Source organism: Streptomyces phaeoluteigriseus, assembly GCF_001896135.2.
Taxonomy (GTDB): domain Bacteria; phylum Actinomycetota; class Actinomycetes; order Streptomycetales; family Streptomycetaceae; genus Streptomyces; species Streptomyces phaeoluteigriseus.
In genome coordinates this window covers 1-57671 of the sequence record NZ_MPOH02000014.1, presented here as the reverse complement: position 1 = coordinate 57671, position 57671 = coordinate 1, and the positions used below count along the sequence as shown (strand labels likewise).

The window sequence follows — 57671 nt, the reverse complement described above, 5'->3', positions numbered from 1 at the left end:
ACTGCTGGACGCGCTCGCGCATCGCTGGTGTGACGTGCTGGTAGTTGTTCACCACGTTGGAGACGGTCTTGATGGAGACCCCCGCGTGGGCGGCAACGTCCTTGAGGCTGACCCGCACGGCAATCCCTCCACTGCGTCCCGGCCGGTGTGGTCGGTGCGGGTACGGGGTCGTCACCGTGAGTGGTGCACCGAGTCCCATACCTGACTTTTACAACGTTATACAGGCGCCCTCGTCACACTGACAAGGCGCCGCCGGGGCTGTCGTACGGGAGAGGAGTGCCTGTTCGGCGGGTTGAACACCTGGTCGGACGCGGTGACTCCCAGCAGAGTTCTATCCGCGATCCGGCCGCCGGTCTACGGGCACGGCAGGCCGGGGCGTTGAGGGCCGTGCGGGACTGTGCAGGGCCGTGCGGAACCGCGCAGGCGCTATGCATGACCGTGCAGCGCCGTGCAGGACCGGGCAGCGCCGTGCAGCGCAGTGCAGGCCGCTGAAGCCCTGACGGCACTGCATCGCCCTGCATGGGCAGTCGCCCTGGCGGTGTGCGGAGGCCGATGTCCGTAGACCCTCCTGTCACCTTGTCAGCGTGTCGGCTTGTCAACATGTCCAAGTTGTTCGGTCCTGGCCGCTCGGTGGCGGCTGCGGCGGAAGGCCGGCGGCGTCCTCGCGGGCGGCCGGGCGGGCCTGGGAGCAGATCGATGCTCCACGAGCAGTCGGCGGCACGGCCGCCGGCCTGCTCGCTCCGGCTGCGTCAGGCAGAGGGGGCCGCCCTGGGGCGTGGGCCGCGACCGGTCCCGCGTTCCGGTCGCAGCCCCGTGTTCGCTTCCCTCAGCCCTGTTCTCGCTCCACCGGGAGCCACAACTCGGCATCGGCTTCGGTCCCGTCCGGTGACAGGCGGGTGCGCAGGATCTCGGGGCCGGGGCGGCTGCGGTACGGGTTGGAGGGGAACCACTGCGTGAACACGTCCCGCCACAGCTCCTGGATGGCCTGCGGCGCCGGCCCCGAGGTGGTGAAGACGGCCCAGGACCCGGCCGGGACAGGCAGGACGGACGCGCCCTCGGGGGCGGCTTCTGACGTGATCACGCCCTGGTAGTAGTCGAGTTCGGTGCCCTCGGCACGACTGGGGTCCAGGTCGTCGCAGACCGCGACGACGCCCTGCGGCTCCTGGTCCGACAGCTTCTCCAGATCCTCCAGCGTCTGCGGTGCGATGCCGCGGACGAAATCGATGATCGCCTGGTTCGGCCCCGAATGCACCAGCGGAACCCGGGCCTTGAGGCCGACGACGGAGAAGGCCGGCTTGTCCACTACGCGATATCGCATACTGCTGTTCCCTTCGACGGTGAGGCGGAAGGCCAACCGGGGCTGGGAGACGAGCGCGGCTCCGCTGCGCCGGGCCTCGCCCGGCCCGACCCCGTGCATGGCGCGGAACGCCCGGGCGAAGGCCTCACCGGAGCCGTAGCCGTAGCGGACCGCGATCTCCAACAGCGACTCACGCCGTGCGAGTACCTCAGCACCAGCGACAGTGAGCCTGCGGCGTCGCACGTACTCCGACAGCGGCATCCCCGCCAGCGCGGAGAACATCCGCCTCAGGTGGTATTCCGAGGTAGCCGCGATCCGCGCCAGCTCCGCCACGTCGATGGACTGGTCGAGATGACGCTCGATGTGCTCCATGCTCTCGTTGAGCCGCTCCAGCACGCCGGTCTCCTTCCTGCTGACGATCACCACGCTAGGCAGTACGCATCCTGGCGGACCCGACATCCTGTGCCCGATCAGGTCGGGTGCGGCCACCGCACACACGGCAGGTCGTGCGAGGCGGCGCGCGGACTCCACCTCCGCACCGGCCGAACCCGGCACTCGAAGGGGCAGATGACATGGGTCGAGGGCCGGGCCAAGCACTCGGTCACCCGGACGCCGCAGCCCATCTCACCTCACCGCTCACCTCACCTCACCTCACCTCACCTCACCCGGCATCATGGCGCATGAGCACCCGCGGCTCACGTGTGTCGGGGTGTCGTCGAGGCTCCGCGTCAGGACCGGGCGAGGACGCAGAACTCGTGGCCCTCGGGATCGGTCAGGCACGTCCACGGGACGTCGCCCTGGCCGAGGTCGAGGTCGGTGGCGCCGAGGGCCCTCAGCCGGGCCACCTCCGCCGCCTTGTCGTCTCCGGGCTCCGGCACCAGGTCAAGATGGACGCGGTCCGGCACGGTCCTCACGCCGGTGCGGAGGAACTCGAGGTACGGGCCGACCCCCTGGGCGGAGCGCCACACCGCACGATCGTCAGTCACCTCGTGCAGGGGCCAGTCCATCGCCTCGTCCCAGAACCGGGCCATGGCCCGCGGAGCCGCGCAGTCGACCACGATCCGGGCGATCGGCCCGGTGTCCCGGTAGATCTCCCGAGGCTCCAGCACGCAGAACTCGTTGCCCTCCGGGTCGGCGAGGACGGTCCACGGCACGTCGCCCTGGCCCACGTGGGCGGGCGTCGCACCGAGAGCCCGGAGACGCTCGACCAACTCCGCCTGATGGGCCGCGGAGGTGGTGGCGAGATCGAGGTGCACTCGGTTCTTCGTCGTCGTCTTGGATTCCGGTACGGCAATGACGTCGACGCATACGGTGACGGGGTCCAGCCAGTCGAAGCCGACGGGTTGAACGGCGGTCGCGCCAGGTCCCGAGCTGGAAACACGCCAGCCGAGCGCCTCCGCCCAGAACCGGCCGACCGCCGAGTCGTCGCGAGCCTTTATGTTCACCTGGACGGGTCGCAGTGTCATGCCGGCGATCCTAGGTACTCGCTCTCTACACCGGCTCTCTACACCGGCTCCCTGCACTTGCTCTGCAGCGGCATCCGCACCGTCGCCGGACACTGAGCAACTCGCTCGCCAGCCGCTATGCCCAGCCCGCCGACTACAGCGCTCAGCCCCGCAAGGTCAACGGCTCACTCGCCGGATGAACTGCCGAGCCACGGTGAGCCGGGCCGCCCGCCTGGCCCTCCACTCTCACTTCGCTGTCCGGTCGGCGGTCGGCACTCGGCGGTCGGCGGTCGGCAGTCGGCAGTCGGCAGTCGGCAGTCGGCAGTCGGCAGTCGGGGACATGCCAGGAGGGTCCTCACGGGTAAAGGACGGCAGGACCGCCCCGGTCCCGTCGTTGGTGTCGGGCCTGCCGGTGGCTCAGGGAGTTCGTGACTCGGTGGCGGGTCCTGCGGGGGACGGAAGCGCCCGTCCCAGGCGTGCGAGCGGGGACAGGGCCATCAGCAGCGGGGAGAGCAACATGCCTGCGGCCGTCACGAGGAGGCTGGTGCGCAACCCCCATTCCTCCGCGAGGAGTCCGCCGAGCAGGGAGCCGAGTGGGGTCAGCCCCATGCCGACGAACGTGATCGTCGCGGCCGCCCGGCCTTGCATCCCGTCCGGAGTGACGGCCTGCCTGACAGCCATGACCGTGACGTTCACCAACTGGCCGCCCGTACCGAACACGAAGTTGACCGCGAGCAGGGCAGTCAGCGTCACCGCGGAGGAGCCGTGCAGCGCGGGCACACACAGGAACACGCCGTCGCCGAGTACCGCCGCGGACACGAGTACCGCCCCATGCCCGAACCGGCACGGCAGGCGGGCGGCCAGCACCGAGCCCAGGAGCGCACCCGGTCCGGTCCCCGCGAGCGCCAGCCCGACGGCGGTGCCCGACAGGTGAAGTTCCCGCGGCAGGAAGAGCAGATAGACGGTCATCACGGCCGCCAGGGAGAACTGGAAGGCGGCCGAGGCGAGACACACGGTCCGCAGTGAGGCATCGCCGACGACGAACCGGAGGCCCTCATGGATACGCCGCCAGACCCGAGGGGGACGTTCCGGGCCCTTCGGGAGCGCTTCGCTCCGACGGATCCGCCGGATGGACAGGAAGGACAACGCGAAGAACAACGCGCTGGAAGCGGCAGCGACCGGCGCCGACAGCAGTGACACCAACGCGCCACCGAGGGCCGGACCGCCGATCTGCGCCGCGGACCGACTGCCCTCGAGCGCACTGTTGCCTCCCACCAGCTGATCGCGCTTCACCAGCCGTACGAGAGACGCCTGATACGCCACGTCGAAGAAGACGGACAGAGCACCGACGGCGAAGGCGACCACGAACAGCGCCGGCAGTCCGAGCCAGCCGAGGAGGCCTGCCACGGCGGCGGCGCCCAGTGCCAGGGCCCGTCCGACGTCCGTCAGCACCATCACCGTGCGGGCCCGCCACCTGTCGACCCACGCGCCGACGAAGAGCGAGAGCAGGAGGATCGGTGCCTGCCCCATCGCGCGCAGGACGCCCAACTGGCCGGCCCCGGCGTCGAGCGTCAGGACGGCGAAGAGCGGCAACATCACCAGAGTTGTGTGTTCACCGAGTTGGGAGGCCGTCTGGCCCACCCAGAGCCTGCGGAAGTCGCCGTCCCGCCACAGACGTGACGGAACAGGCCGACCGGAAGCGGATACAGCACAGGAAGCGGACGGCACGAGGATCCCTTGGATTGCCGACAACGAAGCCCGTCACCCGTCGCACACAGGTGTACCGACGGTTCGGGCAGGAGAAGGCTCGCTGTGCCGCACGTACAGGGCCGGCACGCGATGACAGACCGATCTCGGTCCACAACGTCAACGCGCGCTCGGACGACCGACCATGTCCTCGACTCCTCGTGGATCACTCACCGCACCGGAACACTAGTCGTGGCCGAACCGACGCGAAAGGCGATTAGGCCCCCGCTGCGGACGACCCGGGTCCTGGTGCCGGCCTCGCGCCCTCAAGTCGGCAGACACGTGGCTGGCCGGTCTCGGGAGCGCGCTCGAGGTGCACCGGACCTCGACGCCGCTTCGGCCTCGTCGGTACGGCCGTCCTGGCTGAGGCGGTCGGCCAGGTCGCCCGTCCCGCCGCGCACCCGCAGGCTCAGCAGGCGGGTCGACAGGACACGGGCGCGCGGAACGGCCGGATCGTCGCCGCCCAGGCCGCCGCACAACTGCGTCAAGGTCAAAGGGAACGGGGAACGGGGAACGGGACGTCACGACGCGCCATCCGTGCGAGCACCGCAAGTGCGCCTAGCGCCACGAATGGGGCCGGCGGCGCGCCCGTCTCCGCTCTAGCGTTCACTTCCATTGCATTGCAACGAAGAAGCACAACTCCATTGCGTTACCGTCATCCCATTGCAACGATTGCGTCGGATCTACCTGCTGTTTCATGCACCATGCGCAACAAATGAATTGCGCGACCCATGAACGCAACGTAGCGTTTCCATCATAGGAAACATCAAACGGCAGGCCGCACGGGCCGAAAGATGCCCGTTCGCGAAGCGAGCGATCAATGGGGGGTCAGAACATGGAGACAGCGCATAGCCGCCGGCGGGCGGCACCCGGCGCCGTCACCGCCTTCGCCCGCTTCGTGCTTCTCGGCGGCGGAGTGGGCCTCACCTCCGGCTTCGCCGTGGCAGCCCTCGCCTCGTGCATTCCCTGGGTGCTGGCCAACGCATTGATCACCGTGGCCTCCACGCTCCTCGCCACCGAACTGCACGCCCGCTTCACCTTCGGCGCGGGCAGGCCGGCGACCCGGCGCCAGCACGCACAGTCGGCGGGGTCCGCGGCGGCCGCCTACACGGTGACCTGCGCGGCAATGCTTGCCCTGCAGCAGCTGGTCGCAGCACCCAGCGCGATGCTCGAGCAGGCCGTCTACCTGTCCGCCTCCGCGCTCGCCGGTATCGCACGCTTCGCCGTGCTGCGCCTCGCCGTCTTCACAGGACGCCGCCCGCAGACCGCGGCCACCGCCCGTCCCGCACCCACGACCGGACCCTCACCCGCACTCTCACCCGCACCCTCGGACGCCGACGCGATCGCGCCCCGCTCCGCTCCGCGGTCATCGCCGCCCCCCGCGGTGCTCTGCTGCACCGCCTGACCCCCGACTGAGGCACCCGCGCAGAGAGCCTTCGCCGCCACCGCGCCCTCGAACACCTGGAGTGCACCCAGCGGTCGTAGAGACCGCGAAGTGCCCCCGGAGGGAGGGCCGATGCCTGGTCGACCCTCCCGTGTCCTACGCTCCGGCACCCGGTGCGGCTCACTGTCCGACAGGCTCAGTACGCGGCGATCCAGCGTCGGACGGCGTCGTTGACGGTGTCGTCGAGGGTGCTCAACACTGCCACGGCGTGCAGGTCTCCGGGCGCGGGCGCGACTCCCGCTCGGACGAGTGCCGCGTGCAGTTCGAGCCGGCGGCGGTCGGCCGGAGCCAGCGCCAGGGGCTGCCGGGGGTCCGGGTCGGGAGCGGACCACGGCGCCTCCTCCTCGGTCCGCGCCTGGGGCGGCACGCGCCAGTCCTCGTCCCCCCACTGTCCCTGCGTCTCCGCTTCGCCCAGAGCCGTATGCGCGTCGAAGCCGCACCGGTAGGGGTCGAGCATCAACTGAGGCACCGTCACCGCGGTCGGTGAGTACGTCCACTCCTGCATGCAACCTCCAGCGTTCGACGTTCACTTGGTGTCCAGGAGGCGGCCTGCCCTGTCTCCAGTTGCATCACCTGCGACAGACCACCCGAACGACCCCAAACCCATCTCGTCACACCACTGCGCCATCACGGCCACGGCCAGGGCCAGGGCCAGGCGTCGAGTTGCGGTAGCGGTAGGGGCGCGACCGACCCGTGCACGCCTGATGGGTGGGAAGCAGTGACCACGAGTTCGAGGTGATCCGGCGAGAGGGTGGCGGCCGCGGAGGCGGTCGAAGTCGTGGCCGGGCTGGAGCGCCGGTCCCGCAAGGGCGGCGTGTGGTCGGCCGGGGCACTGGGCCGGTCTCCTCGGGACGACCGTCGTGCGGAACCGCCGCAGGAGGGTGTGCCCGGTGTCCGGATCACGGCGGCGAGCACTCCACCGACGTGATCCGCTCCACGCTGACTGCCGTGTCACCGGTCGCCGCGTTCGAGCGCGGCCCGTGGCAGGCCCGGCCGAAGCCTCGGGAGGCGCCCGTGATCAGCCAGGTACCGGACATGGCGAAGCTCCGCGGCAGGGGCGAGCGGTGTGTGGAAGGGCCGACCGGTGGTCCGGTTCAGCGAGGGCGAGGGCGGGGGCGGACGACGATCTCGTCGACGTCCACGTCGTCGGGCCTGGACGTGCGGTCCGCGCCCGGGCAGGAACTGGTCGTCCACCACGCCGAGCCGGCTCCCCCAGCGCCGGAACCCTGGCCCTCCTCGGCACCCTCGCCGCCACCCGCGCCCGGGAGAACCGGATCGGGTGACCGTCGTGCGGGTGGCGTGTCCGGGCCGGCGCCACCGGTTGATCTCGCCTCCAGGTCACGCGATGCCGAGAGCCCCGACTGGCGTCAGGTTCCGCCCGACGGGGGCCCTCACGTCGCTGGAGCGGTACGTCGCCCTCTGCGCCCCGCTCGGATCCCCGCTCGGGATCACGCCGAGCACGCCGAGCACACCGAGCACGCCGAGCACGACCGAGCACACCGAGCACGCCGAGCACACCGAGCACGCCGGACATTTCGGGTACACCGAGTACGCCGCGGATGGCGGCGGGTACCGGTGACGCACCATCACTTGCCGTGTGGCCGCCGGTCGGGGCCAGGCAGCTCGACATCGGCGGTCTCTACGACTCCTTCGCGGACGCGGGTTTCGCATACGGTCCGGCCTTTCGCGGGCTGCGCGAAGTCTGGCAGCGCGGTGACGAACTCTTCGCGATGGCCACACTGCCGGTGACCGCCCAGGGCTCGACCGGCGACGGGTTCGCCCTGCACCCCGCGCTGATCGACTCCGTGCTGCACGCGGTCGTGGCCGGCGCGGTCATCGAGGTGGACGGCGACCAGGGCTGGATGCCCTTCTCGTGGTCCCAGGTGGATCTGGTCGGCAAGTGCGACGGCCCGAGCGTGAAGGTCCGGATCTCCCCGGCCGGCGAGGGTGTCGTCTCCGTGGCGATCGCCGACGAGCACGGCCGCGAGGTCGCTCACGTCGGGGCCTTGACGTTCCGGCCGGCGAGCGCCGAGCAGGTGCGGTCGGTGCGCGGCGGGCACCAGCCATCGCTGTTCGAACTGGAATGGCGACCGGTCGAACCGAGCAGGCCGGAGACCCGCCGCGGACGCTGGGGCGTTCTCGGCGCGAGGAACGGCCCGGCCGCCCGTCTCCGCGGGACGGGTGACGAGAGTGTCGTGTTCCACGAGTCCCTGGACGATGTCCTCTCGGGAGAGACACCCCGACATCTCGTCCTGTGCCCGGACGAGCTCGCCGCCGCCGACTCCGATCCGTTCGCCGCGGTGGGCAGCACCGACACGCGCGTACTGGACCGGGTCCAGCGGTTCCTCGCCGAGGAACGGCTGTCCGGAACCACCCTGGTGGTCCTCACCCGCCTGGCCCTCGACACCGGTGGCGGGGAGAGGGTCGAAAGCCTGCCCGGCGCGTCGGTGTGGGGTCTGATCCGGTCCGCCCAGACAGAACACCCCGGCAGGTTCCGGCTGGTGGACGTCGACGACGACGAAGCGTCCTGGGCACGCTTCCCGGACGCGCTCACCCTCGACGAAGACCAACTGGCACTGCGAGGCGGTGCCTGCCTGGCCCCCCGCGTCACGCAGGCACCCCCCGCGCACCACCAGATCGAGCCGCCCGCGGCCGGCGCACACCGGCTGGGCATCCCGACCAGGGGAACACTGGAGAACCTGACATGGATTCCCTGCCCCGAGGTGGCAGAGCCCCTCGGGAGCGGGCAGGTCCGCATCTCCGTGCACGCCGCCGGGCTCAACTTCCGGGACGTCACGATCGCCCTCGGTCTCGTGGACAGAACGGCCATCGACGCCGGTCTCGGCAGTGAGGGCGCCGGAACCGTGCTGGAGGTGGCGGACGACGTGACACGCCTTTCACCGGGAGACCGGGTGATGGGCGTCTTCTCCGGAGCCTTCGGCCGCGTGGCCGTCGCGGACCACCGCATGCTGATGCCGGTACCCGACGGGTGGAGCTACGCCGAGGCGGCGTCCGTGCCGGGCGCCTACCTCACCGCCTACTACGCGCTCTTCCACCTCAAGAAGCTCGAGAAGGGGCAACGGGTCCTCATCCACGCCGCGGCGGGCGGTGTCGGGATGGCCGCGGTGCAGCTGGCGAAGCACGTCGGAGCCGAGACGTACGGCACAGCGAGCCCATCGAAGTGGCCCACCCTGCGCGGACTGGGACTGGACGACGAGCACCTGGCATCGTCCCGGGATCTGGACTTCGCGGAGAAGTTCCTGGATTCCTCGGGCGGTCGCGGAGTGGACGTCGTTCTCAACTCCCTCGCGCACGAGTTCGTCGACGCCTCACTGACGCTGCTCCCCGAGGGCGGCAGCTTCATCGAGATGGGGAAGACGGACATCCGCGATCCCCAGCGGGTGGCAGCCGATCATCCCGGAGTCGACTACCAGGCCTTCGACCTCTACGAGGCGGGCCCGGACCTGTTCCACGAGATGTTCCGGGCCGTCATGGAGCTGTTCGCCGAGGGACGGGTGCGGCTGAACCCGATCTCCGTCCACAACATCCGCGACGCGCGCAAGGCGTTCCGCGAGATGAGCCAGGGCCGGCACATCGGCAAGCTGGTCTTCGAGATGGGCGACGGCTTCGGCGGCGGGACCGTGCTGGTGACCGGCGGGACCGGCGGCGTGGGTTCGTCGGTGGCGCGGCACCTCGTCGCCGAACACGGTGTGCGGAGTCTGGTGCTGGCGAGCCGTCGGGGGTCGGCGGCCGACGGCGCTTCCGAACTGGTCTCGGATCTGGCGGCGGCGGGCGCGGTCGTCAGAGTCGTGGAGTGTGATGTCGCGGACCGTGCCGCCGTGGCGGACCTGCTGGCGGACCTGCCCCACGACTACCCGCTGACGGCGGTCGTGCACGCGGCGGGTGCCCTCGCGGACGGCACGGTGGAGTCGCTGACCGCTGAGAGTCTCGACCGTGTGCTGCGCGCCAAGGTCGGCGGTGCGGTCAACCTGCACGAGCTGACCAGGGAACACACCCTGACGGCGTTCGTCCTGTTCTCCGCCTTCGCGGGCACGCTCGGCACCGCAGGACAGGCCAACTACGCCGCGGCGAACGCCTTCCTGGACGGCCTGGCGGCACAGCGCCGGGCATCCGGCCTGGTCGGCACCTCGCTGTGCTGGGGCTGGTGGGAGCAGCCCAGCGGCATGACCGCGGACCTGGACCGGGCCGACCTCTCCCGGATCCGGCGGATGGGCATCGCCGAGATGCCGACACCCGAGGCACTGGCCCTGTTCGACTCGGCGTGCGCGATCGACAGGCCCGTCCTCATCCCGGCCCGCCTGGACATCTCCGTGCTGCGGAACAAGACCGGTGACGAGCTGCCGCCCCTCCTGCGCGGCCTCGTCGACGGCGGACGTCCCCTCCGCGGCGGCGCGAGCACGACCGGGGACGGCCGCCCCCACGGCCTGCCCACCGGGCTGCTCACCCTCTCGGAGGGCGAAGCGGAGACAGCCGTCCTCGACTGGGTCCGCGACCAGGTCGCCATCGTGCTCGGCCACCCGTCCAGCGCGGCCGTCGACACCGACCAGGCGTTCACCCACCTCGGATTCGACTCGCTGACCTCGGTCGAACTGTGCAACCGCCTGGCCTCCGCGACCGGACTGCGCCTGCCGTCCACGCTCGTCTTCAGCTACCCGACGCCACGGGAACTGGGTCGACACGTACTCGGCCTGTTGCGTCCGGCGGCGCGGGCCGGCTCGGCCGGGGACGCGGAGATCCGGGAAGTGCTGCGGACCGTCCCGATCGACAGGCTGCGCAGCGCGGGCGTCCTGGAGCTGGTCCTGGCGTGCGCCGGCCCGCCCCGGCCGCACGCCGACGGACAGGCGCCGGACGCGGACACCGGTGCGGACGAACTGGCGGCCATGAACCTGGAAGCACTCGTCGACCTGGCTCTGGATGAGAGGGGCAAGTGACCATGAACGACTCCGCGGATCGCGCGGCGGACGGCGCGGACCGGGTCCAACGGGCGCTCCGCACACTGCTGGAGGAACGCGACCGCCTCCGGCAGGAGAACGACGCCCTGAAGGCCGGGCGCGTCGAGCCGATCGCCGTGGTCGCCATGGCCTGCCGCTACCCGGGCGGTGTGGCATCGCCCGAGGACCTGTGGGACATGGTCCGCGGCGGTGTGGACGCCGTGGACGAGTTCCCGGCGGACCGCGGCTGGCGGGACGTGTACGACCCGGATCCCGACACGGTCGGCAGCTCGTACGTGCGTCACGGAGGGTTCCTGACGGACGTGGCCGACTTCGACGCCGAGTTCTTCGGCATCAGCCCCCGTGAGGCGTTGGCGATCGACCCGCAGCAGCGCCTGTTGCTGCAGACGTCGTGGGAGGCCTTCGAGCGGGCGGGCATCGTCCCCGCGCGGGTGCGCGGGACCGACGTCGGCGTCTTCACCGGAGTCAGCTCGTCCGAGTACGGCTCGCGCTTCCTGGAGGGGAGCGGCAACGAGCTGGAGGGCTACCTGATGCAGGGGAGCGCGCTGAGCGTCGCGTCCGGCCGGGTGGCGTACGAGCTGGGGCTGACCGGGCCGACGGTGTCGGTCGACACGGCGTGTTCGTCGTCCCTGGTGGCCCTGCACCTGGCGGTGCAGTCACTGCGTGCGGGGGAGTGCTCGCTCGCGCTGGCGGGCGGGGCGTTGGTGATGTCGACGCCCGCGATCTTCGTGGAGTTCTCCCGGCAGCGCGGCCTGTCGGCCGACGGCCGGTGCAGGTCCTTCGCGGACGGTGCGGACGGCACCGGCTGGGCCGAGGGAGTCGGTGTGCTGCTCCTCGAGCGCCTGTCCGACGCGCGCCGCAACGGCCACCCGGTGCTGGCGGTCGTCCGCGGTACCGCGGTGAACCAGGACGGGGCCAGCAACGGACTGACCGCTCCCAACGGCCGCGCCCAGGAGAGGGTGATCCGGCAGGCGCTGGCGAACGCGGGGGTCGCTGCCTCCGAGGTGGACCTGGTCGAGGCCCACGGCACCGGAACCGTGCTGGGGGACCCCATCGAGGCCGGTGCCCTGCTGGCGGCGTACGGGCAGGGCCGGGCCGAGGGCAGGCCGCTCTGGCTGGGGTCCATGAAGTCGAACATCGGTCACGCCCAGGCCGCCGCCGGGGTCGCCGGGGTCATCAAGGCGGTGATGGCCATGCGCCACGGGTTCCTGCCGAAGACCTTGCACGTGGACGCTCCCTCGCCGCACGTGGACTGGTCCTCCGGTGCGGTCGAACTGCTCGTGGAGGGGCGTGAGTGGACCCGAGGTGACGGTCCGCGGCGGGCCGGGGTGTCGTCGTTCGGAGTCAGCGGCACCAACGCGCACGTGATCCTCGAAGAGGAACCGCCGTCGGAGCGGGCGGGTGAGGGCGGTCCGGGCCCGGCGGTGGCCGGCGGGCTGGTGCCGTGGGTGCTGTCGGGCAGGAACGCGGCAGCCGTGGAGCGGCAGGCGGACAGGCTGCGTGACTTCGCGGCCGCCGCCCCGGGCGCGGACGCCGCCGATATCGGCTGGTCGCTGGTGTCGTCCCGGGCGCGGTTCGACCATCGTGCGGTGGTGCTGGGCCGCGGCCGGGAGGAGTTGCTGAGCGGTCTGGCGTCGCTGGGCGACGGGGCCGAGTCCGCCGCGGTGGTGCGTGGGGTCGCCGGAAACCTCGGCGGTGTCGTCTTCATGTTCCCGGGGCAGGGGTCGCAGTGGGTCGGTATGGGCCGGCAGTTGTACGACACCTTCCCCGTCTTCGCGCGGACGCTCGACGCGTGCGCGGCCGCCCTGACGGAGTGGGTCGACTGGTCGCTGCTCGACGTGGTGCGCGGCGTGGAGGGGGCGCCGGCACTGGACCGGGTGGACGTGGTTCAGCCGGCGCTGTTCTCGGTGATGGTGTCCATGGCCGCGATGTGGCGGTCCTGGGGTGTGGAACCGGCCGCGGTGGTGGGACACAGCCAGGGCGAGATAGCGGCCGCCCACGTGTGCGGTGCGTTGTCCTTGCGGGACGCCACCAAGATCGTGGCGCTGCGCAGCAAGGCCCTGGTGGGTCTGATCGGTCACGGCGGGATGGCGTCGGTCGTGGAGTCCGCGGACCTCGTGGAGGCACGTCTGACTCCGTGGAGCGACCGGCTGAGCATCGCCGTCGTCAACGGACCCCGCTCGGTGGTGGTGTCCGGGGAACCGGACGCGCTCGACGAATTCGTCGAGAAGATGAAGGCGGAAGGTGTGCAGGCCCGCAGAATCTCGGTCGACTACGCGTCCCATTCCCATCAGGTGGCCCGGGTGCGCGACCAGGTGATCGAACCGCTGTCCGACCTGAGCCCGAAGACGTCGACGCTGCCCTTCTGTTCCACCCTGTTCGGCGAGGTGATCGACACCGCGGAGCTGAACGCCGACTACTGGTACGACAACCTGCGCGAGAAGGTCCTCTTCGCCTCTTCGGTCCGGCGACTGGTCGACGACGGGTTCCGGGTGTTCATCGAGATGAGCCCGCACCCTGTCCTGACCGTTCCGGTGCAGGAGATGGTCGAGGAGGTCGACGACGCCCTGGTCCTGTCGTCGGCGCGGCGGGACCGGGGGGAAGCCGAGGCCGTGGTCGGGTCGCTGGCCCAACTCCACGTCCGGGGCGGGGAGGTGGACTGGGAGGCCGTGTTCGGAGTGCGCCGGCGGGTGGATCTGCCGACCTACGCGTTCCAGCGGCAGCGGTACTGGCTGAACTCCACGCACGCGGCGGTCTCGGCGGAAGTGCCCGCCACGGAGTCGCCCGCGGGCGACGATCGCCTCGTCCCCCTGTCGGACAGGCTTTCCGCCCTTCCCGACGGCGAGGCGGAGGCACTCGTGCTGGACCATGTCCTCGAGCGGGTCGCCGTCGTGCTCGGACACCCCTCCGGTGCGACCGTCGACCCGGACCAGGGCTTCAAGGAGATCGGATTCGACTCGCTGCTGTCGGTGGAGCTGAGCAAACGCCTCGCCGCGTCGACCGGGCTCAAGCTGAGGGCGAACCTGGTGCTGCGGTACCCGTCACCGAGACTGATCGCGGGCCACATCGTGACCTCGATGGCCCGACGCGATCCGCGGTGACTCCCCGCGCGCGAGCCGCCGTCGCGCTCCGTGGGACCGTCCCGCCGGCGGGACACCGCAAGGTGGCCGGCGGCATGGCCCGCCCGGGCTCCTCGTCGTCTTGATCGGCCGAGTCACCTCCGTGAGGGTGGAAGTGATCTGTGAATTCCTTCTGTTTCCGGGCCTGTTCGCTTAGGGGATGATCCGTGTGCCTTCGTTCGGTGCGTCGTCCGCGCATAAAGGGATGTGGCTTGCGCAGAAAATGTCTCCCGACACGCTGAACCACGCCATGACGATGTGGGATGTGGACGGTGAGCTGGACGCCGCCATCATGGAATCCGCATTCCTGAAGGTGATGGGCGAGGCGGAAGTGCTGCGCCTCGGCTTCGTCGACGACGGCGGCGAACTGCGGATGGTGCCGAGGGAACTGGGTGACTGGCGGCCGTTCTTCCTGGATCTGAGCACCGAGGCCGATCCCGAGCAGGCGGCGCGCGAAGCGCTGGCCGACGTGGTGGGGCAGCGGTACGACCTGGAGCGCGACCTGCTGTTCCGACTGGGTGTGGTCAGACTCGCCGCGGCCCGCTCCCTTGTGGTGATCACCTATCACCACCTCGTCTCGGACGGGTACGGCGCGGGTGGCCTGCTGTCGGGGCGCCTCGCCGAGGTGTACACGGCGCTGGTGCGGGGGGCGGAGGTACCGGAGCCGGCGTACCCGTGGGATGCCGAGTCGTTCGCCGCCGCAGCGGCGGACTACGGCGACTCCCCGCAGTTCACCGAGGACACCGCGTTCTGGCGCGACTACCTGGCGGATGCGCCGCCGCCCGCGCAGGTTCCGCGCGTCGCCCTGTCCGACGCGACGCGGACCGCGCTCCGCGCACCGCTGGGCAGTGCCGACCGCTGGGGCGAACTGGCCGAATCCATCGGCATGGTGAGCCGTACGCTGACCGTTCCGCGCGCCGAGGCGGACGCCTGGACCGAGACCGCGAAGTCCCTGGGCGTGTGGATGTCGTCGCTGCTGACCGCGGCCGCGGCGACGTACTTCCGGCACCGCTGCGACCGTCCGGAGTTCCTTCTCTCGCTGGCCGTGGGCAACCGGGGCGGGGCCGCGAGCAGGACCCCCGGTCTGGCGGTGAACGTGGTACCGGTGCGGATGCGGATTCCGCTCGGCGCGACCATCGGCGAGATCGCCGACGCGGTGGTGGACGAGACGTACGAGATCTTCGGGCACACCGCCTGCCACTACTCCGACATCCAGCGCGCGAGCGGAACCGTCCTGAGCGGTCGGGGCAGTTACGGCGCCGTCCTCAACATCGTGGAGTTCGTGGAGCAACTCCACTTCGCCGACGCTCCGGCGCGCTACTTCGGCGCGACCACCGGGACCTTCGACGAACTGTCGATCGGCGTGTGCACCGACGGGAGCGCCGACAGCGACCTGTTCGTCCGGCTCGACGCCCCGGCGGGCCTGTACTCGCGCGCGGAGCTGCGCTTCGTCGGCGAGGACCTGATCGCGTACATCCGTGCCCTGGTGGCCGCCGATCCGCAGCTCCCGGTCGGTGCGCTGGACGTGGTGAGCGGTGCCGAGCGGGACCGGGTGCTGACCGCACCGAACGACACCTGCGTGCCGGTCCCGGGGTTGACGGTTGCGGAGCTGTTCGCCCGCCAGGTGGAGCAGGCTCCCGATGCCGTCGCGCTGGTGTCCGGGGACTCGGCGGTCTCCTACCGTGAACTGGACGAGCGGTCGGGCCGGCTGGCCGAGGCGCTGCGGCGTCGGCAGGTCGGACCCGAGACGGTCGTGGCGGTGGCGATGCCCCGATCGGTGGAGCTGGTCGTCGCCCTGCTGGGGGTGGTGAAAGCGGGCGGAGCGTACCTGCCGATCGACCCGGCGTCCCCGGCGGAGCGGATCAAGCCGGTGGTCAGCGATGCCTCGGCCCGCCTCCTGCTCATCGACGCGGCGACGGCCGCCGCGCTCTCCGCCGAACTGGACGTCCCGGCGGTCCTGTTCGACGACGTCTGGTCGGACAACACCGCCGACGGTGACGACAGTGACGGTGACGGCGCCCGGGGGGTTCCGGGCCCGGCGCGTCGGGACAACCTGCTGGCTGTGATGTACGGCACCGGCCCGACCGGTGAGGCCACCGGAGTCGCCGTGACGCACCGGAACATGGAGCGGTTCGTCATGGACCGCCACTGGCGGGAAGGCGGCCACCGCACGGTGCTGTGGCATTCGCCGCACACCTCCGACGCGCTCCCCTTCGAACTGTGGATGCCTCTGCTGAACGGCGGCCGGGTGCTCGTGGCCCCTCCGGGGGACATGGACATCGATGCCCTGACCCGGTTGCGGGCGGCGAACGAGGTCTCCACGGTGTGGCTGCCCGCGGGCCTGTTCTCGGCGGTCGCAGCGGAAGGCCCCGAGTCCGTCGCCGGGCTGCGGGAGGTGTGGACCGGTGGTGACCGCGTGTCCGCGGCCGCGGTGCGCCGGGTGCGGGAGGCCTGCCCCGAGCTGACGATCGTCGCCGCTCACGGTCCGGCGGAAGCGACCGTGTTCGCCGCGTACAACCGTCTGGCCGCGGACGGACCGACGCACCAGGCAGGCCTGATCGGCCGCCCGATGGACAACACCGCCCTCTACGTCCTGGGCCCGGGGCTGGCGCCGGTCCCCGTCGGCGTGGCCGGAGAGCTGTACGTGGCCGGCCCCGGCGTGGCACGCGGCTATCCCGGGCGCCCCGGACGGACCGCGGAGCGGTTCGTGCCCTGTCCCTTCGGCCCCGCGGGCGGGCTCATGCACCGGACCGGGGACCGGGTGCGGTGGGGCGGCGACGCCGGCTCGAATACCTGGGACGGGCCGAGCCCCGGGTGGAGATGAGGGGTGTCCGGGTCGAACCGGCCGAGGTCGAAAGCGCGTTGTCCGAGCACCCCGGGCTGCGGCAGTCGGTGGTGACCGTCGGCGAGGACGACTCCGGGCAGCAGCGGCTGGTGGCCCATGTGGTTCCGGTCGGCGGCCAGGGCGACCTCTCGGGTGACGAGCTGCGCCGGTTCGTCGCGGGACGGTTGCCGGAGGCCCTGGTGCCGTCCGTGTTCGTGGTGCTGGAACGCCTGCCGGTGACGGTGGGCGGAAGGGTGGACCGGGCGTCGCTGCCCGAGCCCGCTTTCGACGACGGGTCGTACCGGGCACCGCGCAACCGCAACGAGCGGGTCCTGGCCGAGGCGTTCGCCGACGTGCTCGAGGTCGACCGGGTGGGTATCGACGACGACTTCTTCGACGCCGGTGGCAACTCGCTGCGGGCGATCAGGCTGGTCGGCCTGATCCGGGCGGAGTTGAACCAGGAGGTGTCCATCCGCACGTTGTTCGCGGCGCGCACGATCGCCGGTCTGTCGGACATGTGGGAGAACCTGTCCCGGTCGAGCAGGCCGGCTCTGCGCAAGAGGACGAAGAACGGCGAAGTTCTCTGAGAGGTGTCCACCGGGAGCGCGGGAAAACCGGCGCTTACGTGTGTGCATTACTGTCGCCGCGCGGACAGTAATGCACGGTCCCATGGATTCGCCGAAAGTCCGGTGTACTTGAATGGTTCACCGTGCCGGTCTACGTTGGCGGCGCGACCGATGAAAATTCATGCCCGCCCTGACGTCGGTCCTTCTGGGAGCGGAGTATTGCCGGTCGAAGATGCGGGCAGCGCATCGTCCAGCCATGCCAGCGGGAGAATTTTCTATGAGTGATCGTGAACACGAGATCTACGACGTGGTCGGAATCGGTTTCGGTCCGTCCAACCTGTCGCTCGCCATAGCCCTGGAAGAGTACCGGGACAATGGCCGGGCGAATGGGGGAGAGAACGGCCGGGCGCACGACCAGGGGAACGAGATCAGTTCCCTCTTCTTCGAGCGTCAGCCCACGTTCGGCTGGCACCGCAACATGCTGCTGCCGTCGGCGACCATGCAGATCTCCTTTCTGAAGGACCTGGCCACCTTCCGCAATCCGACGTCCAGTTTCAGCTTCGTCGCCTTTCTGCACGCGTCGGGGCGGCTCCCGCAGTTCGTCAACAACCAGGACTTCTTCCCCACGCGCCAGGAGTTCCACCAGTACCTCGAGTGGGCGCAGGCACGGGTGGCCGATCGCATCGCCTACGGCTCGGACGTGACGTCGATCCGACTGCTGCCGGGTGCCGCTCCCGAGCTGTCGGACCGTCTGCGGCTGGAGGTGGCGGACGCCGCCGGCCGGGCCGGTCGTGTGGTGGAGGCACGCAACGTGGTGGTCTCGACGGGTCTGGTGCCGAGCATGCCCGAGGGAACCGAACGGGACGAACGGGTCTGGCACAGCTCTGAGTTCCTGGAGAAGTTCCGCCGGATGAACCCCGCGGAACTGCGACGGGTGGCGGTGGTCGGCGCGGGCCAGAGCGCCGCCGAGATCACCAGGTTCCTGTACGACGAGCTGCCGCACGCCCAGGTGTCGGCGGTCATCCCGTCCTACGGCTATTCCGTCGCGGACGACACCCCCTTCGCCAATCAGATCTTCGATCCCGGGGCCGTCGACGACTACTACTTCGGCACCGACCAGACGCGGGAGGCGTTCTGGCGGTACCACCGCAACACGAACTACTCCGTCGTCGACGACGAGGTGATCCGGGATCTGTACCGCCGGTCGTACGACGACGAGGTCCGTGGTGTCGAACGCCTTCAGTTCCTCAATCTGACACGGGTCACCGGGGTGAAACGCGCAGGCGTCGAGACCCGCGTCTCCCTTCAGGTGGGCCCCGACGCCGAGGTGCGCGAACTCGAATTCGACGCTCTCGTCTGCGCGACCGGTTACCACGGGATGGAGCCCACAGCCCTGCTCGGCGATCTCGACCGGCACTGCCTGCGCGACGAGGCGGGCCGGTACCGGATGGAGCGGGACTACCGCATCGTCACCGACCCCGAGATGCGGTGCGGGATCTATCTTCAGGGCGGTACGGAACACACCCACGGACTGACCTCCTCATTGCTGTCGAACATCGCTGTCCGCAGCGGCGAGATCGCCGACTCGATCGTCGCCCGGCGCGCGCGGAAAGCGGATGTCCGATGAGGAGTCCGGCGGAGGAGCGATGGGTGCGCCGCTTCCGTGATGACGACGGGTGCGGGACGAAGCTCGTCTGCTTCGCCCACGCCGGCGGGTGGACGAGCGCGTTCCGCACCTGGCCCCAGGGACTGCCGTCGGACGTCGGTGTGCTCGCCGTCCGCTACCCGGGCCGGGAGGACCGGCTCAGCGATCCGTTCCCGGCCGGCCTGGAGGCCCTCGCCGACGAAGTGGCCGACGCACTGGGCGAGTTGGCGCGGCATCGGCTGGTGCTGTTCGGACACAGCATGGGGGCTTCGGTGGCGCACGAGGTGGCCCTGCGCCTCCAGAAGCGGGGGCGTCCGCCCGCCGCCCTGTTCGTGTCCGGCAGACGTCCGCCGCATGCGCTGGACGGCCAGCGGCAGCTCTCCGGCACCGACGAGGAGATCGTCGCGGACATCGTGCGCTTCGACGAGAGCCGTGCCGCGGTCTTCGCGGAACCCGACCTGCGGGAGGTCCTGCTCCCGGCGGTCCGCGCGGACTACCGGATGGTGGACGACTATCCCGGTGGCCACCGGCCCCCGCTCGACTGTCCGGTGTACGGCTACACCGGTGAGGACGATTCCGAAGTGACCCCGGAGCAGATGCGCGGCTGGGCGGACCTGACGCACGACGCCTTCCGGCTCCGGGTGCTGCCCGGTGGACATTTCTACCTCAGGGCCGAGGAGCACGCGCTGCTGGCCGACATGGGGGATGTGCTGGGCCGCATCAAGTACCGTATCCGCGCGGCCTCCTGACGTCGCGACAGGCCGGGCCGCGTCATCGCCGGCCCGGTGCGGCCCGGCATCGTGGGTGCGGCTGCCCCGTGGAGAAGTGCAGGCCCCGGAGAGCGGGGGATTCCTCTCCGGGGCCCGTGAGGCCGGTACCGATGAACCGACGGGGACGGCATCGGTACCGTGATCGTGGCCGACCTCGCCGGTGGTGCCGCTGAGCGTCGGTCTCCGATGTCGACGGCTCTTGTGCTTACCGGCAGTGACGGGAAGAAGGCCGCCCCGCTCTTCGCCTCGGGGGCGACTGGGAACTTGCGTCCGGACTGTGACGCAGAACGGCGCCTCTCTGGTGCCATTGTGGCACCGCTTTGGCTCGCGTGCAAGGTCCGCGGTGCTCGCGTTCCCCGTGCTCGGGCGCGGTGCTCGGCGCGCACGGCCTCATTCCGTGGCGACATCCGATCGCTGCACCACGATGTCGCGGCACCGACCGGCCGGCGACGCGTACGACCTCGCCGGCCCGCTCCCCGCCCGCCAGGAGTGCGAGGGACGTGTACACCGTGCCCGCGGCGGAGTCGAGGGACAGGCGCGCGCTGCTGCTCCGGGCCACACCGACCCGGATGCCGCCGAACGTGGTGGCCGCGACCACGGACCCGCGCACGACCTCCCCGATGTCGATGTCGCCCTGGGTCGTCCGGGCCTCCACGTCCGCGTGCGCCCGCTCGATCCGTACGTCACCCTTCTCGGCATGCAGGCGGGCGACTCCACGCACCTCTCCGACGGCGGCGTCACCCTCTCCCTTCGCGCTGATCGTGACCATGCCCTCGACCCGCCCCAGGTGGATGTCGCCACGGTCCGCCGTGGCCTCGACGGTGCCGACCGCTCGGTCGACCGTGATGTCACCGAGGGAGGCGGCCAGTCGCAGGCTGCCGGTACGGTCGAGCCTGATGCACCCCAGGCCCGTGCGGAGTCTGCACTCGCCCAGTTCTCCCACTCCGAGGAAGTCCGTCGCCACACCCCGGCCGTGCAGGCTCGACCCGGTGGGCACGGCCATCACCACCACGACCGCGCCGCAGTGTCCGCCCGGCTCCGGGTCGTCCACCCGCAGCAGCCCGTCGGCATAACCGATACGCAGCCGCTCGGCGGTCCGCACGTCGTCCTGGTCGTCGCGGTCGCGCGGATACACCTCGACCATCGTCTCGGCGCGGTCACTCGCGACGATCCGGACCTGGCCGGACAGCAGGCTGAGTACCACCCGGACAGGGGAGGGCGTGTCGAACGTCGGCATGGCGGGCCGCCTTCGGGATGTCTGTGGCCGCCGGGCCGGTGCGTACGGCGGCCCGAACGAGGGTCCTCGCTTCGTGGAGGGGTCTCGTCCCCGGCCCGGGGGCGCGGGCCCGTACCGCCGGGGGCCGCGGCGGGTCCTGACCCGCCGTCACCACGCCGGACGCTGTCTGCCTCATGTCGCCCACCGGGCGGGCTCCTTCCGTCACCGGCCGGTAGCGAACCGGTGGAGTCGCCCCGCGGTCCAGGGCGTGATTCCAAGCTGACGCCATGCGGTGCCACAGTAGTGTCAATACGAGACGGTCGCGCGGGCACCGCCTGGGAACTCAGTGTGACAGCGAGCGGAATCGGTCACGCATGGGCGGGCGTCGCCTCGGCAGCCGAGAGGGAAGTGCCCCCCGTGCGGGTGGGCGGTTCGCGCACTTCCGTGGTGCGGGAGGTCCCCTCCCGTGCCCTCGCGGGGCGGCCGGGGGGAACGTCGTCCCCGGTGAGGGCCTCCAGGAGGCGGTCCGGCGGTGGACCGGCCCGGGGTACGCGTGCGCCGCCCGGGTCACGGGAGGCGGAACGCGGCCAGGCCCCCTGAGGGCGTCGGGCGATGAGATGACGCCAAAGTCAGGTCGTCCGGCGTTCCGTTGTCCACCCGCACGGTGGGGCAGCGGGCCGCACCCGGAACCGGCTCCCGTGATCGGTGGGAGGGCGGGTGTCGCGTCGCTACGGCAGCCGCTGTGCCGTGCTGCCGGACGGCACAGCGGTGAGCTCGTGGAGGTGCCGGTAGGTGTACGCGGCGGAGACGAGGGCCATGTGGTGATACCAGCCGGGGAACGAGCGTCCCTCGAAGTCCAGCAGGCCGAAGTCGTGCTCCATGGAACCGATCACGGCCGTCGTCCCGCTCCGCAGCGCGGCGATCGAGCCGATCTCCGCGAGGGAGTGGTGGGCGAGGCTGGTGAGCCACAGCGGGCCCGGGGCGCGGGCCGGGCCGACTTCGGTGAACAGCCGGTAGGGAGGGCCGGAGCAGCGCCCCGGGGACCCACCCGACAGATGGACGAGCGACGTCTGCAGGCGTGTGACACGGCGCGCTCCGTCGGGCAGGGCGACGACGGCCGTCTCCGGGCTCTGTGCGGAGACGAGGGTCCTCGCGCTCACCGCTGCCGAGGCGCCCTCGCCGGCGGGCAGCACGGCCAGGTGCGGCGGCACCGCGACGACGAAGTCGTGCCGGCGCTTGGCGAGTCCGTGCAACAGGTGTCCCACGTCGGGTTCGTCGCTCATGTCGACGAGGACGACCGAGGCCGTGGAGCGCGTTCGGGCCGACAACCGGTCGACGAGCCGGAGCGCGTGCGCCCACAGCGGCTGGTACTGCTCGGAGTCCGGTATACGCGCCTCCCTGCGCCGCGCGGAGTCCCGTGTCCAGGCCTTCGACAGGTGCAGGCACCAGTCGACGGGAACCTGGGTGTCGCCCACGCACAGGAAGGAGCCCAGTCCCAGCTGGCAGTTGAGCGTGCGGCCCGAGGACAGGTCGAAGTAGCGGTGCACACCCACCGACCGGTCACCGCGCTTGGGCAGGACGGCGCGGCCGATGGACCACACGGGCTCGGGATGACGGGCCGTCACCCAGCGGGTGAGTTCCTCCACGACCTCGTCGAAGTCCCACGGGCTGAGACTGACGAACTGGCGCAGTGACTGCACGACGGCCGGGTCGCACGAGATCGCGGTGGCGAGTCGGCGCACCGACTTCTTCCCCGGCGTGACGAGCAGCCCTTTCAGATAGGCGTGTGCCCATCTGCGCTGATCGGTCCGGCGTAAGCTCTTGAAGATCGTTCTGCTGAAATGATGCAGAGACAATTCGGAGCCGATGGAGTAAGTCGTGTCTCGTGCAGTCGATGAGGCATCCGATTGAGCCACGTTCATGCAGCAATAACTCCCCCGACGTTACTGAGCGTTGCGGGAGAGAGTCTAGGGCGCGCTCCAGTGTGGTGCCACAGTCTGAGCCTGGCTGGCTTGTTCTGGCGCCTGTGGTGGCACACGGTCTCGAGGGGACCGGAGGTGGGGCGCCGGCTGGGTCCCACGGGGTCCGCCAGGGGGCGGGTCCCTCGCCCCTGGTGTCGGCGGTGGTGCGTGGCTCTCCCGGATCCAAGGGATTGACCTGCAAGGATGCGGAGCGCGCGTGCCCTGTCCAGGTGCCGGCGCAACGGGGCGGGGCGACGCTCGAAGTGTCCACGACGTGTCGGGACGGCTGATGCAGGGTGTCCACGGCCCTGCGCGCGTGTGTGCAGCAGGGCAGGCAGTGGACTGGACCATTGACTCGGAGTGGTGTTCGAACTCCGCAAAGTAGTGTTCGATGGCGCCAAGATCCTTGAACTCCCACCGATGTCGGGATCTACTCGGGGCGCGGCAGTTGGCCATCCCGGCCTGAACCGGAAACCGTGCAATGCCCGGTACTTTCAGGTCCGCAGTATTCACCTGCGAGCGGTGCCCACTGCCTTTGGTGTGCGTGTGGAGAATATGGGTGAACGCTTTCCGTGTTCGATGGGGAGCCACCGCGAACCCGCCCGGTTATACGCGTGTTGACGGGGAGACGTGATGACGAATCAGGTCGAGGACTGCAAGGATCCCAAGGCGCTCACGTTCGGCAGGACCACGGAGGCCGTGTCCAGAACGCGAAGAGCCACCGGGGCGGAGGCACGGCGCGATCAGGTACTCACCACGAAGGTGGGACTGCACATACCCACCGGACTCGCCTTCGAGGAGTGGGAACGCGCCGGGCGTCAGCTCTCCGGGCTGCTCAACTCCTCGTCCTGGTGGCTCGGGGACTGGCTCGTCTACGGCAAGGACCACTACGCGGACCGCTATGAGCGCGGCATCAACGCGGCCGGCCTGCAGTACCAGACGCTGCGCAACTACGCCTGGGTCTCCCGGCGGTTCGAGTTGCACCGGCGACGGCCCGCGCTCAGCTTCCAGCACCATGCCGAGCTGGCGTCGCTGTGCACCGACGAACAGGAGACCTGGCTCGACAGTGCCGAGCGGATGAAGTGGAGCACGAAGCAACTGCGCAACGCCATCCGGGCCCAGCGCGAGGGCACCCCGGAGCAGACGGCCGCCGCCGCGACGACTCGCCGGCTCGCCGTGCCCGACAGTCGCCTCCAGTGGTGGCACACCGCGGCGACCGAGGCCGGCACCGAGCTGGGGGAGTGGGTGATGGCCACGTTGGACGCCGCCGCCGATCAGGTACTGAAGGAAGCCGACCGGCAACCGCCCCTCGCGTGACCGGCTCACGGGGTCCGCGCCCGCCGAGGGTGCGGACCCCGCCGCACGTGCGATCCGCGGCGAATGGTCGAAACCGCGGCACTGTCCTGTTGCCGGGACAACGGGAAGCCTCATTGCCACGCATGAACTCGGCCACCGGCACGGGCTGTTCACCGCATCCTCCCCGCGTTCTTCGTCTGCGGTGGTGCCCGCGACTCCGTACGGGTATTGCTTCAATGTCCCAGGAATTTCGCAGACAAGACGGGATCAAGGTGTCGCACATAAACACGGAACGGCTCACGGACAGCGCCCGAAACGCCTCGCCGCGGCGTTATCTGATGTGCCGCCCCACGCACTTCGACGTCACGTATTCGATCAATCCGTGGATGGACCCGAGCAGACCCACCTCGGCACAGGTCGCTCTGGGCCAGTGGAAACGGCTGCACGACATGTTCGTCGGCCTGGGGCACGACGTGCGGCTGATCGAGCCGGTGCCGGGACTGCCCGACATGGTGTTCGCCGCGAACGGCGCCATCGTGGTGGACGGCAAGGTGCTCGTCGCCCGCTTCCGGCATGCCCAGCGCGTCGACGAGGCAGAGGCATACCTCGACTGGTTCCGCCGCGACGGCTGGTCCGAGGTCCGGCAGGCCGAGTACGTCAACGAGGGCGAGGGCGACTTCCTCTACGCGGACGGGCAGATCCTGGCCGGCACCGGCTTCCGCTCCGACCTGCGCGCCCATGACGAGGTGCGCGAGTTCTTCGGCCGCCCCGTGGTGAGCCTGACCCTGGTCGACCCGCGCTGGTATCACCTCGACACGGCGCTCGCGGTGCTCGGGGAGGGAGAAGTCATGTACTACCCGGCGGCGTTCTCCCCGCAGAGCCGCGCGATTCTGGCCGAGCGCTTCCCCGACGCGATCCTGGCCGCCGAGGCAGATGCCGCCGTGTTCGGTCTGAACGCCCTGTCGGACGGCCGCAACGTCGTACTGCCGCGGCAGGCCGTCGGCCTCGCGGCCCAGCTCCGCGAGCGCGGCTACACACCCGTCGGAGCCGACCTGACCGAGATGCTGAAGGCCGGTGGCAGTGTGAAGTGCTGCACGCTCGAATTGCGGGCCCAGGCGGGTTGAGGCCCCCGCCGAATACGGGCGCCCGGCCCGGCTGTCCCGTTGACGGGACAGCCGCACCCGGTTGAGCCGCCGCCCGCAAGAGGTGCTTCCCGCATCACGTCGGCATCGCCGGGGAGAGTACGTTCAGGCGTGACCGGAATCGGAAATCGAATCGGAATCCGAAAGCGCGGAGCGAGTGCGGTGAATCCCCGCCGACCGGATTCCGGTCGGCGTCGGGGCGATCGGCCGGACTCACCGGCGGATCGCCCTACCGCTCGTATGCGGGAGGCCAGTGCCGAAGTTCACCGGAAGGTCTCCTCACAGCCGCAGCCGCAGCCGCAGCCACGGTCCCGCCGGCCTCGTCCGCCCGGCGCGCCGGCTGGAGGGGAGCGGCGAGGTGCCGGTAGGCGTACGCGGCGGAGACGAGGGCCACGTGGTGGTACCAGCCGGGGAAGGAACGGCCCTCGAAGTCACCGAGGCCGAAGTCACGCTTCATGGTGTCGATGGAGGCGGCGGCATCCGATCTCAGGGTGGCCAACGACATGATGTCGTCGAGGGGCCGGTCGGTGACGTTGGTGATCCACACGGGTCCGGGGCGACTGTCCGGAGTCACTTCGGTGAGGAGACGGAAGGGGCCGTCGGGAGGGCCGGCCTTTCGGTCACCGGGCAGACGGACCAGGGCGGACCGGACCTGCGTGTGGCGCTGCCGCTCGTCCGCCGCGGTGACCAGGACGGTGTCGGCGGCGCGGGCGGAGGACACGCACTCCGCCGCGGCGACGAGTCCGCGGGTGCGCGGAGCGCTCTCTTCGTCGGGGTGCACCCTCAGATACGGGGGCAGTGCGACGACCAACTCGCGCCCCCGCCGGTTGAGCCCGCGCACGAAGGAAGCCGCCTCGGGGGTGTCGCTCATGTCGGTCACGAGGGGGACGGACGGCTGAGTCGTGCGGCTCGTCAGGGCGTCCACGAGATCGAGCATCTGCTCCCCGAGCGGCTGGTACCGCACGGCGTCCGGAATGCGTGCGCGCCGGCGTGGCTGCGCCTCCTGCGTCCATGACGCGGGCAGGTGCAGCCGCCAGTCGACGGGCACCTGCACCGAGCCGAAGGAGAGCAACGCGCCGACCGCCAGCTGGCAGTTGAGGGTGCGACGCGTGACCGGGTCGAAGTAGCGGTGCACACCCACCGATCGCTCGCCGGACTTGAGTACGACGACGCGGTGGATCGTGCAGGCGGAGGCGGGCGTGCACGTCTTCTCGGCCCAGCGGGTGAGCTTGCGCATGACCGAATCCCAGCACCAGGGACTGGCGGACACGAACTGGCGGAGCGACTGGGCGGCGGTGGGGGAGGTGGAAACGTGCTGCGCCAGGCGGCGTACGGACTTGTTCCCCGGCGTGATGAGCAGACCGGACAGATAGGCCTGCGCCCACCTTCGTTGGTCGACCCGTCGGATACCGCCGAAGACCTCGTCGGAAAAGTCCGCCAACGTTGTCCTGCCGGTGGCGACGGGCAATGCCTCACCCGCGGCTACGCCGGGACTGGTCATGTGGCAATTCCCCCTAACTCCGATCGGCGCGACAGCAGCAGAGCCGAGCACGGATCCTGGTGCGGCACAACCGGCGAGCGTACATTGGCTGAATTGCATCGCGTTGAGCCGGGAGCCGGTCGGGAACTCCTGACTTCTGTCGATGATCCTCGAAGTCGGTCGAATTCTAGCCACGTTTCCCTCGTCCCACCCAGGCCGGAACATGAGCTTCCCCTTCCGGATGGGCACCCGGGCGTATCGGTGCTGTATGGACTTCGACAAGTATGAACTGGCGGGGCGCCGTGTACTTGCTGTGGACTTTTCGTTGAGGTCTACTCGGACGGGCCGTCAGGGAAATGCATCGGCAGCTGCGAACCAGTGGAAGTGAAGCCGAGTTGAATGGGGGACGGATTGCTCATGTCGAAATCCGGCACAGCACATTCTGCGCTATTCCGAAGGAGAGCGGAAACGGCTCCGCCGGAGGCCGGCGGTGTCGAAGGAGACCGACAGCGGAGTCATGTCCCCACGACGCGTGTCGGTCTGGAGTTACCCGCCGGCCTGACCTTCGAGAACTGGGAGTCGGCCGGGCGCGAACTCTCCGGAATCGTCAACTCCTCGTCCTGGTGGCTCGGCGACTGGCTGGTGTACGGAAAGGACCACTACGGCGACCGGTATGAGCGCGGAGTTCGTGCCGCCGGTCTCCGGTACCAGACCTTGCGGAACTACGCGTGGGTGTCCCGCCGGTTCGACATGAAGCGGCGACGCCCCGCACTGAGCTTCCAGCACCATGCCGAAATCGCTTCCCTGCCGGCCGAGGAGCAGGAGCAATGGCTCGACCAGGCCGAGCGGCAGGGGTGGAGCACCAAGCAGTTGCGTACGGCCATGCGTCTCGCACGCGGGGCCGAAGTGCCGGAAGCGCAGCGGACGGCCGAGGCGACGCGACGGCTCGCCGTGCCGGACAGCCGGCTCCAGTGGTGGCACAAGGCGGCGGCACGGTCCGGGGTGGAGCTGGAGCAGTGGGTCCTCGACACCCTGGACAGCGCGGCCGAACAGATTCTGGAGAAGCTCCAGGAACAGGCGGGAAGCGGCATTGCAGGGGCGGGCCAACAGCGCTGCCTCACGGGCTGACCAGGAAGAGCGGGTCGCGGGCCCGACTCCGTCCGGAGCCGGGCCCCGCCGGGATGCCGTCCGGGTGGCCGACGGCCTCGCACCTCCTGACCGGTGAGGTTCGCGTCCCGTCGTTCAGGGCCCCGTCTGCGGCAGTCGGCCCATGAGTTCGGCGGTCTCGCGATGCCGACCGCACTCGCTGCCGCTGAACGACTTCTGCACTCGCTCGCGGACCTCGGCGGGCTGTTCCTGGCTCAGTTTGAACATCCCCTCGGCGCCGGTCACCGAAATCCGGAACGCGCCGACGGCAGGAACTATCCTGCGGAAGTATTCGATCGATTCCGACTGGTCCCAGTCGGCCCCGAAACGGTCCTCGAAGGACCGTGCGGTGGCCCGCACGACCTCGAGTGTTTCCTCGAGTGAATCGATCTTCTCCACCACGCCGCGCACATGCACGGAGGTGAAGTTCCACGTCGGAGCGGCCGGCGTCACCTCGTAGACCGACGGTGAGACGTACGCGTGCGGCCCCGTGAAGGCCAGGAGAACGACGTCCCCCGTCTGGAGCGCCCGCCAGTGGGGATTGGCCCTGTTCATGTGCCCGAACAGGGTGGCACCCGCCAGGTCGTCCGGCCATTCGCCGGTCGTCCGGTGATCCGGAATCACGGGAAGGTGCGTGGCGAACGGGCCGAGATCGGCGCTTCCGTTGATGACCGCCAGCGCCAACGGATTGCCGCGGATCAGGTCGGCCATCCATGAACCGTCCGGTTCACGGTAGTGACTGGGAACGAACACCCGGAAATCACACCCCTCAGTGGTCAGTGGTCAGTGGACAGAGCGCGGGGCCAAGTCGTCGAAGGCTAGCCGCACATCACATGTAATGCCAAAGCGCCGACGCATTCCGCATTGCTGTCCTGTCGGCGGGACATCCCGTTGTGGTGAGGTGCCCCTCGGGGGAAGTCCTGCAAACCCGGTCGACGGAATTGTTCGACTCCTGTCGGCTGTTGGGCCGGCGGGTGTGGCGGTGCTGATCCGCTGGATTTCGAAATGCGTGCCAGGCGTTATGGGGAGACGGAGCGCCGAGGCCCGCACGGGGGGTGCGGGCCGGCGTCCTGGTGTCGAGGCGGGGGCGTCTTCGATGCCTGCCCCAGCGTCAGAGGGAAGGCGTGTCGCAGTACTCGGCGTTCAGGATGGGAAGGACGGTCTCCGCTCCCCAGCTGCTGTTGTAGTTGAACGTGATCTGGTGGCGGCCGTCCTCGGTGGTGGCGGCCAAGGTGAGCCACCCCAGCATGCCGCCGTCGTGGTACCAGAAGGTGGTGCCGCAGCTCGTCGTGAACCGTTCGATGCCGAGCCCGTAGGCCGAGCCCGGGAAATCGGGGTTGTCGACGGTCGTCGTCATCGCCTTCAGCTGCCGTGGTGGCAGCAACTTCCCTCGCAGCAGGGCCCGGTAGAACCGGTTCAGATCATCCGCGCTGGAGATCATGTCGCCGTCGCCCCAGCCCTGCGACCCGTTCATCTCGGTGACATCGTCGATCCGGTCCGGTGCCGACGGGAACAGTCTGGCGTAGCCGCGGCCGCTCGGCCGAGGGAGGTGGACGCTGGTGCCGGGGTGGGACGTCGCCTTGAGCCCCAGGGGCTCGATGATGCGGTCGCGCACCTCGTCCTCGTACGACTTGCCACCGATCCTCTCGATGATCAGCGCGGCCAGGATGTCGTTGGTGTGGGAGAACCAGTGCCTGGCACCGGGCTCGAACAGCGGCTCGTGGGAGAGGGCCACCGTCAGGCGCTTCTCGGGCGTCAGGGTGTCGTACCGGTGCTGGAGGTAGCCGTCGCCCGCCATGTACGTCTCGATGTACACCGCGTCGGCGAGGTAGTCGTACAGGCCGGTGGTGTGGTTGAGGAGCTGCCGTACAGTCATCCGGTTGCCGTCGTTGCCGTTGCCTCTCACCAGGCCGGGCAGATGTCTGTCCACGGTGTCGTCGAGACTGAGTCGCTTCTCCGCCTCCATCTGGAGCAGGACGGTCGCCACGAACGTGTTGGTGATGCTGCCGACGCGGAACCGGTCGTTCTTGCCTCGCGGCGCCCCCGTCTCCAGGTTGCCCACGCCCGATGCGGACTTCCAGACTCCGTCGCCGTCCCGGACCTGGGCGGTGATGCCGGGGACACCGGCCCGCACGGCCGCGTCCATCGCGCGCTGGGTCGCCCGGTGGTCGGCTGCCGCGGGAGTGTTGTCCCGCGACGCCTGGGCGGGAGCCGTGAAGGCGGTGGCCGCCATCGCGACCGTCGCCAGACCGACCAGGCCGGTTCTCGCACTCTTCCGTGTCGTCATTCCGCGCTCCTGGGAGTCGTCCGAACTCGGCTGCGTGCCGCACTGGTGGGTCCGGCGGCGGCAGCGTAGATCACTCGTGTCGCCGGCAGGGGGAGCCTGCGTCTCGCGGACTGTCCCGCCGGCGGGACGGGCGGGTGCGACAGCGGCCCCGTCGTCCCGGCACCGGTGTCGTCTTGACCGGCTGATCCACTTCCGTGAACGTGGAAGTGGGCCGCGACGCGATGCGACGCAGTGACGCAACGGCGTTCGACGCGCAGGGGAGCGGGGGAATCCGACGTGGGAGACACCGGCATGGACACGGACGTGGTGATCGCGGGCGCCGGGCCGACGGGCCTGATGCTCGCCTGCGAACTGCGGCTGGCGGGCGCCGACGTGATGGTGGTCGAACGGCTCGCGGAGCGGACGGGGGAGTCGCGAGCCGGCGGGATGCACTCGCGCACCCTGGAGGTACTGGACCAGCGCGGGGTCCTGGACCGCTTCCTGGCGGTCGGCGAACCGCAGCCGGTGGGCCACTTCTCCGGGCTCTGGCTGGACTTCGACGAGTCCGAGTCCAGGCACCCCTACCCGCTGATGATCCTGCAGTCCGCCATCGAGCGGCTGCTGGAGGAGTGGGCCGCCGAGCTGGGCGTGCGGGTGCGCTGGTCGTCCGGGGTGAGCGGGATCCGTCAGGACGAGGCCGGTGTGGAGGTCGAGTTGGGTACGGCGGACGCGGCGCCCGCCCAGCTGCGCGCCCGCTACCTCGTGGGCTGCGACGGCGGGCGCAGCACGGTGCGCAAACTGTCGGGCATCGACTTCCCCGGCACGCCGGCGACGATGACCGCCCTGATCGGCGACGTCGAACTGCCCGACCTGCCCGAGGAGTACGTCTGGGCACGACGCTGTCAGGGCGGCGACTTCTCGGCGATCGCCTTCGAAGCGGGCTGGCACCGGGTGATCACATCCGAGTACGACCGTGTCGCGGACCGCGACGAGCCCGCGACGTTCGAGCAGCTCCGGGAGTCCCTGGTGAGGCTCGCCGGCACCGACTTCGGCATGCGCAACCCCCGGTGGATCTCCCGGTTCGGCGATGCCGCACGGCAGGCAGCCCAGTACCGGGACGGCCGGGTGCTGCTCGCGGGCGACGCGGCGCACATCCACTTCCCGGCCGGCGGGCAGGGCCTGAACCTGGGAGTGCAGGACGCGGTCAACCTCGGCTGGAAGCTCGCCTCGGTGGTGCGCGGCCGGGCGCCGGAGAGCTTGCTGGACACCTACCACGCCGAGCGCCACCCCGTCGGGGAGCGCGTCCTGCACAACACCCGGGCTCAGGCGGCCCTGGCCCGCCCCGGTGTCCAGATGGACGCGCTGCGCGACGTGGTCGGCTCCCTCATCGTCTTCGACGACGTCAACCGGTACCTGCGCGGCATGCTCACCGCACTGGACATCAGGTACCCGGTCGGCTGCGACCACCCACTGGCGGGCCGCCGGGTCCCGGACGCCGACCTCAAGACGCCGGACGGCACCACCGGCGTCCACGAACTGCTGCACACCGCCCGCCCCGTACTGCTCGACCTGCGCGGCAGCACCGAGGTGGCGACGGCCGTCGAGGGCTGGACCGACCGCGTCGACCTGGTCGAGGCTCGGAGCGAGGACGACCACTGGCCCGTCCCGGCCGGCGGTGACATCCCCGCTCCCGCCGCGCTCCTCATTCGCCCCGACGGCCACGTCGCCTGGGCGGCCGCCGCGGGTGGCGCGCCCGACACCGCCACCCTCCGGACCGCCCTGACCACCTGGTTCGGCCCGGCCTCGCAGGGGTGAGACGCCGGCCGTGCGCGTCGCATCGCCGACGACCGCCGTGGTCACCTACCTCAGCGTCTCCCGGCCGGGCCGGGGAGGCAGTGGGTGGTCCCGGCCTGCCCGGCGTCGGCGCACCGGACGCGCAGCGCGGACAGGCCGGTCCGGTCGGCGGTGATGTCAACGTGGCGGTGTTGCCGTAGCCGTGCCTCGCCGCCGATGCCGGTGATCGCCGTGCCGGCGGTGGCCGAGGGAGCAGGGCGGCGCGGCCGTGCCTGCCGGCTTGGCCTCGTCCGCCTCGTCCGCCTCGTCGGCCTCGTCGGCCTCGTCGGCCTCGTCGGCCTCGTCCGCCTTGTACGTACGCGTCTTGTGCGTGCCCTCGGGTGAGGGTGACGGTCAGGTGGTCGACGAGGGCGGTGGACGAACTTCCCGTCACCGTCACCGTGTTGAGGTCGCCCGAGAGCGAAACAGCCGCGGCTGTTGCCCTTGGCCAGGCGCGGGACGTCGTGCCGGTTGACGGAGCGGCGGGCGCCCGTGCCGTCGAGGGTGTCGACCTGGCGGTGGCCTCACACGCTCCCGAGCCACCATTCGGCGTCACATCCGCGGCTTCACCTCGAACCGGGGGCCCATGTCCGGCGAGTCGGAGCCGGCCAGTTCGGTGGCGAGGCCGTGGACCGTCACCAGGTCGTGCAGCAGTTCGGAGGTCTCCTCGGGAGGCAGGCCCGAGGCGCTCGCCACCTCCTCCAGGTGCGCGGCCCCGCCCCGGTGTTCCCGCTGCAGGCGGGTCAACACCTGGAAGACCAGCTCATGGGCCTCGGTGAACGGCCCACGGCCCATGAAGGACCGGGCCTGGTCCGGCCGGCGTCGCTGCGCCTCGCCGTCGTCCGTCTTTCCGCGCTCCATCGACCCGGGCTCCTTTCGCTCAGCCCCTGCCCGCGGCGGCGCTGTGTCCGTGCAGGGTGCGGACGACCTCCTCGTCGCCGACCTGGTCGAAATCGGCGTACCACAGGCCGACCGCCCGGAAATCCGGTGGCTGGTGGAGGCAGATGACGTCGTCGGCCTCCGAGCGCATCTCGGCCGCCGACTCGGGCGCGCCGACCGGGACGGCGAGGATCAGCCGCGCGGGCCCCCGCCGGCGCAGGTGGCGCAGAGCCGCACGCGCCGTGGCGCCGGTCGCGAGCCCGTCGTCGACGACGATGACGGTCCTGCCCTCGATGCGCGGGGCGGACCGGTCTCCGCGGTACAGCCGTTCCCGGCGGCGCAGTTCGGTGCGTTCGCGGGCCACGTCCGCGCCGAGCTGGTCCTCGCTCAGGCCCAGCATCTCCACCGCGCGCAGGTCGAACAGGGGCGGATCATCACCGACGATCGCGCCGATGCCGGTCTCCGGATGCCCGGGGACACAGATCTTCCGGGCCACGAGGACGTCGAGCGGCGCCCCGAGAGCCCGGGCGACCTCGGCGGCCACCGGGACGCCTCCGCGGGGGAGGGCCAGGACGAGGGGATCGACGAGAGCACCGCCGGCCGACCACTCCCGCAGCCGGGCGGCGAGTCGCTGTCCGGCCTGTCGACGGTCCTGGAATCGCATGACCTGCTACCTGCCTTCCGCGGATCCGGTCCGTTCGGGTCCGTCCCTCTGCCCCTACGACTGCGTCACCTCCGCGGCCGAGGGAGCAGGGGAGCCGGCCCCGACGCTGCCGCGGCCTCACCGGGCCGGAGCCGATGCGCACCCTCGATACCCGGGGTACCGGCGGGCGGCAACTGGCCTGCCGCGCACCGCTCCGCGTGCGCACGGGCGTGCGCGTGCTCGTCATCTCTCCTGTTCCGGGGTTTCCTCCCGGTCGGCGCCCAAACGGCGACGATCCGTACGTCGCTCGGGGTACCCGTGTCTGTGCGGCACGTCGCGGGCCGGCGTGCCCGTACGGGACGTCGCGGGACCTCACCGCGACGGCCACCACGGACCTCGCCCAGGAGCAGCGCGATGAAGCTCTCCTTTCTCGATCCCCTCTTCCTCGAACCCGGCCCCTGGGCCAGCGTCTATGTCGACACCTCCCGGGACACCGACGATCCCGACGCGGCGATCGACCGTCGCCGGCGGCATCAGACCGATGCCCTGCTCCACCAGGGAGCAGACCCCGCCACCGTCACCGCCCTGGCCGGGGCCGTGGGGACGGACCGCGCTCTGCCCGGCCGCCACGGGCAGGCACTCTTCGCCGCGCACGGACACCTGGTCCTCGTGGCGGAGCTGCCCGAGCCGCCCACGCGGGACACGGCCCGGCTCGACGGCCTGCCCGACGTGGAGCCCCTCGCCGTACAGCGCACCCCCGACATCCCGTACCTGGCCGTCGCCCTCACCCGCTCGGGCGAGCGGCCCTGGGCCGCGGCGGGTGCGGAAGGTGCGGCGGACCAGAACGACGTCCCCGGCGACCATGTGCTGGCCGTCTCGGTGGCCGGGCGATGGCCCACCGGGAGGGTCACGCCCCACGAACGGCTGAGTCACCAGGTGCCGGCCGAGGCATGGCAGCGCACCGCCCCGCGGATCGCCCGGGAGCTGGGCGACCTCGCCGAGCAGCACCGCGCCGAGTCGATCGTGCTGTGCCGGCACCCGGGCGACGTCCGGATGTCGGGCGTACTGGTCAACCGCTTCCCCGCCCATCTGCGCAGCCGGGTGACAGTGGTGGACGACGACTCCCTCACCACCCCCGAGGCCGTCGGCGCGGCCTTCCTCGAGGAGCACGTGGGCCGGGTGCTGGAAGGGTGTCTGAGCGCGGCGGACGAGCGGCAACTGGAGGACTTCCTGGCCCAGCGTGCCCGGCACCCCCACAGGTCGGAAGGGCTGGCGGCGGCCGTCTCCGCCCTGCGACGGGGACGGGCCGGCGCCCTGCTGCTCACCCGCCGGGCCCGGCTGCCCGCGCGCGTGTGGCTCGGCTCGGAGCCGTCGCAGATCGCCCTGTCCGCCTCGGACCTGGAGGCGTTCGGCGTGACCTCGCCGCGGGAGGAACCGGCCGACGCGGCCCTGCTGTACGCCGCCCACGGCACCGGGGCCGAACTGGTCGTGCCGCCACCCGACCGCGTCCCCTCGGCCGACGGCGTCGGCGTCCTGCTCCGCTACCGGTACGCCCCCGACCGGTGACCGAGCCGAGCCGCACGCGTGAGGGGATTCCCGCCGACAGGGTGGGTACGCGGTGGGGGACATCCGGGTCGTAGCGATCCGCACGATCGGCCGACGGGGAAGAGGCTGATACCGATGATCTCCGACATGGTTCTGGTGCCCACCGCTGACGTCACGCTCTCCGGTGACCTGGTCGTGACGGCACCGGTGCGGGGCGTGGTGCTCTTCGCGCACGGCAGCGGCAGTTCCCGGCACAGTCCGCGCAACCGGATGGTGGCCGCCGAACTGCGCACCGCCGGGATGGGCACGCTGCTGATGGATCTGCTCGGCGAACGGGAGGAGCGGCACGACGCGTTGACCGCCGAGCACCGGTTCGACATCGCGCTCCTGGGCCGACGGCTCGTGGCCACGGTCGACTGGCTGGACACCCAGCCCGACACCCGCGGCCTCCCCGTCGTGCTGTTCGGTGCCAGTACGGGCGCCGCCGCTGCGCTGGTGGCCGCGGCCGAGCGACCGGACCGCGTACTGACCGTGGTGTCCCGCGGCGGGCGGCCCGATCTCGCGGGCGACGCCCTGGAGCAGGTGACGGTCCCGGTACTGCTCCTCGTCGGCGGGCGGGACCACAACGTGCTGGCGCTGAACCAGGAAGCGGCCCGGCGGCTGCGCTGCCCGCACGCCCTGCACGTCGTACCGGAGGCCACGCACCTGTTCGAAGAACCCGGCGCCCTGGAACACGTCGCCGAGACGGCCAGGCGCTGGTGCGACGACCGACTGCGCGACGCGCGGGAGTCCCGCACGGCCGTGCGGACGGAACCCGCGCGGGAGGAGACGTGACCGGTCCGGCGAGACCCGAGCAATGCGGAGACACGTCATGGGCGCTTCGAACCCTGGACGCCACGGCGAGCAACGGGCGCGACGCGCACGCTCGGGCCGCCGCTTCCCGAGGACCGGCACCGAACCGGCCACCGCACGGAGCCCGCTCGGACTGCGGCTGATCCTCTCGGGCGTCTTCGTGCCGGTCTTCGTCGTGTCGGCGGTCCTCTTCGCGGTGTGGGCCGTCGACTCGGGCCCGGGGGACAGCCCGGGACGCGGCCCGCTGATCGTCCTCGCCGTCGTGTGCGGGGTACTGGCGTGCCTGGCGGCGGCCGATCTCCTCGTCGTCGTGCGCCGACTCAGGCGTGAGCGGGGCTCATGGTGACGGACGGGTCGAGGCGCCCACGGCAAGGGGACATGTCACCTGCCGTGGGCGCCGCTCGTCGCTCAGCGCCGGCGGAGGGCCGTGATGGTGCCGCTCGCGAGTTGCTTGTCGTCGACGGCCTGGTGGGCCTGGTCGGCGCTGGGTGCTTCGGGCAGGACGCACGGCTCGCCGAGCGCGTAGAGGCGTAAGAAGTACCGGTGCCCCTCGTCGCCGAGCTGCGGTGGATGTGGTCCACCGCGGCCCCGTTCGCCGTGGCCGTTGACGAGTTCGGTGCCGGCGGGCGGGCTCTTGCCCGCTTCCCCCGCCGCCTCCGTGCCCTCGCTCCGGGGATCGATGCCGACCACCACCCGGTGCGCGAACGTGCCCGACGGCGCGTCGGGGTCTTCGCACGACAGCACGAGCCCGGTCGCCTCGTCCGGGATGCCGCTCCATGCCGGCGGAGGCGATTCGCCGTCTCCTTCGTAGGCGTACCCGCGTGCGGGAACGGCGTGGTCGTTGAACGCACCGCTGAGGAGTTCGATGCCGGCCATGGGACCGGAGTACCCACGCGGGCCCCCGCGTACCGGTCGGACTCCGCGGTGTGGGCCGCAGGGGTGCGGACCGCCGGGGGTAAGCCGACGACGGGCCGCGCCGCAGGGGTGCGGACCGCCGCGGTGACGCCGACGAGGGGCCGGATCACGTCCAGAGCGGCGGCACCCCGGCCCGGTCCTCGATGGCCTGGGCGGCGTCGAGCACGAGGTCCTCCTCGAAGCGGCCGCCGATCAACCGGGCGCTGAACGGGAGGCCCTCGTCGATGTGCACCGGCACGGTGACCGCGGCGAAACCGAGCACGGGCACCGCGGTCATCGGCCACATGGCGGGGAACAGCCGCAGCGCGCGGTCCGGGTACGTGATGTCGGCGTCCTGCTCGAAGGCGGGTTCGGCGCACACGGGGGTGAGCAGGAGTCGGTTTCCGCCCAGGAGTTTGGTCACGCCGTGAGTCTCGCTGCCGAATCCGGGGAAACGGCGGTCGAAGGACTCCAGGGCGGACAGGTACCGCAGCAGCGGGCCGTCGGATGCGCCGATGCTCTCGCCGGGCATGAGCACGGGGATGCCCGGAGGGGTCACGGTGACCATGTCGGCGGCCACCTGACCGGGCGCGTCGAACAGCCGCACCCGGTGCGTGCCCGCCCCGGACCAGTCTCCGAGCAGGCCGGGCACGGCGACGGCCTCACCGCCGTGGACCACCCGCACGACGGAACCGCGCGGCCTGCCGCGAATCCGGGACCGTGCAACGGTGTTGCAACGTAACGTCCGGCAGAGTGATCGGTGTCCGGCCCGCGGTCACGCCCGCACCGGAGCGACCGGCCCCGTACCGACGGCGGTACGGGGCCGACGCTTCCGGCGCACGCCAGGATCAGCCCGCTCCGCGGGCGTCGGCCCCTCTCGTCGGATGCGCCGCGTCGCGGTCCCGGTCAGGGCCCCGGGTGACCGTTGCGCAGCCCGGTGGTGCGGCGGCGTCGGCCGGGGTGGGGTGGGGGCGAGGCCGGTGAAGAGGAAGGCGAGAGCGTGTCGAACCGGTCCGCGACGAGCTGTTCGGTGACCGGCCGGGGAAGGCCATGAGGTCGCCGGTGGCGAGGGAACGCCGGTCGGGAGACTCCGTGGCGTGCGACGGGGCGGAGCCGGGAGTGGTTCGTCTCCCGTCCGTCCGCAACTCACCTGTTTCGCGGTGGGCGGCGCCCACACCTCACAGGCCGGCCACCTTCGCGCTCGCCGACACCTCGTAGACCAGGGTGACCGTGCGGCGGCCACCGGGAGGCAGGACGACGTTCCAGCGGGCGATGCCCTCCGCGTCGAGCGTGTCGGGCACGGGGGAGCAGGCTTCCTCGCGCAGCCGTACCTCCACCGCCGAGACCTCGGAGACCGGGATGCGTTCCTGTACGGCAACCGTTTGTCCGGCCTGTTCCGCGGGGGCGGAGAAACGGGAGAGGTGCAGCCGGACCGTGTGGGTGGTCACGGTCCGCTGGGTCAGGCCGGGGGAGGCGTGGGACTCCTCCGCGTGCCGGACCACCCGGTAGTCGTCGCAGCTGCCGAAGGCCAGCTCGACCGGGGCGCCCGGGGCGGTGAAGTCCAGCGTGCCGCGGCCGGTGAATCCGCTGCCGCGGACCAGGTCCACGGGCCCGGCGAGCAGGGCGTGGCCGGACCGGTTGTCGAACCGTGCCACCCGGGTGACCAGGGGGGACAGCTCGGGTGCGCAGGCGTACTCGCTGTTCGCGCCCGTGGTGAAGGCGGAGAGCGGCACGCGGTGGGCGCGGCCGTCGGCGGGCACCGAGACCGGCGCCGGGGCGTTGAGCACCCGTGTCTCGCCGCCGTCGTCGACCCCGGGCAGGCCCAGCACGGGGGCCGGCCCGAGGTCCCCGATCTCCTGCTCGCGCAGCTCGACCTCGACCGTGCGGCGCTCCTCCGCGGTGCGGTCCTTCAGCGTCAGCCGGTCCTCGCGCAGCCGCGGCGGTTCGGCGGCCAGCGCGGACCGGGCCGTCGACAGCGTCAGCCGTACGTCCGACCAGTCCTCGCCGGTGCGCTGCCACACCATCGCGTCGGTCTCCAGCGTCAGGGAGTCGCCGTCGAGGACGGCACGGTAGGCGGGCCGCCACAGCGCGCAGGGAGTGAGGTGGGTCAGACGCAGCCCCACCGGACCGGCGACGGCGGCCTCCACCGTCAGCTCGATGTGTCCTACCAGCTCGGCGGGTTCCGTCTCCGCGAGGTTCATGGCCCGCTGCGCCTCCCCGAGTTCGACGGCGAGGGCGGTCAGCCGTGCCTCGGCGGCGCGGAGTTGCTCGCCGCAGGTGTCGCGCTCGGCGTCCACCCGGTCGAGTTCGCGAGTCCAGCGGTGCCCTTCGGTCTCCCCGTAGCCGGCGCCTTCGCCGATCTCCCGCAGCAGGTCGGCGGCGAGCCGGCCGAGCAGGTCGAGACGGGACCGCAGCCGGTCGCGTCGCCGCTCGACGGTGAGGCGTTCCTCTTCGAGGGCGTGCACGCGGTGGCGGAGAGCGGAGTCGTCGTCGGGGGACGGCAGCGGGCCGCGCGGCGTCCACTCGCGGACGATCCGCGCGTCGAGCACGGTCGCGGGGTGACCGGTGGTCAGCTCGGCGTGGAGCGTGCGGTCGACGGCCAGCGCGCTGACCGGACCCAGCCGCAGCCGCTGGACGCCGGGTTGCAGGTCGAGCACGGCGGACCGTTCGACGTGGGCGCGGTCCTCCAGGCAGGTGACGGCGGTGACGGGGAGGGCGATCGGCTTCGGGGCGGTGGGCATGGGGTGTGTCAGCTCCTGCGGTTGCCGCCGACCAGGGCCTTGCCGGCCGGGATGCGGATCTCGTAGCCGCCGTCGAGGGCGGCGGTGCCACCGGCGGGCAGGGCGCCCGCCAGACGCGGGTGCCCGGGGCGTGGTGCTCCGACCCGGCGCCGTCCTCGGGTGCCGTCCAGTCCGCCCGCTCCTCGATCCGGACGTCCGGCTCGGAGGAGACCGGCACCAGCTCGCGGACCTCGACGGTGACGGGCCTCGCGAGCTGGTTGGCCAGCTCCACGTGCACGCGGTGGTCGAGCACGGTGACGTTGTTGCGCAGGCCGGACGTCGACTCGCGCAGGTTCGTACGCCGGGAGACCCGGATGCCCTCGGCCGGTCCCAGTCCCACCCGGCGCACACCGCCGGGCGCGAGGGTCGGCAGTGACGCGGTCAGTAGGAAGTCGTCGTCGACGGTGACCTCCACCGGGCCGGCCAAAAGGGCCTGGTCGGTGGCGTTGGAGAGCACCAGCGTGGCGTACACGGTCGGTTCCACGGACGGCACGCACAGGTACTCGGTGCGCAGTCCGACCGGGATCTCCGCGACGGTGACGGTGTGCCAGGTGCCGTCCGACGGGATGTCGGCGCGGGCGGCGGCGTCGAAGCGGTGGTCGAAGGAACCCGCCGACTCGCGGGGCCGCACGGCGTGACCGGGCAGCGGCAGCGAGGCCACCGACTCGGCGCGGCGCCGGTACTCGGCCGCCACCGGGTCGAAGGAGGACTCGGGGAACAGCCGGCCCCGGCGCGCTCCCTGCTCGTCGGGGCCGCACAGCACCAGGGCGCTGTAGTCGAGTTCGGCGCCGCTGGGCTGCGGCGGCCCGACCGCCGGTGCGGGCGGCGGCGGGGAAGCGGGTCGGCCCGGAGCCGCGGGTGCCTTGGCGGCGAACGCCGCCCTGCCGGCACGGGTCGCGCCGCCGGGGCGGGACCTGGTCCGCAGAGCGTGGTCGGGCAGCGCGCCGCCGGGCATCGGAGCGGAGGCGGCGGGCGCCGGAGGGGCGGTGGGGGCGCTGCCGGGCCCGGCTGTCATGGCGGGTGGGCCGCCGTAGGACGGGGGGAGCGGCGGCGGAGCCGTGTCGGCGAAGCCGGCCCCCGCGGCCATGTGATCGGTGGCCGCTGCGGGACGGGGACCCGGCGCGTCGTACCCGGCGAACAGGTCGGCGAGCCCCGCCGGGGGCTCGCGCCAGCCGGACGGGACGGGGGCGGGCTGGCGGCGTCCGATGCGGATCGAGCGGAGCCTCGGCAGGTCGGTGCGGCGCCGCAGATCGGCGGTGGACAGGGCGACGCGTACGCCCGTCCAGTCCTCGCCGGTGCGCTGGGCGACCGAGGCGCGCAGCACCAGGTGGCCGCTGTCGTCGCCCTGACGGTGGGTGAGCCGGTAGGCCGGCACCCACACGGCGCCCGGCACCCCGTACTCCAGTTCCAGTTCCGTGTCCTCGTCCGCGTCGCCGGTGGCGCCGACGAGGGTGAGGACGGCGGAGACCGTCGTCTCGACGTGCGCCGAGGGCACGTCGGTGGAGGCGCGGTCGAGTCGGTCGGTGGCGACGGTGAGTTCGTGCTCGACGAGGAGCAGCGCCTCGTCGAGTTCGGCGAGGCGGGCGTGCAGGCCCGTCAGCCGCTGTTCGACGAAGTCGGCGAGTTCCAGCCACGCGTCGACGGGGGTGCGGCGGTGCGGGTCGTCGCGCCTGCGGGGCGGCGGCACCGGGTGCAGTGCCGTGACCTCCTCGATCAGTTTGACCTGCCGGTCCCGGCGCCCCTGTGCCGCCGCGTACTCGTCGTGCAGCCGCTCCACCTCGCGCCGCAGCGCGTCGGGGACGCCGGCCTCCAGCGGCTCGGCGTCGACCTCCACCCGGGCCTCGACGACACGCACTTGCGGGGCACCGAGGACGCGGGCCCGCAGTGAGCCGGGGTCCAGCGAGCGGGGAAGTCCCGTCACCCGCACCCGGCCGTCCGGGGGCACGCTGCCCCGGGCCAGGCGGCGACAGAGCGCGCCCTGCGCGTACACCACGACCGAATCGAGGGCCGAACCCCAGCTCCGTGCCTTCTCCACCCGCATGAACGCCCCCACCGTGTCTGTGCCGAGCACAGCTTACGTCGCCGTCGCCGTTCCGTCGGGTGATCGAACCGACCCGACGAGAGCTGACCGGCGGGCGGGCGCGGCGGTCTGCGGGAGTCGGCGGCCGTGGCAGTGCCGCAGTTCGTCCTCGCGGTGCGCGGCACCACCGTGCCGCTCGCCCACGGCCGGGCGAAGGTGCGGTTGCCCGCGGTGGGCGCCCTGATGCTCCGCCGGGCTGCGGACTCGACGGCCACAGCGGTCCCCGGACCGTGACCGGGAGCACCGAGGAGGCCGTCGGGCCGGTGGACGGTGGACGGTGGGCGGTGGGCGGTGGACGGTGGGCGGTGGACGGTGGTCGAGGGGCGGTCGGCGTCATGACGACTCGCTCGACGTTGTCGGCGTTCGCCTGGTCGGGCCCGTCGGCCCCGGTCGTGACGCTTCGGCGACCACGAGGGACGATCGAGCTGTTCCGGTCCGACGTCCGACGTCCGACGGACCGACGGACCGACAGACCGACGACCGATGAACCGACGGGCGCGCGGGGCCCGCCGGGGCGCGTCAGGGGCGGCTCGTCAGATAGCCGCCCATGGAGGTGAAGTACTCCGTGGCCCCCAACTCCCGCCCGTCCTCGGTCCGTACGCGGGTGATGGCCAGGCCGTGGTTGCGGCCGGTGCGCGCTTCGGCACCGGCGACGATCACCACGCCGTCGCCCTCGCGGTAGAAGATGCGGCCGGGGGTACCGCCGTAGCGGGCCTTGGAGACGACCGCCGCGAGGATCTCCAGGCGCTTGCCCTTGTGGAAGGTGAAGGCGCTGGGGTACGGCTCGGACTGGGCGCGGACCAGGCGCTCCAGGTCCGCGGCCGGCCAGTTCCAGTCGATGCGGATGTCCTCGGTGGAGCGCTTGTGGAAGAAGCTCGCCCGTGACCGGTCCTGCTTGGTGAACTCGGTCCGTCCGGAGGCGATGAGGTCGAGCGCGCCGATGGTGACCGGGGCGATGAGGTCGACCGTCTTGTGGAAGAGGTCGGTCGTGGTGTCCGTCGGTCCGACCGGGACCGCTTCCTGCCGGACGATGTCGCCGGCGTCCAGCTCGTCGTTCATCATGTGGGCGGTGACGCCTACTTCGGGCTCGCCGTTGATCAGGGCCCAGATCAGTGGCGAGAAGCCGGCGTACTTCGGCAGCAGCGAGTCGTGGACGTTGAGCGTGCCGTGCCGAGGCAGGTCGAAGATGCGAGGGGGGATCCAGGTGCGCCAGTTGTTGGCCACGATGATGTCCGGGTCGGCCTCCTTCAGCCGCTCGAACAGCTCGTCGTCGTCAGGGCGGTTGCGGATCAGTACGGGGACGCCGTGCTCCTCGGCCAGATCGGCGACGGAGTCGCTCCAGATCTTCTCGTAGGCGTGATCGCTCCTGGGGTGCGTCACGACCAGAGCCACGTCGTGTTCGGAGTCCAGGAGGGCTTGCAGGGTGCGGTGCCCCCAGGTCTGGTAACCGAACATGACGACCCGCATGGGGGTTCCTCCTCGAGACGGGGGTGGACCGGGAGCAGTAAAGCAAGGCTTACCTTAGTTTTCAACGGGTGTACAGGGCGCACGAGTTGGCGAACTCCCCGCTCCCGGGCGCGGGTTCCGTCCTATCGACAGTCACACAGGATTAGCTTAGGCTCACCTAAGTTCAGCGGGCCGCTCCGTCGGCGTGCCCGCCCCGCGTTTCCCCACGCCGTACAGGCGGCTGCCCCGCACGATGGGAGAGACATGTCACGGGTTCTTCCTGTTGACGCATCACCGATCCGGGACCTGATCGGTATCGGCTTCGGACCGTCCAATGTCGCCATGGCGATCGCACTCGGCGAGCACAACGCACGCGTCGGCCGGCAGGAGGCCGTCACCGCCCACTTCTTCGAGCAGCAGCCGAACTTCGGCTGGCACCGCGGCATGCTGATCGACGACGCGACCATGCAGGTGTCCTTCCTCAAGGACCTGGTGACACTGCGGAACCCGACCAGTGAGTTCAGCTTCCTCTGCTATCTCAAGAGCAAGGGACGGCTCGTCGACTTCATCAACCACAAGAGCCTCTTCCCGCTGCGCGTGGAGTTCCACGACTACTTCGAGTGGGCCGCGGCCAGGGTCGAGAACATGGTCTCCTACGGCCACGAGGTCGTCGGCGTCGCGCCCGCCGTCCGCGACGGAGCCGTGGACCACCTGGAGGTGACGGTCCGCACCGGGGAGGGGCTCGAGGTCCACCGGGCCCGCAACCTCGTGATCGGCACCGGTCTGCGTCCCCTCATGCCGGAGGGCGTGGAACGCGGCGACCGCGTCTGGCACAACTCCGAACTGCTCGCCAGGGTCGACGGGCTGGAAGGTACGTCGCCCTCGCGGTTCGTCGTCGTGGGGGCCGGCCAGAGCGCCGCCGAGAACGTCGCCTACCTGCACCGCAGGTTCCCCGGGGCCGAGATCTGCGCGGTGTTCTCCCGCTACGGCTACAGCCCCGCCGACGACAGCAGTTTCGCCAACCGGATCTTCGACCCCGAGGCGGTCGACGACTACTTCGCCGCCCCCGAGAACGTCAAACGCCGGCTGATGGACTACCACGGCAACACCAACTACTCCGTGGTGGACATCGACCTCATCGACGACCTCTATCGGCAGACGTACCAGGAGAAGGTCCTCGGCACCGAACGGCTGCGCTTCCTCAACGTGTCCCGGCTCGACGACGTCAAGGAGACCCCGCACGGGGTCCGTGCCACGGTGCGGTCCCTCGTCACCGGCGAGGAGACGCTCCTCGACGCGGACGTCGTGGTCCTCGCCACCGGGTACAGCCCCGCCGACCCCCTCGGCCTGCTCGGCGAGGTCGCGGACCGCTGCCTCCGGGACGAGGAGGGCCGGGTCCGCGTCGAGCGCGACTACCGCATCACGACCGACCCCGACCTGAACTGCGGCATCTACCTCCAGGGCGGTACGGAGCACACCCACGGCATCACCTCCGCGCTGTTGTCCAACACCGCCATCAGGGTCGGCGAGATCCTGGACTCCCTCCTCGACCGGAGCGTCGAGTCGTCCTCCCACGGGGCCCGGAAGGTCACCGACACCGCCCGCTAGTCCGCCCCGGCCGCCGGCGCCCGCCGGGTGAGCCGCACCGGCGCCACCACCGTGCAACCCCCGCGAAGGCAAAGGGATAACGTACGTCGTCATGGCCACGACCGCAGTCGAGCGCCCCCCGTCCGGGGGCACAACAGAGGCCCGTCGGCGGCGGGTTGTGGGTTTGGGCACGCTGGTGGTGATCCTCGCGGCCGCGGGGACCGTGTCACTGGCCGTCGGTGCGCGCGCGCTGAGTCCGGCGGAGGTGTGGCACGGGCTGTTCGCCGTCCCGGACTCCGACCAGCGGCTCACCGAGATCAGGCTCATCGTGCAGACCGTACGGGTGCCCCGGACGGTGCTGGCCGTCGTGGCGGGCATCGCTCTGGGCGTCGGCGGCGCGCTCATCCAGAGCTACACGCGCAACCCGATCGCCGACACGGGTCTGTTGGGGGTGAACGCCGGTGCCTCGTTCGCCGTCGTGTCGGTGATCGCCGTGTTCGGGCTATCCGACCCCCTGCAGTACGTCTGGTTCGCCTTCCTGGGGGCGGGCGTCGCCGGTGTCGTCGTGTTCGGGCTGTCGAGCCTCGGCCGGGGCGCCGGCAACCCGTTGACGCTGGCGCTGGCCGGACAGGGGATCACGGTGTTCCTCGCCGCGATGACCACGGCGGTCGCGCTGACGGACCAGAAGTCGCTGAACGTGCTGCGGTTCTGGAACTCGGGCTCCCTGGCCGGTGTCGGGTTCGACGTCATCCGGCCGGTGACCGCGTTCATCGTCCTCGGGCTGGTGCTGGCCCTGACCACCCTGCCCGCCATCAACCTGCTCAACCTGGGCGACGACGTGGCGCGCGGGCTCGGCGTGAACATCGCCCTGAGCCGGACCGTCGGCATCGTCGCCATCACCCTGCTAGCGGGCGCGGCGACGGCGGCGACCGGCCCCATCGCCTTCCTCGGCCTGATGGTGGCCCATGTGGCCCGGTACCTCACCGGGCCGGACTACCGCTGGCTGGTGCCCTACGCGGGCCTCCTCGGCGCCATCGTCCTGCTGGTCTGCGACATCGTGGGGCGGCTGGTGGTGCGGCCTGGTGAGCTGGACGCGGGGGTCGTCGTCGCTCTCCTGGGCGCCCCGTTCTTCGCGTTCCTGGTGTGGCGCGGAAAGTTCAAGAGCGCGTGAACGGGACCGATGTGAAGCAGACGGTGGCGCCGGGCGTACGGCTCGGCCGGGTGTCGTTCGTGTGGCGGCCCTGGATCGCGGGCGTCACACTGCTGCTGGCGGCGGCCACCTTCCTGGTGTTCTGCCTGTCCATCGCCGTGGGGGACTTCCCCATCGGCCTGTCCAACGTCATCGCCACGCTCCTCGGCAGGGGCGAGCAGGTCGACGAGTTCGTGATCATGGACCTGCGGATGCCGCGTGCCCTGGCCGGGCTCGTCGTGGGGATCGCGCTGGGGGTGTCGGGGGCGATCACCCAGTCCATCGCGCGCAACCCCCTCGCCAGCCCGGACATTCTCGGGATCACCGGGGGTGCCGGCGCCGTCGCGGTGTTCCTGGTGACGGTGTCGGGCGGCACCGCCGCCGCGATCTCGGACACCGTCGGCGTGTCGGCGGCGGCCCTCGCGGGCGGCCTCGGGACGGGCCTGCTGGTGTACTTCCTGGCCTGGCGGCGGGGCATCGACGGCTTCCGGCTCATCCTCATCGGCATCTCGGTGAGCGCGGTGATGGAGGCGATCACCACCTGGCTGCTGGTCTCCGCCGACATCCGGGACGTCGCCCGCGCCCAGGCCTGGCTGGTCGGCTCGCTGGACAACCGGTCGTGGCACGAGGTCTGGGTGGCGCTCTGGTGCACCCTCGTCCTCCTCGTCGTCGTGTCGGGTGCCGCGTTCCAGTTCAAGCCGATGCACTTCGGCGACGAGGTCGCGGCGGGCCTGGGCGTCCGGTACGGCAGGGTGCGCGCCCTCCTGCTGCTGTGCGCCGTACTGCTGGCCGGTGTGGCGGTGAGCGCGGCGGGACCCGTGCCGTTCGTGGCGCTGGTGGCGCCGCAGGTGGCGATGCGTCTGACGAGGAGTCCGACGCCACCGATGGTGGCGTCCGGCCTCGTCGGATCGCTGCTGCTGATCGGCGCGGACCTGACCGCCCGCACGGCGCTGCCCGTCAGTGTTCCGGTGGGCGTGGTCACCGCGGCGGTCGGCGGCCCCTTCCTGGTCTATCTGCTGGTGCGGGCCAACCTGCGGTGACCCTGGGCCAGTTGCTGGTACAAAGGTGAGGCATACCTAAATAAAAGGGGGCCTTGTGGTCGCTCAGCACATCATCGGGATCGAGCCCGTGGTCGGGGGGACCGCAAGGCTGGCAGCCAGCGGTGTCACGGTCGGATACGGCGGCCGGATCGTCATCGACGATCTCGACGTGGCGATCCCGCCAGGGGTCATGACCACGATCATCGGCCCCAACGGCTGCGGGAAGTCGACCCTGTTGCGGACCCTGTCCCGACTGCTCAAGCCGACCAGCGGGACGGTCGTCCTGGACGGCGAGGACATCGCCAAGCTCAGGACGAGGGACGTGGCGAAGAAGCTCGGCCTGCTGCCGCAGGCTCCGGTCGCGCCGGAGGGGCTGACGGTGTCCGACCTGGTGGCGAGAGGCCGTCACCCGCACCAGAGTTGGCTGCGGCAGTGGTCCTCGGACGACGCCTCCGTGGTGGAGCGTGCGCTGGCCATGACCGGGGTCTCCGACCTGGCCGACCGCCCCGTCGACTCGCTGTCCGGCGGGCAGCGCCAGCGGGTCTGGATCTCGATGACACTGGCTCAGGGCACCGACCTGCTGCTGCTGGACGAGCCGACCACCTATCTGGATCTGGCGCACGCGGTCGACGTGCTCGATCTGGTGGACGACCTGCACGAGTCGGGGTGCACCGTGGTGATGGTGCTGCACGACCTCAACCTGGCCACCCGCTACAGCGACAACCTCATCGTGATGCGGGACGGCTCGATCCTGGCGCAGGGGCATCCGCGGGACGTGATCACCGCCGAGCTGCTGCACGAGGCGTTCGGGCTGCGCGCACAGGTGATCGACGACCCGGTGGGGGACCGGCCGCTGATCGTGCCCATCGGCCGCACCCACGTCAACTTCGTTACTGAAAAGGGCAGTTAGATCTTTAGTTAGGCTAGGCTAACCTCACTTTTCTCGGTAGGGTTTGCCTGCCCTGAGAACAAGGCGCAGCGGACAGTGCGAGAGCAAGGGATTGCGGATGTTCCTCCATCGAACGACCCTCAGGAAGCCCCGGCTTCGGCTCGCGGCGGTGCTTTCGGCCGCGACGCTCGCAGTGGGGCTCCTCGCGGGATGCGGTTCCGACTCGGACAAGGACACGACGGGCGACACCACCTCGAACGCTGCCGCCGCCGGCGCCTTCCCGGTCACCGTGGAGCACGCGTTCGGATCCACGGAGATCAGCAAGGCGCCCCAGCGCGTCGTCTCCGTCGGCTACACGGACGACCAGACCATCCTGGCCTTCGGCGTCAAGCCCGTCGGCATGGTCGACCAGTACCCGAACCCGGCCGGCCAGAGCCCCGACATCAACACCCAGTGGCCCTGGGTGAAGGAGAAGTGGGGCGACACCAAGCCCGAGGTCATCATGAAGAACGGTGACACCGGCCCCAACTACGAGAAGATCGCCGCCCTGCGCCCGGACCTGATCATCGCGGTCTACTCCGAGATCGACCAGGCCGCCTACGACAAGCTCTCCAAGATCGCCCCGACGGTCGGCCGTACCAAGGCCGAGAAGGAGCTGTTCAGCGCGCCCTGGCAGGACAACGCACTGCACATCGCCAAGGCGCTCGGAAAGGCCGAGGAGGGCGAGAAGCTGGTGCAGGGCATCCAGGACAAGCTCGACGCGGCCAAGAAGGCACACCCCGAGTTCGCCGACGAGACCGCCGTGGCGCTGTCCTGGTACGAGAACTCCGTCGCACCCTTCACCTCCACCGACGTGCGGGGACGCCTGCTGACCGGCATCGGCTTCACGTACCAGACCGAGATCGACAAGGTCGCCGAAGGCAGCTTCTACACCAAGCTCTCCCCGGAGCGCATCGACCTGGTCGACGTCGACCGCGTCTTCGTCATCAACGACAAGGCGGACACGGACGCGCTAAAGAAGTTCGAGCTGTTCACCAACCTGGACGCCGTCAAGAACGGCAAGGTGTCCTACCTGCTGGACAGCGAGGGCCCCGCGGTCGGCGCGGCCATCTCCCAGGGCACCCTGCTGTCCATGCCCTACGCCATCGACGAACTCGTCAAGTCGGCAGAGTAGGTGTGAGCACCACCGAGACGCGCGTCGTCCCGGCAACCCTGCGAACGGCGACCGGACGTGAGGCCGCCCGGTGGGTCGCGGCGCACTGCCGCGAGGTGCCGGGGCTGACGACGCCACCGTGCTCACCACGGTGGCCGGGGCGGCACTCCAGGTGCTGCCGGTCCTCCTGCTCGGCCGCGTCGTCGACGGTGTCGTCGAAGGCAGGCCGCAGTCGATCCTCGTCACGGTCGGCGCCCTGATGGTCGCCGCCGCGCTGCTCGGCGCGGCGGCCACCGCGGTGTCGACCTACCTGATCGGCAGGCTGGGCGCGGACCTGCTCGCCCGGCTGCGGGAAGGCGCCGTCCGGGCGGTGCTCGGGATGCCGAGCGCACGGATCGAGCAGGTCGGCCGGGGAGACGTCCTGTCCCGGGTCGGCGACGACGTGGCCGTCATCTCCAAGGGCATCCGGACGGCCGTCCCGACGGTGTTCTCGGCCGGCGTGCTGGTCGTCATCGCCACGCTCGGCATGTTCGGACTGGACTGGCGACTGGGCCTGGCGGGCGCCGGCGCGCTGCCCGCGTACGCGCTGGCCCTGCGCTGGTACCTCCCCAGGTCCGCCCCGCTCTACCGCACGCAGCGCGTGGCCCAGGCCGACCGCGCGCAAGCCCTGATCAGCGGCCTCAACGGGATCGACACGGTCCGCGCGTACCGCCTCGAGGACGCCTTCCGGGAGAAGGTCACCCGTGAGTCGTGGCGGGTGCGCGAACTCGGCATCGAGGTGTTCCGGTTCTTCGGCCGGTTCGTCGGCCGGGAGAACCGCGCCGAGTTCATCGGGCTCGTCCTCATCATCGTGGTGGGGTACGCCCTGCTGGAGGCCGACGCCGCCAGCCTCGGCGAGGTCTCGGCGGCCCCGCTGCTGTTCCACCGGCTGTTCACCCCGCTGGGCGCCATCATGTTCACCTTCGACGAGGCGCAGAAGTCGGGCGCGAGCCTGACCCGGCTGGTCGGCGTGCTGGGGGAGTCCGCGCCGGACCGCCTGGTCGGCGACGCCTCGGTCACGCAGGCCGACGCCGGCTCGTACCCGGTGACCGTGCGGGGACTGACCTTCCGCTACCCCGGCACGGAGGAACCGGTGCTGCGGGACGTCGACCTGACGATCCCGGCCGGCGGTTCGCTCGCCCTGGTCGGGGCGACGGGCGCGGGCAAGACGACGCTGGCCGCGCTCGTCGCCGGCACGGGGACACCGCAGTCAGGGTCGGTGCGCATCGGGCCGACCGACCTCGCCGACCTCGACGAGGCCGCCGCCAGGGCCCTGGTGAGCATCCTGACGCAGGAGACGCACGTGTTCTCCGGTTTCCTCGCGGACGACCTGCGGCTGGCCGCGCCGGACGCGACCGACGCCGAACTGATGGAGGCACTGCGCACGGTCGGCGCCGACGGATGGGTCGAGGCGCTGCCCGACGGCCTTGCGACTCCGGTCGGCGAGGGCGGCGAGCGTCTGGACGTCACCAAGGTCGCCCAGATCGCCCTGGCCCGGCTGGTGCTGGGCCGGGCACCGGTGGTGGTGCTCGACGAGTCGACCGCGGAGGCCGGCAGCGAGGGCGCCGCCGAGCTGGAGCGGGCCGTGCTGGCCGCGTGCGCGGGCCGCACGACGCTGTTCGTGGCGCACCGGCTGACCCAGGCGATGGCGGCCGACCGGATCGCCGTACTCGACGCGGGACGCGTCGTGGAGCAGGGCACCCACGAGGAACTGGTGGCCCTGGGCGGCCGGTACGCCCGACTGTGGCGGGCCTGGCGAGAAGGCAGTTAGGCACACCGCCTGAGTCAGCTTGGGCCAACTCTCATTCCGTGGAAGGGAAGCTGAGTCTTCGATGATGGAACCGAGCGCTCGTCCCGCACTGCTTTCCGCCACGCGGCTGGCCGACGTGCGCCGACGGACCGGTGACTACTCCGACCGGACCATCGCCGAGGCATGTGCCATCGGGCTGTCGTACTGGGCGACGGGCCGGAGCCCCGACGGCATCGACCTCACCCCCGGCACCCTGTTCACCGAGATCCTCGGCTGGGTCGACAACGGCGGTGACGGCCCCGGCGGCCGGGAGGCGGGCGCGGACGGCCGGAGCGTCGCCGTCCCCGAAGGAGTCACCCTTGCCGACGCCCAACTCGCGCTGGACGACCTCGCCGACTTCCCGGACCGACCCGTCGGCACCATCGGCCCGGCCGGCCCGCAGGCACGGCTGGCGGCGCTCGCCGCATGGAACGACACCCACGCCGACCGGGTCCGCCCGACCATCGTCGAGCTGTTCCGAGAACAGGCGCGCACCAGGCCCGACGCCGTCGCCGTCGTCGACGAGCACCGCACCCTGACCTACCGTCAGGTGGCCCAGCGGTCGGCTCAGTTGGCTCACCGTCTGATCGAACGCGGACTCACCGCCGAACAGGTCGTCGGCATCTCGCTGGGCCGCTCCGCCGACATGGTGATCGGACTGCTCGGCGTGCTCCAGGCGGGCTGCGCCTTCGTGCCGCTCGACCCGCAGTGGCCCGCCGCCCGCCGCGCCGTCGTCATCGAGGACGCCCGGGTCGTCGTACAGCTCAACGCCTCGGGCGAGCCCGGCCCGGACGAGCCGGAAGCCCTGGCCGTCGACCTCGGTGACTGGCGGTACGGCAGCCACCCCACCGAGGCTCCGGCCGTCACCGTCCCCGGTGCCGCCCTGGCCTACGTCATCTTCACGTCAGGCTCGACCGGCCGGCCCAAGGGCGCGATGATCCGCCACGAGGCGATCAGCGAACGCCTGCTGTGGCAGGTCGACGAGATCCTGCGCTTCGGCCACGACGACGCGTCCCTGTTCAAGGCGCCGCTGTCCTTCGACATCTCCATCAACGAGATCTTCCTGCCGCTGGTGTCCGGTGCCAGACTCGTCGTCCTGCGGCCCGGCGGCGAACGCGACCCGCACCACCTGCTGAGCGTGATCGCCGAGCAGCGCGTCACCTTCACCTACCTCGTCTCCTCCATGCTGGACGTACTCCTGGAGATCGCGGGCGACTCCGGCAGCCTCGACAGCCTGCGGCACGTGTGGTGCGGCGGAGAGGTCCTGACCCCGGAGCTGTACGAGCGGTTCCGCACCAAGCTCGACATCCCCATGTACCACGGCTACGGCCCGGCCGAGACGACCATCGGCGTCTCGCACGTCATCTACCGGGGTGCCGCGGAACGCCTGTCCACCTCGATCGGCAGGGCCAACCCCAACACGCAGTTGTACGTCCTGGACGACGAGCTGCGCCCCGTCCCGGTCGGGGTCGGCGGCGAACTGTACGTGGGCGGGTTCCTCCTGGGGCGCGGATACGTCAACGCGCCCGGCCTGACGGCGTCCCGGTTCGTGGCGAACCCCTTCGCCGACGACGGGTCCCGCCTCTACCGGACCGGTGACCTCGCACGGTTCGCCCCCGACGGATCGCTGGACTTCCTCGGCCGAGCCGACAACCAGATCAAGATCCGCGGCATGCGACTGGAGATCGAGGACGTCGAGGTCGGCCTCGCGGAACACCCCGGAGTACGGCACACCTGTGTCGTGGCCAGGAAGAACACCGCCGGCGGCAGCTACCTGATCGGCTACGTCATCCCGGCCGCCGGACGCGAGGACCTGCGGGCGGACGAGGTCAGGGCCTGGGCCGCCGCGCACCTGGTCGAGTACATGGTGCCCGCCCACATCGTCGTGATGACCGAGTTCCCGCTCACCGCGAACGGCAAGCTCGACCGGAACGCGCTTCCGGAGCCGGTGACCGCCACCGGCTCGATCGTGCCGCCCGCCACGGAGAACGAACGCCTGGTGTGCGCGGCCGTCGCCCAGGTGCTGCGACTGGACGAGGTCGGCGTCGACCAGGACATCTTCCAGCTCGGCGCGGACAGCATTCTGGCGATCTCCTTGTTGAGCGCGCTGCGCGCGGCGGGCCTCCACGTCACGGCACGGCAGATCTTCACCCACAGCGTCGTCGGAGCCCTGGCGGCGGTGGCCGGCCGTGAGGACAACGCGCGGGTGGACCACGCGGACGTCCCGACCGGGTCCGTCGTCGGATCGCCCATCGTGCAGTGGCTCGCCGAGACCACCGACGCGATCGACGGCTTCGTGCAGTCGGTGGTGTTGAACACGCCCGCCGACCTGACCGCCGACGCCCTCGACAAAATCCTCGGCGCCGTGGTCGCACGGCACGACATGCTCCGCGCCAGGCTGGTGCGCGGAGACCGCTGGAGCTTCGACATCCCGGAGGCGGGCGGCGCCGTCCCGGACTGGCAGGAGAGCGACCGGCCGCTCGACGAGTGCGTCACGCTGGCCACCGACGGTCTCGACCCGGCGGGCGGCGTGATGCTGCGCGCCGTATGGCGCCGCGAGGCACAGCAACTCGTCCTGGCCGCCCATCACGTGGTGATCGACGGTGTGTCCTGGCGGGTCCTGATGGAGGACCTGGCCACGGCCTGGCGGCAGCTCACCTCCGGAGCGCCGATCGAGCTGCCTCCGGTCGGCACCTCGTTCCGGCGCTGGACGCAACTGCTGGAGCGCACGGCGTTCGACGCGGACCGCGTCCACTACCAGCGCCCCCTGCCGGGAGCGGACGGGCCGCTGGGAAGACGCCCGCTGTCCGCGTCCGACACCGTCGCGCGGGAGCGGCTGCGGACCGTCTCGGTCGGCGCCGAGGCCACGGCCGCGCTGCTGGGCGAGATACCCGCGAGGTTCCACGCGGGCGTCAACGACGTACTGCTCACCGCGCTCGCCGTCACCCTCGCCCGCTGGCGCCGCGACCTCGGGCAGGACCAGACGTTCGCCCACATCGAACTGGAGGGCCACGGCCGCGAAGGACGGTTCGTCGCGGACGACGCCGGCTTCGAGCCGGACCTCTCGCGGACCGTGGGCTGGTTCACCACCCTGTTCCCGGTGACCGTCGACCCCGGCGCGGCGGCCGACCTCACCGCCCCCGACCACCTGGCCGCCGCCCTCAAGGCGGTCAAGGAAGACCTCGCCCGGGTGCCGGCCAACGGCCTCTCCTACGGCGCCCTGCGTCACCTGGGCGACACCCGGTTCGACGCGCCCGCACCTCAGGTGCTCTTCAACTACCTGGGGCGCTTCGACGCCGGCGCCTCCGGCGACTGGCAACTCACCTGCGCCACAGGCCAGTTGGGCGAGAGGCGGGACCCGCGGATGCGCCTGCCGCGCGCCCTGGAGTTCAACGCGATCGCCGAACCCGCCCCCAGCGGCGCCTACGAACTGGCCACCACCATCTCCTGGCCCGACGGCCTGTTCACCGAAGAGGACATCACGACCCTCGGCGACTACTTCCACGAGGCGCTGACCGCACTGGCCGCACTCGACGGGGGCGGCCACTCGCCCAGCGACTTCCCCCTGGTGCCGCTCACCCAGGCGGACGTCGACACCCTGGACGGCCCGGCGCTGCGGGACATCCTGCCGCTGACCCCCCTGCAGGAGGGCCTGTACTTCCACTCGGTCTTCGACGACGACTCCGCGGGCGCCTACGTCGAGCAGCAACTGCTGACCCTGGACGGCGAGGTGGACGCCGACCGGCTCGCGACCGCGGCCACCCGGCTGCTCGCCCTGTACCCGAACCTGGCCGCCCGGTTCGTGGCCCTCGCCGACGGCCGCGTGGTCTCCGTCCTGGAGAGCGGCGTGGAGGCCCCGTTCACCACGCTGGACCGCCCCGGCATCACCGACGCCGAGATCCTCGACCACGCCGAGCGGGACCGCCGCGCCGGATTCGACCTGGCCACCGGCCCGCTGATGCGGTACACGCTCATCCGCGCCGGCTCCGGCCGCACCGTCCTCGTGCAGACCGTGCACCACATCGTCGCCGACGGCTGGTCGGTGCCGCCGATGCTCCGCGCGCTGCTCACCGAGTACCACGCGCCGGGCACCGTGCATCCGCTCGGCGGCTTCCCCGACTATGTGCGCCGGCTCGCCGAACGCGACGACGACGAGAGCGACCGGGTGTGGCACGAGCAGCTCGCCGACCTGCCCGGCCCCGCACTGGTCGCCGAGGGACACACCCCCTCCGACCGGTTCGCCGACACGGCGGTGGAGCCGGCGGAGGACATCGACGCGGCGGCCCGGGCGGCCGGAGTGCCGCTGAGCGTGGCCGTGCACAGTGCCTGGGCCCTCACCCTGGGCGGCATCCTGCACAGTGGCGACGTGGTGTTCGGTTCCACGGTGTCGGGGCGCGACATGGATGTGCCCGGCATCGAGGACATGGTGGGCCTCTTCATCAACACCATTCCCGTGCGGGCCCGTTGGTCCGCCACCAGCACGGCCGGGGACCTGCTCGCCTCGGTCCGGGAACACCAGAGCGCGGTCCTGGCGCACCAGCACGTGTCCCTGGCCAGGATCGGCCGCCGGGCAGGCACCGGCCCCCTCTTCGACACCCTGGTCGTCTTCGACGTGGCGACCGACGTGGACGCCCTGCGCCGCCCCGACGACACACTGGTCATCACCGACATCGTCAACGAGGGGGCTCCGCACTACCCGTTGACCCTGGTCGTGGAGCGCACACCCGAGGGTCGCCCGCGCTTCGGCTTGATCTACGACGGCGAACTGCTGCGGGAGGCGAGCGCCCAGGAGCTCCTGAGCACGTTCACCCGGACCCTCACCGGCCTGCTCACCCAACCCGGCACCCCGGTCGACGAGCTGGCGCCCGCCGCGCGTCCCGCGCCGGTCACCCCGATGACGCTGGGCGGCCTGTTCGACGCCGCCGCACACCGCGACCCGGCCGCCACCGCCGTCACCCAGTGCGGCCTCGACGGCGGAACCCGTTCCCTGACCTACGGCGAACTGGACCGCGCCAAGGAGGAGTTGGCGTCAGCCCTGCGCGCTGCCGGGGTCGGGCCGGGCAAGCTGGTCGCCGTCGCCGTGCCGCGCTCCCTGGAACAGGTCGTCGCCCTGGTCGCGATCGTCAGCGCGGGCGGCGCGTACGTACCGCTGGACCTGGCGTACCCGGACGAACGGCTGGAGTACATCCTCGCCGACGCCGCCCCGCAGGCCGTCCTCGTGGACCGTGAGCAGCGGGACCGGTTCACTCGACTGCTGACCCGTGCAGGGGTCACGGCCCGCGTCCTGGTGCAGGGCGACGAACCGCCGTCGCGAACAGGCCGGTCGGGGGCGGAGGTCACCTGGCACGACCCCGCCTACGTGATCTACACGTCCGGATCGACCGGCAGGCCCAAGGGTGTCGTCGTCCCCCACTCGAGTGTGGTGACACTGCTCGCGAACACCGGGCCCGCCATGGGCTTCGGCCCCGATGACGTGTGGGTCCAGTTCCACTCCTTCTCCTTCGACTTCGCGGTCTGGGAGTTGTGGGGCGCGCTGGCACACGGCGGTGAGCTGCTGGTGCCGGAGTACGGACTGACCCGCTCCCCGGTCGACTTCCACCGGCTCGTCCGCGAGCGCGGAGTGACCGTGCTCAACCAGACCCCGTCGGCGTTCCACCAGTTCGTCGAGGCGGACCGGCATGCCGACGAGCCGCTGCCCGCACTGCGCCGGATCGTCTTCGGGGGCGAGGCGCTGGACCCCGGGCGGCTGCGCGGGTGGGTGGAGCGGCACGGTACCGGCTCGCCCGAGCTGGTCAACATGTACGGCATCACCGAGACCACCGTCCATGTCACCCACCGGGTGCTCACCGACGAGGACTTCTGCGCCGGCGACGAGGTCAGCCCGATCGGCGGCCCGATCCCCGGTCTGGTCACCCATCTGCTCGACGACCGGCTCCGCCCGGTGCCGCCCGGCCGCGTGGGCGCCATCTACGTCGCCGGTGACCAGGTGTCGCTCGGCTACCTGGGCAGGCCGGGGCTCACCGTCGGCCGGTTCGTGGCGGACCCGTTCGCCGGAGACGGCTCCCGCATGTACCACACGGGCGACCTCGCCCGCCGTACGCTCGACGGCGAGCTGGAGTTCGTGGGGCGCGCCGACGACCAGGTGCAACTGAAGGGATTCCGCATCGAGTTGGGTGAGGTGGAGTCCGCGGTCAGGGAACTCGACGGTGTGGTCGACGCTGCGGTCACCGTGGCGGACGGAGCCGACCACCTCGTCGCGCACGTCGTCGGCCGGGTGCCCGGTGACCTCACCGGCCTGCTGTCCGCGAAACTCCCCGTCCACATGGTGCCGGGCCGGGTGCTGCCGATCGACGCCCTCCCGCTCACGGTCAACGGCAAACTGGACCGCGAGGCCCTCACCGAGCGCGCCACCCGTGACGAGACCCCGGTCGTGGAGAGTGACGCGGTGGGTGACTCCGTACTCACCGCGATCGTCGGCATCTTCGCCGAGACGCTGTCCGACGCGGCCGTGGACAGCGACACCGACTTCTTCCGGGCCGGGGGTGACAGCATCGTCGCCATCACCGTGATCAACCGGGCCAGGGCACTCGGCCTGCCGATCGCGCCACGGGACGTGTTCCTGTTCCGGACCCCACGCGCGCTCGCCCAACACCTGGGGACCCGCACCCCGCCCACCCCGCCCGCCGCGTCCGCACCC

Annotated in this window: 39 protein-coding genes and 2 pseudogenes (1 of these 41 running past the window's edge); 23 read left to right on the top strand and 18 right to left on the bottom strand. The window is 71.3% G+C overall.

Annotated elements, in window-relative coordinates; genetic code table 11:
* From BM536_RS17620 to BM536_RS17605, 4 genes are all read right to left on the bottom strand, one after another.
* A protein-coding gene (locus tag BM536_RS17620; protein WP_073492619.1) for a LacI family DNA-binding transcriptional regulator crosses the window boundary here: on the bottom strand, window positions 1-118 show its 5' end (the start). 917 nt of this gene lie to the left of the window's left edge; only the first 118 of its 1035 coding nucleotides appear in the window; the start codon lies at window positions 116-118; its stop codon lies beyond the left edge, outside the window.
* Window positions 119-826: 708 nt separating this feature from the next.
* Window positions 827-1693 (bottom strand): AraC family transcriptional regulator, encoded by an 867-nt coding sequence (locus BM536_RS17615; RefSeq protein ID WP_073492642.1) that lies wholly within the window; start codon window positions 1691-1693, stop codon window positions 827-829.
* Window positions 1694-2025: 332 nt separating this feature from the next.
* Window positions 2026-2763: a VOC family protein gene (locus BM536_RS17610; protein WP_073492618.1), complete on the bottom strand. Its 738-nt coding sequence runs from the start codon at window positions 2761-2763 to the stop codon at window positions 2026-2028.
* Between the two features lie 396 nt (window positions 2764-3159).
* On the bottom strand, window positions 3160-4470 hold the full coding sequence (locus BM536_RS17605; protein ID WP_073492617.1) for an MFS transporter: 1311 nt from the start codon (window positions 4468-4470) through the stop codon (window positions 3160-3162).
* A gap of 853 nt (window positions 4471-5323) precedes the next feature.
* Between BM536_RS17605 and BM536_RS17600 the strand changes: the two genes are divergently transcribed.
* Window positions 5324-5893, top strand: a complete 570-nt coding sequence (locus BM536_RS17600) for a GtrA domain-containing protein (RefSeq protein ID WP_245873610.1) — start codon at window positions 5324-5326, stop codon at window positions 5891-5893.
* Window positions 5894-6068: 175 nt separating this feature from the next.
* On the opposite strand, the gene BM536_RS17595 is transcribed toward BM536_RS17600, so the two are convergent.
* Complete coding sequence (locus BM536_RS17595) at window positions 6069-6437, bottom strand: hypothetical protein (protein ID WP_094103172.1); 369 nt, start codon at window positions 6435-6437, stop codon at window positions 6069-6071.
* 394 nt (window positions 6438-6831) lie between these two features.
* Entirely contained in the window at window positions 6832-6969 is a 138-nt protein-coding gene (locus BM536_RS40810) for a hypothetical protein (RefSeq protein WP_158086534.1), read from the bottom strand.
* 308 nt (window positions 6970-7277) lie between these two features.
* Here BM536_RS40810 and BM536_RS17590 point away from each other — a divergent pair, with 308 nt between their 5' ends.
* From BM536_RS17590 to BM536_RS17565, 7 genes are all read left to right on the top strand, one after another.
* A complete protein-coding gene (locus BM536_RS17590) occupies window positions 7278-7511 on the top strand; it encodes a hypothetical protein (RefSeq protein ID WP_094103171.1) in 234 nt (77 codons plus the stop codon).
* On the top strand, window positions 7492-10884 hold the full coding sequence (locus BM536_RS17585) for an SDR family NAD(P)-dependent oxidoreductase (protein WP_094103170.1): 3393 nt from the start codon (window positions 7492-7494) through the stop codon (window positions 10882-10884). The genes BM536_RS17590 and BM536_RS17585 overlap by 20 nt, the downstream gene beginning before the upstream one ends.
* A gap of 2 nt (window positions 10885-10886) precedes the next feature.
* Window positions 10887-14006 carry a type I polyketide synthase gene (locus tag BM536_RS17580; RefSeq protein ID WP_094103169.1) on the top strand — a complete coding sequence of 1040 codons (3120 nt, stop codon included), beginning with the start codon at window positions 10887-10889 and terminating at the stop codon, window positions 14004-14006.
* A gap of 178 nt (window positions 14007-14184) precedes the next feature.
* Window positions 14185-16848 carry an AMP-binding protein gene (locus BM536_RS17575; protein WP_342748817.1) on the top strand — a complete coding sequence of 888 codons (2664 nt, stop codon included), beginning with the start codon at window positions 14185-14187 and terminating at the stop codon, window positions 16846-16848.
* Window positions 16845-17435 (top strand): phosphopantetheine-binding protein, encoded by a 591-nt coding sequence (locus BM536_RS41770; RefSeq protein ID WP_211362904.1) that lies wholly within the window; start codon window positions 16845-16847, stop codon window positions 17433-17435. Before BM536_RS17575 ends, BM536_RS41770 begins: the two co-directional genes overlap by 4 nt.
* A gap of 235 nt (window positions 17436-17670) precedes the next feature.
* Window positions 17671-19041 (top strand): lysine N(6)-hydroxylase/L-ornithine N(5)-oxygenase family protein, encoded by a 1371-nt coding sequence (locus BM536_RS17570; RefSeq protein WP_245873596.1) that lies wholly within the window; start codon window positions 17671-17673, stop codon window positions 19039-19041.
* 23 nt (window positions 19042-19064) lie between these two features.
* The gene (locus tag BM536_RS17565) at window positions 19065-19808 is read left to right on the top strand and encodes a thioesterase II family protein (RefSeq protein WP_211362903.1); all 744 of its coding nucleotides are present in this window, start codon (window positions 19065-19067) and stop codon (window positions 19806-19808) included.
* Between the two features lie 226 nt (window positions 19809-20034).
* Here the strand turns inward: BM536_RS17565 and BM536_RS17560 are convergent, their stop codons facing one another.
* Window positions 20035-21066: a DUF4097 family beta strand repeat-containing protein gene (locus BM536_RS17560; RefSeq protein ID WP_094103168.1), complete on the bottom strand. Its 1032-nt coding sequence runs from the start codon at window positions 21064-21066 to the stop codon at window positions 20035-20037.
* Between the two features lie 707 nt (window positions 21067-21773).
* Window positions 21774-22967: an IS701 family transposase gene (locus BM536_RS17555; protein ID WP_073492142.1), complete on the bottom strand. Its 1194-nt coding sequence runs from the start codon at window positions 22965-22967 to the stop codon at window positions 21774-21776.
* Between the two features lie 672 nt (window positions 22968-23639).
* Between BM536_RS17555 and BM536_RS17550 the strand changes: the two genes are divergently transcribed.
* Window positions 23640-24323, top strand: coding sequence for an LmbU family transcriptional regulator (locus tag BM536_RS17550; protein ID WP_170109931.1), 684 nt, complete (start codon window positions 23640-23642; stop codon window positions 24321-24323).
* 260 nt (window positions 24324-24583) lie between these two features.
* Entirely contained in the window at window positions 24584-25426 is an 843-nt protein-coding gene (gene ddaH / locus BM536_RS17545) for a dimethylargininase (protein ID WP_425444650.1), read from the top strand.
* Between the two features lie 247 nt (window positions 25427-25673).
* On the opposite strand, the gene BM536_RS17540 is transcribed toward ddaH, so the two are convergent.
* Window positions 25674-26945 (bottom strand): IS701 family transposase, encoded by a 1272-nt coding sequence (locus tag BM536_RS17540; RefSeq protein ID WP_158086533.1) that lies wholly within the window; start codon window positions 26943-26945, stop codon window positions 25674-25676.
* A 396-nt stretch (window positions 26946-27341) separates the two neighbouring features.
* Between BM536_RS17540 and BM536_RS17535 the strand changes: the two genes are divergently transcribed.
* Window positions 27342-28052: an LmbU family transcriptional regulator gene (locus BM536_RS17535; protein WP_079274943.1), complete on the top strand. Its 711-nt coding sequence runs from the start codon at window positions 27342-27344 to the stop codon at window positions 28050-28052.
* Window positions 28053-28166: 114 nt separating this feature from the next.
* Here BM536_RS17535 and BM536_RS17530 read toward each other — a convergent pair whose 3' ends face one another.
* Together BM536_RS17530 and BM536_RS17525 are read right to left on the bottom strand one after the other, a co-directional pair.
* Window positions 28167-28823, bottom strand: coding sequence for an FMN-binding negative transcriptional regulator (locus BM536_RS17530; RefSeq protein ID WP_073492145.1), 657 nt, complete (start codon window positions 28821-28823; stop codon window positions 28167-28169).
* Window positions 28824-29181: 358 nt separating this feature from the next.
* Window positions 29182-30357, bottom strand: coding sequence for a serine hydrolase domain-containing protein (locus BM536_RS17525; protein ID WP_073492146.1), 1176 nt, complete (start codon window positions 30355-30357; stop codon window positions 29182-29184).
* A 276-nt stretch (window positions 30358-30633) separates the two neighbouring features.
* On the opposite strand from BM536_RS17525, the gene BM536_RS17520 reads away from it, so the two are divergent.
* Window positions 30634-32151 (top strand): FAD-dependent monooxygenase, encoded by a 1518-nt coding sequence (locus BM536_RS17520; protein WP_245873589.1) that lies wholly within the window; start codon window positions 30634-30636, stop codon window positions 32149-32151.
* A 570-nt stretch (window positions 32152-32721) separates the two neighbouring features.
* On the opposite strand, the gene BM536_RS17515 is transcribed toward BM536_RS17520, so the two are convergent.
* Window positions 32722-33030, bottom strand: coding sequence for a hypothetical protein (locus tag BM536_RS17515; protein ID WP_073492147.1), 309 nt, complete (start codon window positions 33028-33030; stop codon window positions 32722-32724).
* Between the two features lie 19 nt (window positions 33031-33049).
* Window positions 33050-33712, bottom strand: a complete 663-nt coding sequence (locus tag BM536_RS17510) for a phosphoribosyltransferase (RefSeq protein WP_094103167.1) — start codon at window positions 33710-33712, stop codon at window positions 33050-33052.
* A 393-nt stretch (window positions 33713-34105) separates the two neighbouring features.
* On the opposite strand from BM536_RS17510, the gene BM536_RS17505 reads away from it, so the two are divergent.
* The 3 genes from BM536_RS17505 to BM536_RS17495 all read left to right on the top strand — a co-directional run bounded on the left by BM536_RS17505 (window position 34106) and on the right by BM536_RS17495 (window position 36434).
* Entirely contained in the window at window positions 34106-35257 is a 1152-nt protein-coding gene (locus BM536_RS17505) for a baeRF2 domain-containing protein (RefSeq protein ID WP_094103166.1), read from the top strand.
* Window positions 35258-35371: 114 nt separating this feature from the next.
* Entirely contained in the window at window positions 35372-36070 is a 699-nt protein-coding gene (locus BM536_RS17500) for a dienelactone hydrolase family protein (protein ID WP_094103165.1), read from the top strand.
* 37 nt (window positions 36071-36107) lie between these two features.
* On the top strand, window positions 36108-36434 hold the full coding sequence (locus BM536_RS17495; RefSeq protein WP_211362902.1) for a DUF6343 family protein: 327 nt from the start codon (window positions 36108-36110) through the stop codon (window positions 36432-36434).
* Window positions 36435-36496: 62 nt separating this feature from the next.
* On the opposite strand, the gene BM536_RS17490 is transcribed toward BM536_RS17495, so the two are convergent.
* From BM536_RS17490 to BM536_RS17475, 4 genes and pseudogenes are all read right to left on the bottom strand, one after another.
* A complete protein-coding gene (locus BM536_RS17490; protein ID WP_073492149.1) occupies window positions 36497-36964 on the bottom strand; it encodes a YbhB/YbcL family Raf kinase inhibitor-like protein in 468 nt (155 codons plus the stop codon).
* 145 nt (window positions 36965-37109) lie between these two features.
* Window positions 37110-37667 carry an Orn/Lys/Arg family decarboxylase gene (locus BM536_RS45210; protein WP_483883507.1) on the bottom strand — a complete coding sequence of 186 codons (558 nt, stop codon included), beginning with the start codon at window positions 37665-37667 and terminating at the stop codon, window positions 37110-37112.
* Between the two features lie 493 nt (window positions 37668-38160).
* Window positions 38161-39723: a mucoidy inhibitor MuiA family protein gene (locus tag BM536_RS17480; RefSeq protein WP_094103164.1), complete on the bottom strand. Its 1563-nt coding sequence runs from the start codon at window positions 39721-39723 to the stop codon at window positions 38161-38163.
* Window positions 39724-39731: 8 nt separating this feature from the next.
* Window positions 39732-41803, bottom strand: a pseudogene (locus tag BM536_RS17475) (DUF4139 domain-containing protein).
* Between the two features lie 126 nt (window positions 41804-41929).
* Between BM536_RS17475 and BM536_RS40805 the strand changes: the two are divergent.
* Window positions 41930-42076 (top strand): hypothetical protein, encoded by a 147-nt coding sequence (locus tag BM536_RS40805; RefSeq protein ID WP_158086532.1) that lies wholly within the window; start codon window positions 41930-41932, stop codon window positions 42074-42076.
* Window positions 42077-42361: 285 nt separating this feature from the next.
* Here BM536_RS40805 and BM536_RS17470 read toward each other — a convergent pair whose 3' ends face one another.
* Window positions 42362-43309 (bottom strand): methionyl-tRNA formyltransferase, encoded by a 948-nt coding sequence (locus BM536_RS17470; protein WP_073492150.1) that lies wholly within the window; start codon window positions 43307-43309, stop codon window positions 42362-42364.
* Window positions 43310-43552: 243 nt separating this feature from the next.
* On the opposite strand from BM536_RS17470, the gene BM536_RS17465 reads away from it, so the two are divergent.
* From BM536_RS17465 to BM536_RS17435, 7 genes and pseudogenes are all read left to right on the top strand, one after another.
* Complete coding sequence (locus BM536_RS17465; RefSeq protein ID WP_073492151.1) at window positions 43553-44896, top strand: lysine N(6)-hydroxylase/L-ornithine N(5)-oxygenase family protein; 1344 nt, start codon at window positions 43553-43555, stop codon at window positions 44894-44896.
* A gap of 91 nt (window positions 44897-44987) precedes the next feature.
* Window positions 44988-46046: a FecCD family ABC transporter permease gene (locus tag BM536_RS17460; protein WP_073492152.1), complete on the top strand. Its 1059-nt coding sequence runs from the start codon at window positions 44988-44990 to the stop codon at window positions 46044-46046.
* Window positions 46043-47104 (top strand): FecCD family ABC transporter permease, encoded by a 1062-nt coding sequence (locus BM536_RS17455; RefSeq protein ID WP_073492153.1) that lies wholly within the window; start codon window positions 46043-46045, stop codon window positions 47102-47104. The genes BM536_RS17460 and BM536_RS17455 overlap by 4 nt, the downstream gene beginning before the upstream one ends.
* Window positions 47105-47159: 55 nt before the next feature.
* Window positions 47160-48014 (top strand): ABC transporter ATP-binding protein, encoded by an 855-nt coding sequence (locus tag BM536_RS17450; protein ID WP_073492154.1) that lies wholly within the window; start codon window positions 47160-47162, stop codon window positions 48012-48014.
* Window positions 48015-48111: 97 nt separating this feature from the next.
* Complete coding sequence (locus tag BM536_RS17445; RefSeq protein WP_073492155.1) at window positions 48112-49167, top strand: iron-siderophore ABC transporter substrate-binding protein; 1056 nt, start codon at window positions 48112-48114, stop codon at window positions 49165-49167.
* 2 nt (window positions 49168-49169) lie between these two features.
* Window positions 49170-50956, top strand: a pseudogene (locus BM536_RS17440) (ABC transporter ATP-binding protein).
* 61 nt (window positions 50957-51017) lie between these two features.
* The coding region (locus tag BM536_RS17435; RefSeq protein WP_143650942.1) for a non-ribosomal peptide synthetase at window positions 51018-57671 on the top strand (6654 nt) is incomplete at its 3' end.

What these genes read in the sequence shown, in the direction of transcription:
- BM536_RS17610 (WP_073492618.1), bottom strand. Translation starts at nt 2,763, where the DNA reads ATGACACTGCGACCCGTCCAGGTGAACATAAAGGCTCGCGACGACTCG.
- BM536_RS17600 (WP_245873610.1), top strand. Translation starts at nt 5,324, where the DNA reads ATGGAGACAGCGCATAGCCGCCGGCGGGCGGCACCCGGCGCCGTCACC.
- BM536_RS17595 (WP_094103172.1), bottom strand. Translation starts at nt 6,437, where the DNA reads ATGCAGGAGTGGACGTACTCACCGACCGCGGTGACGGTGCCTCAGTTG.
- BM536_RS40810 (WP_158086534.1), bottom strand. Translation starts at nt 6,969, where the DNA reads ATGTCCGGTACCTGGCTGATCACGGGCGCCTCCCGAGGCTTCGGCCGG.
- BM536_RS17590 (WP_094103171.1), top strand. Translation starts at nt 7,278, where the DNA reads ATGCCGAGAGCCCCGACTGGCGTCAGGTTCCGCCCGACGGGGGCCCTC.
- BM536_RS17585 (WP_094103170.1), top strand. Translation starts at nt 7,492, where the DNA reads ATGGCGGCGGGTACCGGTGACGCACCATCACTTGCCGTGTGGCCGCCG.
- BM536_RS17580 (WP_094103169.1), top strand. Translation starts at nt 10,887, where the DNA reads ATGAACGACTCCGCGGATCGCGCGGCGGACGGCGCGGACCGGGTCCAA.
- BM536_RS17575 (WP_342748817.1), top strand. Translation starts at nt 14,185, where the DNA reads ATGATCCGTGTGCCTTCGTTCGGTGCGTCGTCCGCGCATAAAGGGATG.
- BM536_RS41770 (WP_211362904.1), top strand. Translation starts at nt 16,845, where the DNA reads ATGAGGGGTGTCCGGGTCGAACCGGCCGAGGTCGAAAGCGCGTTGTCC.
- BM536_RS17570 (WP_245873596.1), top strand. Translation starts at nt 17,671, where the DNA reads ATGCCAGCGGGAGAATTTTCTATGAGTGATCGTGAACACGAGATCTAC.
- BM536_RS17560 (WP_094103168.1), bottom strand. Translation starts at nt 21,066, where the DNA reads ATGCCGACGTTCGACACGCCCTCCCCTGTCCGGGTGGTACTCAGCCTG.
- BM536_RS17555 (WP_073492142.1), bottom strand. Translation starts at nt 22,967, where the DNA reads ATGAACGTGGCTCAATCGGATGCCTCATCGACTGCACGAGACACGACT.
- BM536_RS17550 (WP_170109931.1), top strand. Translation starts at nt 23,640, where the DNA reads ATGACGAATCAGGTCGAGGACTGCAAGGATCCCAAGGCGCTCACGTTC.
- BM536_RS17540 (WP_158086533.1), bottom strand. Translation starts at nt 26,945, where the DNA reads ATGACCAGTCCCGGCGTAGCCGCGGGTGAGGCATTGCCCGTCGCCACC.
- BM536_RS17535 (WP_079274943.1), top strand. Translation starts at nt 27,342, where the DNA reads ATGTCGAAATCCGGCACAGCACATTCTGCGCTATTCCGAAGGAGAGCG.
- BM536_RS17525 (WP_073492146.1), bottom strand. Translation starts at nt 30,357, where the DNA reads ATGACGACACGGAAGAGTGCGAGAACCGGCCTGGTCGGTCTGGCGACG.
- BM536_RS17515 (WP_073492147.1), bottom strand. Translation starts at nt 33,030, where the DNA reads ATGGAGCGCGGAAAGACGGACGACGGCGAGGCGCAGCGACGCCGGCCG.
- BM536_RS17510 (WP_094103167.1), bottom strand. Translation starts at nt 33,712, where the DNA reads ATGCGATTCCAGGACCGTCGACAGGCCGGACAGCGACTCGCCGCCCGG.
- BM536_RS17505 (WP_094103166.1), top strand. Translation starts at nt 34,106, where the DNA reads ATGAAGCTCTCCTTTCTCGATCCCCTCTTCCTCGAACCCGGCCCCTGG.
- BM536_RS17500 (WP_094103165.1), top strand. Translation starts at nt 35,372, where the DNA reads ATGATCTCCGACATGGTTCTGGTGCCCACCGCTGACGTCACGCTCTCC.
- BM536_RS17495 (WP_211362902.1), top strand. Translation starts at nt 36,108, where the DNA reads ATGGGCGCTTCGAACCCTGGACGCCACGGCGAGCAACGGGCGCGACGC.
- BM536_RS17490 (WP_073492149.1), bottom strand. Translation starts at nt 36,964, where the DNA reads ATGGCCGGCATCGAACTCCTCAGCGGTGCGTTCAACGACCACGCCGTT.
- BM536_RS17480 (WP_094103164.1), bottom strand. Translation starts at nt 39,723, where the DNA reads ATGCCCACCGCCCCGAAGCCGATCGCCCTCCCCGTCACCGCCGTCACC.
- BM536_RS17470 (WP_073492150.1), bottom strand. Translation starts at nt 43,309, where the DNA reads ATGCGGGTCGTCATGTTCGGTTACCAGACCTGGGGGCACCGCACCCTG.
- BM536_RS17465 (WP_073492151.1), top strand. Translation starts at nt 43,553, where the DNA reads ATGTCACGGGTTCTTCCTGTTGACGCATCACCGATCCGGGACCTGATC.
- BM536_RS17460 (WP_073492152.1), top strand. Translation starts at nt 44,988, where the DNA reads ATGGCCACGACCGCAGTCGAGCGCCCCCCGTCCGGGGGCACAACAGAG.
- BM536_RS17445 (WP_073492155.1), top strand. Translation starts at nt 48,112, where the DNA reads ATGTTCCTCCATCGAACGACCCTCAGGAAGCCCCGGCTTCGGCTCGCG.